Annotated in this window: 49 protein-coding genes and 1 pseudogene (2 of these 50 cut by a window edge); 17 read left to right on the forward strand and 33 right to left on the reverse strand. The window is 55.8% G+C overall.

Annotated elements, in window-relative coordinates; genetic code table 11:
* Together MOQ06_RS13960 and MOQ06_RS13965 are read left to right on the forward strand one after the other, a co-directional pair.
* A protein-coding gene (locus tag MOQ06_RS13960) for a DUF3300 domain-containing protein (protein WP_242173599.1) crosses the window boundary here: on the forward strand, positions 1-1,012 show its 3' portion. It extends 509 nt beyond the left edge of the window; 1,012 of the gene's 1,521 nt are visible here — the last part of the coding sequence; its start codon lies off the left edge, out of view; its stop codon occupies positions 1,010-1,012.
* Between the two features lie 10 nt (positions 1,013-1,022).
* A complete protein-coding gene (locus MOQ06_RS13965; protein WP_193355780.1) occupies positions 1,023-1,814 on the forward strand; it encodes a DUF2950 family protein in 792 nt (263 codons plus the stop codon).
* A 53-nt stretch (positions 1,815-1,867) separates the two neighbouring features.
* On the opposite strand, the gene lpdA is transcribed toward MOQ06_RS13965, so the two are convergent.
* From lpdA to pdhR, 4 genes are all read right to left on the reverse strand, one after another.
* Positions 1,868-3,292: a dihydrolipoyl dehydrogenase gene (gene lpdA, locus MOQ06_RS13970; RefSeq protein WP_148420169.1), complete on the reverse strand. Its 1,425-nt coding sequence runs from the start codon at positions 3,290-3,292 to the stop codon at positions 1,868-1,870.
* Between the two features lie 197 nt (positions 3,293-3,489).
* Positions 3,490-5,385, reverse strand: a complete 1,896-nt coding sequence (aceF, locus tag MOQ06_RS13975; RefSeq protein WP_242173601.1) for a pyruvate dehydrogenase complex dihydrolipoyllysine-residue acetyltransferase — start codon at positions 5,383-5,385, stop codon at positions 3,490-3,492.
* Positions 5,386-5,399: 14 nt separating this feature from the next.
* Positions 5,400-8,063 carry a pyruvate dehydrogenase (acetyl-transferring), homodimeric type gene (aceE, locus tag MOQ06_RS13980; RefSeq protein WP_148420095.1) on the reverse strand — a complete coding sequence of 888 codons (2,664 nt, stop codon included), beginning with the start codon at positions 8,061-8,063 and terminating at the stop codon, positions 5,400-5,402.
* A gap of 124 nt (positions 8,064-8,187) precedes the next feature.
* The gene (gene pdhR, locus MOQ06_RS13985; protein WP_006173806.1) at positions 8,188-8,952 is read right to left on the reverse strand and encodes a pyruvate dehydrogenase complex transcriptional repressor PdhR; all 765 of its coding nucleotides are present in this window, start codon (positions 8,950-8,952) and stop codon (positions 8,188-8,190) included.
* A 536-nt stretch (positions 8,953-9,488) separates the two neighbouring features.
* On the opposite strand from pdhR, the gene aroP reads away from it, so the two are divergent.
* The 3 genes from aroP to MOQ06_RS14000 all read left to right on the forward strand — a co-directional run bounded on the left by aroP (position 9,489) and on the right by MOQ06_RS14000 (position 13,380).
* A complete protein-coding gene (gene aroP / locus MOQ06_RS13990; protein WP_242173603.1) occupies positions 9,489-10,859 on the forward strand; it encodes an aromatic amino acid transporter AroP in 1,371 nt (456 codons plus the stop codon).
* Positions 10,860-11,021: 162 nt separating this feature from the next.
* Positions 11,022-12,419 (forward strand): MFS transporter, encoded by a 1,398-nt coding sequence (locus MOQ06_RS13995; RefSeq protein WP_148420093.1) that lies wholly within the window; start codon positions 11,022-11,024, stop codon positions 12,417-12,419.
* A gap of 10 nt (positions 12,420-12,429) precedes the next feature.
* Positions 12,430-13,380 carry a family 43 glycosylhydrolase gene (locus MOQ06_RS14000; protein ID WP_242173605.1) on the forward strand — a complete coding sequence of 317 codons (951 nt, stop codon included), beginning with the start codon at positions 12,430-12,432 and terminating at the stop codon, positions 13,378-13,380.
* Between the two features lie 18 nt (positions 13,381-13,398).
* On the opposite strand, the gene ampE is transcribed toward MOQ06_RS14000, so the two are convergent.
* Positions 13,399-14,253, reverse strand: a complete 855-nt coding sequence (gene ampE, locus MOQ06_RS14005) for a beta-lactamase regulator AmpE (RefSeq protein WP_148420091.1) — start codon at positions 14,251-14,253, stop codon at positions 13,399-13,401.
* Positions 14,250-14,813: a 1,6-anhydro-N-acetylmuramyl-L-alanine amidase AmpD gene (ampD, locus tag MOQ06_RS14010; RefSeq protein WP_242173607.1), complete on the reverse strand. Its 564-nt coding sequence runs from the start codon at positions 14,811-14,813 to the stop codon at positions 14,250-14,252. Before ampD ends, ampE begins: the two co-directional genes overlap by 4 nt.
* Positions 14,814-14,900: 87 nt before the next feature.
* Between ampD and nadC the strand changes: the two genes are divergently transcribed.
* The 4 genes from nadC (at position 14,901) to hofC (ending at position 18,972) form a co-directional block, all read left to right on the forward strand.
* The gene (gene nadC / locus MOQ06_RS14015) at positions 14,901-15,794 is read left to right on the forward strand and encodes a carboxylating nicotinate-nucleotide diphosphorylase (protein ID WP_242173609.1); all 894 of its coding nucleotides are present in this window, start codon (positions 14,901-14,903) and stop codon (positions 15,792-15,794) included.
* Between the two features lie 174 nt (positions 15,795-15,968).
* Positions 15,969-16,406 (forward strand): prepilin peptidase-dependent pilin, encoded by a 438-nt coding sequence (gene ppdD / locus MOQ06_RS14020; RefSeq protein ID WP_242173610.1) that lies wholly within the window; start codon positions 15,969-15,971, stop codon positions 16,404-16,406.
* 12 nt (positions 16,407-16,418) lie between these two features.
* Positions 16,419-17,798 carry a type II secretion system protein GspE gene (gspE, locus tag MOQ06_RS14025; RefSeq protein WP_242174433.1) on the forward strand — a complete coding sequence of 460 codons (1,380 nt, stop codon included), beginning with the start codon at positions 16,419-16,421 and terminating at the stop codon, positions 17,796-17,798.
* A complete protein-coding gene (gene hofC, locus MOQ06_RS14030; RefSeq protein WP_242173612.1) occupies positions 17,788-18,972 on the forward strand; it encodes a protein transport protein HofC in 1,185 nt (394 codons plus the stop codon). Before gspE ends, hofC begins: the two co-directional genes overlap by 11 nt.
* 33 nt (positions 18,973-19,005) lie before the next feature.
* Here hofC and MOQ06_RS14035 read toward each other — a convergent pair whose 3' ends face one another.
* Positions 19,006-20,049, reverse strand: coding sequence for a GMP reductase (locus tag MOQ06_RS14035; RefSeq protein ID WP_242173614.1), 1,044 nt, complete (start codon positions 20,047-20,049; stop codon positions 19,006-19,008).
* Positions 20,050-20,277: 228 nt separating this feature from the next.
* On the opposite strand from MOQ06_RS14035, the gene coaE reads away from it, so the two are divergent.
* The 3 genes from coaE to yacG are packed head-to-tail and all read left to right on the forward strand — an operon-like array spanning position 20,278 to position 21,845.
* On the forward strand, positions 20,278-20,898 hold the full coding sequence (gene coaE / locus MOQ06_RS14040; protein WP_148420085.1) for a dephospho-CoA kinase: 621 nt from the start codon (positions 20,278-20,280) through the stop codon (positions 20,896-20,898).
* Complete coding sequence (gene zapD / locus MOQ06_RS14045; protein WP_242173616.1) at positions 20,898-21,641, forward strand: cell division protein ZapD; 744 nt, start codon at positions 20,898-20,900, stop codon at positions 21,639-21,641. The genes coaE and zapD overlap by 1 nt, the downstream gene beginning before the upstream one ends.
* A 9-nt stretch (positions 21,642-21,650) precedes the next feature.
* Positions 21,651-21,845 carry a DNA gyrase inhibitor YacG gene (yacG, locus tag MOQ06_RS14050; RefSeq protein ID WP_003856332.1) on the forward strand — a complete coding sequence of 65 codons (195 nt, stop codon included), beginning with the start codon at positions 21,651-21,653 and terminating at the stop codon, positions 21,843-21,845.
* A gap of 34 nt (positions 21,846-21,879) precedes the next feature.
* On the opposite strand, the gene mutT is transcribed toward yacG, so the two are convergent.
* From mutT to leuO, 23 genes and pseudogenes are all read right to left on the reverse strand, one after another.
* Entirely contained in the window at positions 21,880-22,272 is a 393-nt protein-coding gene (gene mutT / locus MOQ06_RS14055) for an 8-oxo-dGTP diphosphatase MutT (protein WP_176608705.1), read from the reverse strand.
* 57 nt (positions 22,273-22,329) lie between these two features.
* The gene (gene secA / locus MOQ06_RS14060; RefSeq protein WP_148420083.1) at positions 22,330-25,035 is read right to left on the reverse strand and encodes a preprotein translocase subunit SecA; all 2,706 of its coding nucleotides are present in this window, start codon (positions 25,033-25,035) and stop codon (positions 22,330-22,332) included.
* A gap of 58 nt (positions 25,036-25,093) precedes the next feature.
* Entirely contained in the window at positions 25,094-25,597 is a 504-nt protein-coding gene (gene secM / locus MOQ06_RS14065) for a secA translation cis-regulator SecM (protein WP_148420082.1), read from the reverse strand.
* Positions 25,598-25,875: 278 nt separating this feature from the next.
* A complete protein-coding gene (lpxC, locus tag MOQ06_RS14070; protein ID WP_006810110.1) occupies positions 25,876-26,793 on the reverse strand; it encodes a UDP-3-O-acyl-N-acetylglucosamine deacetylase in 918 nt (305 codons plus the stop codon).
* 101 nt (positions 26,794-26,894) lie between these two features.
* Positions 26,895-28,046 (reverse strand): cell division protein FtsZ, encoded by a 1,152-nt coding sequence (gene ftsZ / locus MOQ06_RS14075; protein WP_003856338.1) that lies wholly within the window; start codon positions 28,044-28,046, stop codon positions 26,895-26,897.
* Positions 28,047-28,106: 60 nt separating this feature from the next.
* On the reverse strand, positions 28,107-29,363 hold the full coding sequence (gene ftsA, locus MOQ06_RS14080; protein WP_003856340.1) for a cell division protein FtsA: 1,257 nt from the start codon (positions 29,361-29,363) through the stop codon (positions 28,107-28,109).
* Complete coding sequence (ftsQ, locus tag MOQ06_RS14085) at positions 29,360-30,202, reverse strand: cell division protein FtsQ (protein WP_148420081.1); 843 nt, start codon at positions 30,200-30,202, stop codon at positions 29,360-29,362. Before ftsQ ends, ftsA begins: the two co-directional genes overlap by 4 nt.
* A gap of 1 nt (position 30,203) precedes the next feature.
* Positions 30,204-31,124, reverse strand: coding sequence for a D-alanine--D-alanine ligase (locus MOQ06_RS14090; protein ID WP_242173618.1), 921 nt, complete (start codon positions 31,122-31,124; stop codon positions 30,204-30,206).
* Positions 31,117-32,592, reverse strand: coding sequence for a UDP-N-acetylmuramate--L-alanine ligase (murC, locus tag MOQ06_RS14095; RefSeq protein WP_148420079.1), 1,476 nt, complete (start codon positions 32,590-32,592; stop codon positions 31,117-31,119). The genes MOQ06_RS14090 and murC overlap by 8 nt, the downstream gene beginning before the upstream one ends.
* A gap of 59 nt (positions 32,593-32,651) precedes the next feature.
* Entirely contained in the window at positions 32,652-33,716 is a 1,065-nt protein-coding gene (gene murG / locus MOQ06_RS14100; protein WP_242173620.1) for an undecaprenyldiphospho-muramoylpentapeptide beta-N-acetylglucosaminyltransferase, read from the reverse strand.
* On the reverse strand, positions 33,713-34,957 hold the full coding sequence (ftsW, locus tag MOQ06_RS14105; RefSeq protein ID WP_148420077.1) for a cell division protein FtsW: 1,245 nt from the start codon (positions 34,955-34,957) through the stop codon (positions 33,713-33,715). Before ftsW ends, murG begins: the two co-directional genes overlap by 4 nt.
* Complete coding sequence (murD, locus tag MOQ06_RS14110) at positions 34,957-36,273, reverse strand: UDP-N-acetylmuramoyl-L-alanine--D-glutamate ligase (protein ID WP_148420076.1); 1,317 nt, start codon at positions 36,271-36,273, stop codon at positions 34,957-34,959. Before murD ends, ftsW begins: the two co-directional genes overlap by 1 nt.
* A 2-nt stretch (positions 36,274-36,275) precedes the next feature.
* Entirely contained in the window at positions 36,276-37,358 is a 1,083-nt protein-coding gene (gene mraY / locus MOQ06_RS14115) for a phospho-N-acetylmuramoyl-pentapeptide-transferase (RefSeq protein WP_003856353.1), read from the reverse strand.
* Positions 37,352-38,710, reverse strand: a complete 1,359-nt coding sequence (murF, locus tag MOQ06_RS14120; RefSeq protein ID WP_242173622.1) for a UDP-N-acetylmuramoyl-tripeptide--D-alanyl-D-alanine ligase — start codon at positions 38,708-38,710, stop codon at positions 37,352-37,354. Before murF ends, mraY begins: the two co-directional genes overlap by 7 nt.
* Positions 38,707-40,196: pseudogene (gene murE, locus MOQ06_RS14125) on the reverse strand (UDP-N-acetylmuramoyl-L-alanyl-D-glutamate--2,6-diaminopimelate ligase). The gene murF and the pseudogene murE overlap by 4 nt, the downstream one beginning before the upstream one ends.
* A complete protein-coding gene (locus tag MOQ06_RS14130) occupies positions 40,183-41,949 on the reverse strand; it encodes a peptidoglycan glycosyltransferase FtsI (protein ID WP_176608709.1) in 1,767 nt (588 codons plus the stop codon). Before MOQ06_RS14130 ends, murE begins: the two are co-directional and overlap by 14 nt.
* Positions 41,950-41,964: 15 nt before the next feature.
* Positions 41,965-42,330, reverse strand: coding sequence for a cell division protein FtsL (gene ftsL / locus MOQ06_RS14135; protein ID WP_148385983.1), 366 nt, complete (start codon positions 42,328-42,330; stop codon positions 41,965-41,967).
* Positions 42,327-43,268 carry a 16S rRNA (cytosine(1402)-N(4))-methyltransferase RsmH gene (rsmH, locus tag MOQ06_RS14140; protein WP_013095568.1) on the reverse strand — a complete coding sequence of 314 codons (942 nt, stop codon included), beginning with the start codon at positions 43,266-43,268 and terminating at the stop codon, positions 42,327-42,329. Before rsmH ends, ftsL begins: the two co-directional genes overlap by 4 nt.
* A 2-nt stretch (positions 43,269-43,270) precedes the next feature.
* Positions 43,271-43,729, reverse strand: coding sequence for a division/cell wall cluster transcriptional repressor MraZ (gene mraZ, locus MOQ06_RS14145; protein WP_014830641.1), 459 nt, complete (start codon positions 43,727-43,729; stop codon positions 43,271-43,273).
* Between the two features lie 590 nt (positions 43,730-44,319).
* Complete coding sequence (cra, locus tag MOQ06_RS14150; protein WP_013095565.1) at positions 44,320-45,324, reverse strand: catabolite repressor/activator; 1,005 nt, start codon at positions 45,322-45,324, stop codon at positions 44,320-44,322.
* A 179-nt stretch (positions 45,325-45,503) separates the two neighbouring features.
* Positions 45,504-45,995: an acetolactate synthase small subunit gene (gene ilvN, locus MOQ06_RS14155; protein ID WP_003856371.1), complete on the reverse strand. Its 492-nt coding sequence runs from the start codon at positions 45,993-45,995 to the stop codon at positions 45,504-45,506.
* 1 nt (position 45,996) lies between these two features.
* Positions 45,997-47,721 carry an acetolactate synthase 3 large subunit gene (gene ilvI / locus MOQ06_RS14160; protein ID WP_148420071.1) on the reverse strand — a complete coding sequence of 575 codons (1,725 nt, stop codon included), beginning with the start codon at positions 47,719-47,721 and terminating at the stop codon, positions 45,997-45,999.
* Between the two features lie 377 nt (positions 47,722-48,098).
* A complete protein-coding gene (gene leuO, locus MOQ06_RS14165; protein WP_176608711.1) occupies positions 48,099-49,043 on the reverse strand; it encodes a transcriptional regulator LeuO in 945 nt (314 codons plus the stop codon).
* Positions 49,044-49,859: 816 nt separating this feature from the next.
* Between leuO and leuA the strand changes: the two genes are divergently transcribed.
* Genes leuA through leuD form a run of 4 tightly spaced genes read left to right on the forward strand, consistent with a single transcriptional unit; the run spans position 49,860 to position 54,540 of the window.
* Positions 49,860-51,431: a 2-isopropylmalate synthase gene (leuA, locus tag MOQ06_RS14170; RefSeq protein ID WP_242173624.1), complete on the forward strand. Its 1,572-nt coding sequence runs from the start codon at positions 49,860-49,862 to the stop codon at positions 51,429-51,431.
* On the forward strand, positions 51,431-52,522 hold the full coding sequence (gene leuB / locus MOQ06_RS14175; protein ID WP_242173626.1) for a 3-isopropylmalate dehydrogenase: 1,092 nt from the start codon (positions 51,431-51,433) through the stop codon (positions 52,520-52,522). Before leuA ends, leuB begins: the two co-directional genes overlap by 1 nt.
* A gap of 1 nt (position 52,523) precedes the next feature.
* The gene (gene leuC / locus MOQ06_RS14180) at positions 52,524-53,924 is read left to right on the forward strand and encodes a 3-isopropylmalate dehydratase large subunit (protein WP_148420067.1); all 1,401 of its coding nucleotides are present in this window, start codon (positions 52,524-52,526) and stop codon (positions 53,922-53,924) included.
* Between the two features lie 10 nt (positions 53,925-53,934).
* Positions 53,935-54,540: a 3-isopropylmalate dehydratase small subunit gene (gene leuD / locus MOQ06_RS14185; RefSeq protein WP_176608715.1), complete on the forward strand. Its 606-nt coding sequence runs from the start codon at positions 53,935-53,937 to the stop codon at positions 54,538-54,540.
* A 90-nt stretch (positions 54,541-54,630) separates the two neighbouring features.
* On the opposite strand, the gene MOQ06_RS14190 is transcribed toward leuD, so the two are convergent.
* The 3 genes from MOQ06_RS14190 to sgrT all read right to left on the reverse strand — a co-directional run bounded on the left by MOQ06_RS14190 (position 54,631) and on the right by sgrT (position 56,452).
* Positions 54,631-54,783 (reverse strand): Hok/Gef family protein, encoded by a 153-nt coding sequence (locus MOQ06_RS14190; RefSeq protein WP_063867447.1) that lies wholly within the window; start codon positions 54,781-54,783, stop codon positions 54,631-54,633.
* A 217-nt stretch (positions 54,784-55,000) separates the two neighbouring features.
* Positions 55,001-56,179 carry a sugar efflux transporter gene (locus tag MOQ06_RS14195; protein WP_176608716.1) on the reverse strand — a complete coding sequence of 393 codons (1,179 nt, stop codon included), beginning with the start codon at positions 56,177-56,179 and terminating at the stop codon, positions 55,001-55,003.
* A 120-nt stretch (positions 56,180-56,299) separates the two neighbouring features.
* Positions 56,300-56,452 (reverse strand): glucose uptake inhibitor SgrT, encoded by a 153-nt coding sequence (gene sgrT / locus MOQ06_RS14200; RefSeq protein ID WP_003856388.1) that lies wholly within the window; start codon positions 56,450-56,452, stop codon positions 56,300-56,302.
* Between the two features lie 88 nt (positions 56,453-56,540).
* Here sgrT and sgrR point away from each other — a divergent pair, with 88 nt between their 5' ends.
* A protein-coding gene (gene sgrR, locus MOQ06_RS14205) for an HTH-type transcriptional regulator SgrR (RefSeq protein WP_242173628.1) crosses the window boundary here: on the forward strand, positions 56,541-57,671 show its 5' portion. Its footprint extends 525 nt past the window's final position; the window shows 1,131 of its 1,656 coding nt (coding positions 1-1,131); the start codon lies at positions 56,541-56,543; the stop codon falls past the right edge of the window.

Here is a 57,671-nt window from a genome sequence, read left to right on the forward strand (position 1 = left end):
GACCGGCGCCTTACAATCAACGCCGCAGCAGACGGTCACTACCGTCACAAAACCTGCCCCGGCAAAAACAACGGCATCAACCACGACAGCGGAAACGACCACCTCTCCGACGGTGATTAAGATTGAATCCACCGATCCGCAGGTGGTTTACGTCCCGACGTATAACCCGAATACGGTTTACGGCACCTGGCCTAACGCCGCTTACCCGCCGGTATATCTCCCGCCCTCGCCCGGCGAGCAATTTACCGACAGCCTGGTTAAAGGTTTAGGCTTCAGCCTCGGGGTCACAACAACCTACGCTATTTTCAGCAATATCGACTGGGATGACGACGATGACTGGGATCACCACCATCATGATGATGACTGGGACCACCATGGCGGCTATAACCGCAACGGCGACAACAACATCAATATCAACGTGGATAATTTCAACAAGATTGGCGGACTGCGCCTGAACGGCGACAACCGTACCTGGCAGCACAACCCGGCGTATCGGGAAGGTGTGCCTTACCCGACTAACCAGCTGGCTAGCCGTTTCCATTCCACAAACGCCGCTACCGGACTAAGCGCGACGCAGCGAACGCCGGCCAGTCGCGACAGCCAGCGCCAGGCGGCGCTCAGCCAGATGGAAAAATCGACGGGTAAAACCTTTACACCGTCGGCGCATACCGGAACGCGGGATGCCCGGCGTCTCGCCTCAGCGCAACAGCTGAAGCAGATTTCGCAGCGCAATAGCTATCGTGGGTACGACACCCGGCCGCAAACCGTAAAACGGACGGCTACACCGGTGCGTGAAAATCATCAGGCTGTCGGGAAGCGAGTTGCACAGTCGGCGCAGCAGCCGGCCAGGGTGCACCGTGCCAATGCGTTGAGCGGCAATGACAGCCGCTCCGGTAGCTGGCAAGCACAGCAGCAGCGAGGCGCGCAAAGCCGTCAGCTCTCGGCGCACCAGCAGCTGCCTCGCCAGCGCTCTGTCGAACGCGCGGAACACCGCGAATTTCATCATCGTTAAGGGAGCCGACATGAAAAGTAAATTACTCAGCACCATGGTGTTGCTCATGGTGTCGGCGACGGTCATGGCGCAGCAATCCTTCAGCTCGCCGGATCGGGCCACCCGCGCGCTGGCAGACGCCATTCGCGAGCAAAACGAAACCGCAATGAACACGCTGCTCGGTGAACACTGGCGCGACGTCCTGCCGCCGGAAGGGGTCGATCCGGATGCCGTCGATCGCTTCCTGCGAGACTGGAAGATCCAACATAAAACAGTGATCGATGGCGATGTGGCGCATCTGGTGGTGGGCGATAACGACTGGCAGCTTCCGATTCCGTTGATTAAAACCGCCGCAGGCTGGCAGTTTGATATGCAGAAAGCCGGTGACGAGATCCTGACCCGCGAAATCGGGCGCAACGAACTCGCGGCCATTGGCGCATTACATGCCTACGTGGATGCCCAGCAGCGCTATTTTGCAATGAACCAGAAGTACGCGCAGAAAATTGTCAGCGCTGAAGGAAAAAAGGATGGGTTGTACTGGCCCGTGTCGCCCGGCGAAGCGCCAAGCCCGCTTGGCCCGGCGTTTAGCCCGAAGGAGCCGGGTGCTGGCTACCACGGCTATCACTTTCGCATCCTGCCGGAGAACAATGGATTTGCCATGATTGCCTGGCCCGTGAGCTATGGCCAGACGGGGGTAATGAGCTTTGTGATAAACCAGGACGATCGGGTTTATGAGGCCAACCTCGGTAATGAATCAGCGCAGCAAGCGCAGGCGCTTGCGTCATATCACCTGGATAAAACCTGGCAGCCCGTAGCTCCCTGAATCCAGCACATAAAAAAAGCGGCCCGTAGCCGCTTTTTTTTATCTGAAGAAACTTACTTCTTCTTCGCTTTCGCGTTTGGCAGGTCGGTGATGCTACCTTCAAACACTTCTGCCGCCAGGCCCACGGACTCGTGCAGAGTTGGGTGAGCGTGGATGGTCAGCGCGATGTCTTCCGCGTCACAGCCCATTTCAATCGCCAGACCGATCTCACCCAGCAGCTCACCGCCGTTGGTACCGACAATCGCACCACCGATGACGCGGTGAGTCTCTTTGTCGAAGATCAGTTTGGTCATACCGTCTGCGCAGTCGGAAGCGATAGCACGGCCAGAAGCAGCCCACGGGAAGGTGGCGGTTTCGTAGCTGATGCCTTTCTCTTTCGCTTCTTTCTCGGTCAACCCCACCCATGCCACTTCTGGCTCGGTGTAGGCGATAGATGGGATCACTTTCGGGTCGAAGTAGTGCTTCATGCCGGCGATAACTTCAGCGGCAACGTGACCTTCGTGAACACCTTTGTGCGCCAGCATTGGCTGACCGACGATATCGCCGATAGCAAAGATGTGCGGCACGTTAGTGCGCAGCTGCTTGTCAACGCGGATGAAGCCACGGTCGTCCACTTCCACGCCAGCTTTGCCCGCGTCGAGGTTTTTACCGTTCGGCACACGGCCGATAGCCACCAGCACGGCGTCGTAACGCTGTGGTTCTGCTGGCGCTTTTTTGCCTTCCATGGAAACGTAAATACCGTCTTCTTTCGCTTCAACGGCAGTCACTTTGGTTTCCAGCATCAGGTTGAATTTCTTGCTGATGCGTTTGGTGAAGACTTTAACGATGTCTTTGTCAGCAGCTGGAATAACCTGGTCGAACATTTCAACCACGTCAATGTCTGAACCCAGCGCATGGTACACGGTACCCATTTCCAGACCGATGATACCGCCGCCCATAACCAGCAGACGTTTTGGAACGGTTTTCAGCTCCAGAGCATCGGTGGAATCCCACACGCGCGGATCTTCATGTGGAATGAACGGCAGTTCGATTGGGCGAGAGCCTGCCGCGATGATCGCGTTGTCGAAGTTGATCACGGTTTTGCCGTTTTCGCCTTCCACTTCCAGGGTGTTCGCACCGGTGAATTTACCCAGACCGTTGACCACTTTCACTTTACGGCCTTTCGCCATGCCAGCCAGACCACCGGTCAGCTGAGTGATAACTTTCTCTTTCCAGGTACGGATTTTGTCGATATCGGTTTTCGGCTCGCCGAAGACGATACCGTGTTCAGCCAGCGCTTTGGCCTCTTCGATAACTTTCGCTACGTGCAGCAGCGCTTTAGAAGGGATACAACCTACGTTCAGACAAACACCACCAAGGGTGTTGTAACGTTCTACGATGACGGTTTCCAGACCTAAATCAGCGCAACGGAAGGCTGCAGAGTAACCTGCGGGACCTGCCCCAAGTACCACGACCTGAGTTTTGATTTCAGTACTCATCATGACCTCTTATTGATTTCCGGCGGTCCAGGTACTTGTCGCCCTTCATCCACCGGGACGTTCTATCCGCCCGTATTTTACAAAATTGTTAACAATTTTGAAACAACAAACGGCTCACGAATTGTCGCTTTCGCTTATAACCTCACAGACTACATGAGATTAACAGAAAAAAGCCGGCCGACTGGCCGGCTTTTCACTTACATCACCAGGCGGCGAATGTCGCTCAGGGTGTTGTTGATGATGGTGATGAAACGCGCACCATCAGCACCGTCGATCACGCGGTGGTCGAAGGACAGAGAGATTGGCATCATCAGACGCGGCACGAACTCTTTGCCATTCCACACCGGCTCCATCGCGGACTTGGACACACCGAGGATAGCCACTTCCGGCGCGTTCACGATCGGCGCGAAGTGGGTGGTACCCAGGCCGCCGATGCTGGAGATAGTGAAGCAGCCGCCCTGCATTTCGCCGGCAGTCAGCTTACCATCACGCGCTTTTTTGGAGATGGTGGTCAGTTCACGGGACAGCTCGGTAATGCTCTTCTTGTTCACGTCCTTGAAGACCGGAACAACCAGACCATTTGGCGTATCAACCGCAACACCGATGTTGATGTATTTCTTCAGCGTCAGCTTCTGGCCGTCTTCGGACAGGGAGCTGTTGAAGCGTGGCATCTGCTCAAGAGCAGCGGCAACGGCTTTCATGATGAAGACCACTGGGGTGAATTTCACGTCCAGCTTACGCTTCTCGGCTTCGGCGTTCTGCTGTTTACGGAACGCTTCCAGATCGGTGATATCGGTCTTATCGAAGTGCGTAACGTGCGGGATCATCACCCAGTTACGGCTCAGGTTTGCACCAGAGATTTTCTGGATACGGCCCAGTTCAACTTCTTCGATTTCACCGAACTTGCTGAAGTCCACTTTCGGCCATGGCAGCATGCCCGGGATACCGCCGCCAGCGGCTGCAGCTGGTGCAGCTTCAGCGCGTTTCACCGCGTCTTTCACGTAAGCCTGAACGTCTTCGCGCAGGATACGACCTTTACGGCCGGTCCCTTTCACTTTCGCCAGGTTCACGCCAAACTCGCGCGCCAGGCGACGAATCAGCGGGGTGGCGTGGACGTACGCGTCGTTTTCAGCGAACTCAGACTTGCCTTCCGCTTTCGCAGCAGGTGCCGCTGGTTTAGCAGCCTGAGCCGGTGCAGCAGCAGGTGCCGGAGCAGCCGCGGCAGCCGGAGCTGCGGCAGGCGCAGCGCCTTCCACTTCGAAGACCATAATCAGGGAGCCGGTAGACACTTTATCGCCGGTGCTGATTTTGATCTCTTTAACGGTACCGGCGAACGGCGCAGGCACTTCCATGGAAGCCTTGTCGCCTTCAACGGTGATCAGTGACTGTTCAGCGGCAACTTTATCGCCCACTTTCACCATCACTTCGGTCACTTCAACTTCGTCACCGCCGATGTCAGGAACGTTAACGTCTTTCACGCCGCCTGCTGCTGGTGCAGCCGCAGGAGCCGGAGCAGCAGCCTGAGCTGGCGCAGCGGCAGGTGCAGCACCCGCCACTTCGAAGACCATGATCAGCGAGCCGGTAGACACTTTGTCACCGGTGTTGATCTTGATCTCTTTAACGGTGCCCGCGAACGGCGCCGGCACTTCCATAGAGGCTTTATCGCCTTCTACGGTGATCAGAGACTGCTCGGCCGCAACGGTGTCGCCCACTTTCACCAGGATTTCAGTGACTTCAACTTCGTCACCGCCGATGTCAGGCACGTTAACTTCTTTCGCGCTCGCGGCAGCTGCTGGAGCAGCGGCGGCCGGAGCGGCTTCTTTCTTCTCTTCCTGCGCAGGTGCAACTGCTGCTGCACCGTCGGCGGAATCGAAAATCATGATCAGTTTGCCGGTCTCGGTTTTATCGCCAACAGAGACTTTGATCTCTTTAACGATGCCAGCCTGAGGAGACGGGACTTCCATAGAGGCTTTGTCGCCTTCTACGGTGATCAGCGACTGTTCAGCTTCAACTTTGTCGCCCACTTTGACCAGGATCTCGGTGATTTCAACTTCATCAGCCCCGATGTCCGGTACATTGATTTCGATAGCCATTATTCTTTTACCTCTTACGCCAGACGCGGGTTAACTTTATCTGCATCGATGTTGAATTTGGTAATTGCTTCCGCAACCACTTTCTTATCGATTTCGCCACGTTTAGCCAGTTCGCCCAGTGCTGCTACAACCACGTAAGAAGCATCAACTTCGAAGTGGTGACGCAGGTTTTCGCGGCTGTCAGAACGACCGAAGCCGTCAGTACCCAGTACGCGATAATCATCAGCTGGAACGTAAGTACGAACCTGCTCAGCGAACAGTTTCATATAGTCAGTAGACGCCACCGCTGGCGCGTCGTTCATCACCTGAGCGATGTACGGAACGCGTGGGGTTTCCATTGGGTGCAGCATGTTCCAGCGCTCACAGTCCTGGCCATCACGCGCCAGTTCAGTGAAGGAGGTCACGCTGTACACGTCGGAACCCACACCGTAGTCTTTCGCCAGGATCTGCGCTGCTTCACGAACGTGACGCAGGATAGAGCCTGAGCCCAGCAGCTGAACTTTACCTTTACTACCTTCGATGGTTTCGAGTTTGTAGATACCTTTACGGATACCTTCCTCGGCACCTGCTGGCATTGCCGGCATGTGGTAGTTTTCGTTCAGGGTTGTGATGTAGTAGTAAATGTTCTCTTGCGCTTCGCCGTACATGCGCTGCAGACCGTCATGCATGATGACTGCCACTTCGTACGCGTAAGACGGGTCGTAAGAGATACAGTTAGGGATAGTCAGAGACTGGATGTGGCTGTGGCCATCTTCGTGCTGCAGACCTTCACCGTTCAGGGTCGTACGACCGGAAGTACCACCAATCAGGAAGCCGCGAGCCTGCTGGTCGCCTGCCTGCCAGCACAGGTCACCGATACGCTGGAACCCGAACATGGAGTAGTAAATGTAGAACGGGATCATCGGCAGGTTGTTGGTGCTGTAAGAGGTCGCAGCAGCCAGCCAGGAAGCGCCTGCGCCCAGCTCGTTGATACCTTCCTGCAGGATCTGACCTTTCTCGTCTTCTTTGTAGTAGGCAACCTGCTCACGGTCCTGCGGGGTGTACTGCTGGCCGTTCGGGCTGTAGATACCGATCTGACGGAACAGACCTTCCATGCCGAAAGTACGCGCTTCGTCGGCGATGATTGGAACCAGACGATCTTTGATCGACTTATTCTTCAGCATCACGTTCAGGGCACGAACGAAGGCGATAGTGGTAGAGATCTCTTTGTTCTGCTCTTCCAGCAGCTGAGAGAAATCTTCCAGCGCCGGCAGTTCCAGCTTCTCGGTGAAGTTCGGCTGACGGGCTGGCAGGTAGCCTTTCAGCGCCTGACGACGTTCGTGCAGGTACTTGTGCTCTTCAGAGCCTTCCGGGAAGGTGATGTAAGAGAGGTTTTCAACCTGCTCGTCGGTCACTGGAACGTTGAAACGGTCGCGGATATAGCGCACGCCGTCCATGTTCATTTTCTTAACCTGGTGAGCGATGTTTTTACCTTCTGCGGTATCACCCATGCCGTAACCTTTGATGGTGTGGGCCAGGATTACAGTCGCTTTACCTTTGGTTTCCTGCGCTTTTTTCAGTGCAGCGTAGACTTTCTTCGGATCGTGACCGCCGCGGTTCAGGGCCCAGATCTGCTCGTCAGTCCAGTCTGCAACCAGGGCTGCGGTTTCAGGATATTTGCCGAAGAAGTGCTCACGTACGTAGGCACCGTCTTTGGATTTGAAGGTCTGGTAGTCGCCGTCAACGGTTTCGTTCATCAGCTGAATCAGCTTACCGCTGGTGTCTTTGCGCAGCAGCTCATCCCAACGACCGCCCCACATGACTTTAATCACGTTCCAGCCAGCACCTGCGAAGATGCCTTCCAGTTCGTTGATGATCTTGCCGTTGCCGGTTACCGGACCATCCAGACGCTGCAGGTTACAGTTGATGATGAAGCACAGGTTGTCCAGCTTCTCACGGGTCGCGATGGTGATCGCGCCTTTAGATTCTGGCTCATCCATTTCACCGTCGCCCAGGAAGGCGTAAACGGTCTGCTCGGAGGTATCTTTCAGACCACGGTGTTCCAGATACTTCAGGAATTTAGCCTGGTAGATCGCACCAATTGGACCCAGACCCATAGATACGGTCGGGAACTGCCAGAATTCAGGCATCAGTTTAGGGTGCGGGTAAGAAGACAGGCCTTTACCGTGAACTTCCTGACGGAAGTTATTCATCTGCTCTTCAGTCAGACGACCTTCCAGGAAGGCACGTGCATAGATGCCCGGAGAGATGTGGCCCTGGAAGTACACCAGATCGCCGCCATCTTTCTCGTTGGCTGCACGGAAGAAGTGGTTGAAGCACACTTCGTAAACGGTAGCAGAGGACTGGAAGGACGCCATGTGGCCACCCAGCTCCAGATCTTTCTTGGATGCGCGCAGAACGGTCATGATGGCGTTCCAGCGGATAGCAGAACGGATACGGCGTTCCAGATCCAGATTGCCCGGGTATTCCGGTTCGTCTTCGACGGCAATCGTGTTTACGTAGTTGCTAGCCCCTGCACCTGAAGCCACTTTCACGCCGCCTTTGCGCGCTTCTGAAAGCAGCTGATCAATCAGATACTGAGCGCGCTCAACACCTTCTTCACGGATGACCGATTCGATCGCCTGTAGCCAGTCGCGAGTTTCGATCGGATCCACGTCATTTTGGAGACGTTCTGACATGGGGGTATTCCTTATCTATCTAATACGTTGATTTGTCTGGAACCTGTCCCATTGTATTTTCGCCAGAAAACACAATAAGACAGGTTCTGCGTTTAGTTGCCGCGCTCTAAAAAATACCTGGCGCTTAATCCTTTCGTTGCTGTATGCGGCGTAATGAACGTTCGCGACGCGATTGTTCACGGCTGCGGTCCAGCAAGATTTCCTCAATGAAAGCCAGATGGCGGTGCGACGCTTCGCGCGCCTGCTCCGGTTCCCCGGCCATTATCGCCTCGAATACTCGGGTGCGATGGTTGCTTACCAGCGGGAGCATCTCCCGACGGGCATACAACAATTCAAAATTCTGACGAACGTTCTGGGCCAGCATCGGCTCCATGCAGCGTAGCAGATGGAGGAGCACCACGTTGTGTGCAGCTTCGGTGACGGCAATTTGATACTGGACGACGGCGCTGGATTCGGCGTCTAAGTCGCCGGACTGCTGTGCCCGTTCAATGGCCTGATGCAACTCGCGAATACGCACGCGATCTTCATCAGTGCTGCGAAGGGCGGCGTAATAGGCCGCGATACCTTCCAGCGCGTGACGGGTCTCAAGCAGATCAAACTGGGATTCTGGGTGGTCAGAGAGAAGTTCTACCAGCGGATCGCTGAAGCTCTGCCACAGGCTGTTTTGCACAAAGGTTCCGCCACCCTGGCGACGGAGCAACAGGCCCTTTGCTTCGAGACGTTGAATCGCCTCACGCAAAGAGGGACGTGAAACGTCGAACTGTTTTGCCAGCTCGCGTTCTGGCGGGAGCTTCTCGCCCGGGCGCAGTGTCCCTTCGAGAATTAAAAACTCCAGCTGCTGCTCAATCACATCGGAAAGTTTTGGTTGGCGAATTTTGCTGTAGGCCATATTCCCTGTCTTACGCCTTTTTGCCCGGAGTCAATTGGTCTTACCAATTTCATGTTCGTATCGCTAAAGTAACAAAGTATTCACCTTCTGTCCATATTGGTTTTGATTGAAATCAGTAAACCCGGCACATTTTAACAACCTTACAGAACTAACGTTTCAGGAATGTAACTTTGCACAAATGAGTTGGTTACTACCAAAGAGGCAGTTTTAACCATAATGAAACGAGGGTTTTTGCAATCTGAAGCGATTCAACAAGGCAAAAAATGAAAATTCGCCCACTTCTTGCGCATTTCTATTCTATAGGTTGGGTATGAGGGGTTAACGTACCGATTTACAATTGGTTTCTTTTTATTCAAGTGGTCATCATCCCTTCATAAAGCAGGTGCATTCGCTGGCGCTTACCACTATTCTTGCGCTAACGGAAGCCATCTCCGCTTTTTTCGGTATCGTTAACCGTAAAGAAATAAATACAGAATATGGACTTTCATAATTACACACGCACAGCGTGAACATAACAACCACACACGAGGTTTCAAATGGAAGCTCAACAGCACGGCGATCAGCTAAAGCGCGGCCTTAAAAACCGCCATATTCAGCTCATCGCACTGGGCGGTGCTATTGGTACTGGCCTGTTTCTGGGCAGTGCGTCCGTTATCCAGTCTGCCGGTCCGGGCATTATTCTGGGTTACGCGATTGCGGGTTTCATTGCTTTTCTGATTATGCGCCAGCTGGGCGAAATGGTTGTCGAGGAGCCGGTCGCAGGCTCTTTCAGCCACTTTGCATACAAATACTGGGGCAGCTTTGCAGGCTTCGCCTCCGGCTGGAACTACTGGGTTCTGTACGTTCTGGTTGCCATGGCCGAGCTGACCGCCGTCGGTAAATACATTCAGTTCTGGTACCCGGAGATCCCCACCTGGGCGTCTGCGGCGGTCTTCTTCGTCCTGATCAACGCCATTAACCTGACCAACGTAAAAGTGTTCGGGGAGATGGAGTTCTGGTTCGCCATTATCAAAGTTATTGCCGTTGTGGCGATGATCGTCTTTGGCGGCTGGCTGCTGTTCAGCGGCAACGGCGGCCCGCAGGCCACGGTGCGCAACCTCTGGGAACAGGGCGGCTTCCTGCCGCACGGCATGACCGGGCTGGTAATGATGATGGCAATCATTATGTTCTCCTTCGGCGGTCTGGAGCTGGTGGGCATCACCGCCGCTGAAGCCGACAACCCGGAGCACAGCATCCCGAAAGCCACCAACCAGGTTATCTACCGCATCCTTATCTTCTATGTAGGCTCGCTGGCGGTACTGCTCGCTCTGCTGCCGTGGACGCGCGTCACGGCGGATACCAGCCCGTTTGTGCTGATCTTCCACGAGCTGGGCGACACCTTCGTGGCGAACGCGCTCAACGTCGTGGTGCTGACCGCCGCGCTCTCCGTGTATAACAGCTGCGTTTACTGCAACAGCCGTATGCTGTTCGGCCTGGCGCAGCAGGGCAACGCGCCAAAAGCGCTGCTCACCGTTGATAAACGCGGCGTACCGGTTAACACCATCATCGTTTCGGCGGTAGTGACGGCGCTGTGCGTGCTGATTAACTACCTCGCGCCGGAATCGGCCTTCGGCCTGCTGATGGCGCTGGTGGTTTCTGCCCTGGTAATCAACTGGGCGATGATCAGCCTCGCGCACATTAAATTCCGCCGCGCCAAGCAGCAGCAGGGCGTGACCACTCGCTTCCCTGCCCTGCTCTATCCGCTGGGTAACTGGGTGTGCCTGCTGTTCATGGCGGCCGTGCTGGTCATCATGCTCATCACCCCCGGCATGGCGATTTCCGTCTACCTGATCCCGGTCTGGATTGCGATCCTGGGCGTGGGCTATATGGTAAGACAGAAAAATGCCAAAACGGTGAAAGCACACTAATCCCCCTCGCTGTGTCCGCGCTCGCGGGCACAGCATCCTGTTACCTTCCTCACAAATTCACGCCAACAGCAAATTTATCCATATCACCGACCTTATACTGCTACGCATATATTTGTTTGCCAGCAAATAATTCTCTCCATACCGAAACCCGGAGAGCTGTCGATGGATAACAACAAACTTTCAGTAAAAGAAAAGATCGGCTATGGCATGGGTGACGCCGGATGCAACATTATTTTTGGCGCCATCATGTTGTTTGTTAATTATTTTTATACGGATATTTTTGGTCTGGCTCCTGCGCTGGTCGGGGTTTTACTGCTGTCTGTCCGCGTCATTGATGCGGTAACAGACCCGATTATGGGTGCCATTGCCGACCGTACCCGCAGCAAATATGGCCGGTTTCGTCCATGGCTGCTGTGGATTGCCTTCCCCTACGCGCTGTTCAGCATTCTGATGTTCACCACCCCGGAGTGGAGCTATAACAGCAAAGTTATCTATGCGTTCGTCACCTATTTCCTGCTTTCGCTGACCTACACGGCAATCAACATTCCTTACTGCTCGCTCGGTGGCGTGATCACCAACGACCCGAAAGAGCGCGTCGCCTGCCAGTCCTATCGCTTTGTGATGGTGGGAATCGCCACGCTATTGCTGTCGCTGACGCTGCTGCCAATGGCGGACTGGTTCGGCGGGGATAACAAAGCCAAAGGCTACCAGATGGCGATGACCGTCCTGGCGCTGGTTGGTACCTGTATGTTCCTGTTCTGCTTCGCCACCGTGCGCGAGCGCGTACGCCCGGCGGTGCAAAGCCATGATGAGCTGAAAAACGACCTGAAGGACGTGTGGAAGAACGACCAGTGGGTGCGTATTCTGCTCCTCACGCTCTGCAACGTCTGCCCGGGCTTTATCCGCATGGCGGCAACCATGTATTACGTCACCTGGGTCATGGGGCAAAGCACCCACTTCGCCACGCTGTTTATCAGCCTGGGCGTCGTCGGCATGATGTTCGGCAGCATGCTGGCGAAAGTGCTGACCGACCGCTGGTGCAAGCTGAAGGTCTTCTTCTGGACCAACATCGCGCTGGCCATTTTCTCCTGCGCCTTTTACTTCTTCGATCCGAAAGCGACGACCACCATTGTGGTGCTCTACTTCCTGCTGAACATTCTGCACCAGATCCCATCCCCGCTGCACTGGTCCCTGATGGCCGACGTGGACGACTACGGCGAGTGGAAAACCGGGAAACGTATCACCGGGATCAGCTTCTCCGGCAACATTTTCTTCCTCAAGCTGGGGCTGGCGATAGCCGGGGCGATGGTTGGCTTCCTGCTCTCCTGGTACGGCTATGACGCAGGCGCAAAAGCGCAAAGCGCGGACGCCATTAACGGGATCGTCCTGCTCTTCACCGTTATTCCCGGCATTGGATATCTCATTACCGCAGGCGTGGTACGTCTGCTGAAGGTTGACCGGGAGACGATGAAGCGGATCCAGGAAGACCTGGAGAAACGTCGCAATAACTACCGCGAGCTGAACGAGTATCAGGAACTCAGCGCCGCTGAGACAAAATAAGGAAAGTCGAATGCAAACCTGGCCAAACCCGTTTATTGAACAACGCGCCGATCCTTACATCCTGCACCACGAAGGGCAGTACTATTTCATCGCCTCCGTGCCCCAGTACGACCGGCTGGCGCTCCGCCGCGCGGACTCGCTGGAAGGTTTACCCGGTGCCGAAGAGGTGGTGGTCTGGCGCAAGCCCGACACCGGCCCGATGAGCCAGCTGATCTGGGCGCCGGAACTGCATCATATCGACGGCAGGTGGTACATCTATTATGCCGCGACGCATACCCAGGCGCTCGACGAACTCGGGATGTTCCAGCACCGTATGTTTGCGCTCGAATGCGCAGACCCCGATCCGCTCACCGGTACCTGGGTGGAAAAAGGGCAAATTACAACGCCGTTTGACACCTTCGCGCTGGACGCCACCACCTTTGTGCATCAGGGAAAACGCTGGTACCTGTGGGCGCAAAAAGCGCCGGATATTGCCGGTAACTCCAACCTTTATCTGTGTGAAATGGAAAATCCGTGGACGCTAAAAGGCGAGCCGGTAATGCTCAGTAAGCCGGAATACGACTGGGAATGCCGCGGGTTTTGGGTCAATGAAGGACCGGCGGTGCTGTTCCATGGCGATAAGCTGTTTATTAGCTACTCCGCCAGCGCCACCGATGAGAACTACTGCATGGGGCTACTGTGGATAGACCTGCATGCCGATCCGCAAAACCCGGCGAACTGGCATAAATCCTCGCGCCCGGTATTCGTGACCAGCTACGAAAACCGTCAGTACGGGCCAGGCCATAACAGCTTTACGCAGACGCCAGAGGGCGACGATGTGCTGGTCTACCACGCGCGAAACTACACTGAAATTGAGGGCGATCCGCTTTACGATCCGAATCGCCACACGCGTCTGAAACGCGTCCGCTGGGACGAAAACGGGATGCCTGATTTCGGCATCCCGCCTGCGGATACGCTGTAACGGCTTCGGCGCGCCGGGTCAGACCAGCGTGCCGTAAATTGTCAGCAGCGCCACAATCACCACCACCGCAAACGAGGTTTTCTTTGCCATCGAGACGGCGGCTTTTGGCGTTGCTACTTTATCCGTGTGCGGCTCGCGCGCCAGCGAGAACTGCGCCAGACGGGTTAACACCTGATACTGCGCGGTGTGGCGGTCCGCAAGGGAAGCAAACCACGCGGGCAGGGCTTTTTCACCATGCCCGATGAGAGCATAGACAACCCCCACCAGACGCACCGGAAGCCAGTCAAGCACGTGCAGAATGGCGTCAATACCGGACTGTAAACGCTCATGCGGCGTAAGGTAGCGGGCAAGCCAGGTCTGCCAGGCGCGCAGGAACGCATAGCCCATCAGCAGTACCGGCCCCCACGGACCGCCCACCACAAACCAGAACAGCGGTGCCAGGTAGTAACGGAAGTTGATCCACAGCAGCGCGTTTTGCAGCTCGCGCAGAAATTCACGTTCATCGCAGTCCGGCGGTACGCCGTGGATCATCGTCAGCTCGCTCGCCATCGCACCGCGCGCGTGGGCATCATCACGGGAGGCGGCCTTCAGGTAGGCGTGATAGTGCAAACGCACCTTGCCCGCGCCAATGCACAGCACGCCCAGCAGGATCCACACCACCAGCAGCGGCACGTTGAAAAAAAGGCCGTACAGCGAGCGCAGCAGCAGGAACGTAATCACCATCACACCTGCCGTCATCAGCAGCGTGCGCAGCATGGAAAAATGTCTGATGCGGCGGAATAACACCTCCAGCCGATGATCCAGATGCCAGTGCTCGCCGAGCTTAAACAGGCGCTCAGCGATCATAACCAGCAGCATGGTAAACAACGTCATGTTATCTCCTTATCTGACGACGTGGTAAGCATGGCGCGAAACCGGGACCAGTCAAACGCCGGGCCGGGGTCGGTTTTCCTTTCGGGGGCGATGTCGCAGTGCCCCGTAATATTCTTTGCTATTGCGGGATAGAGCCCGACAAGCGTTTGCGTCACAGCAGCCAGTTTCTGATACTGCGCATCGGTGTAAGGGGTGGTGTCCGTTCCTTCCAGCTCAATCCCAATGGAGAAATCATTGCAGCGCTCGCGCCCCCGGTACATGGATACGCCGGCATGCCAGGCACGCTTGTCAAAAGGAACATACTGAACCACTTCACCATCACGACGGATCAGACAGTGTGCCGAGACGCGCAGATGCGCAATTTCAGCGAAAAAGGGATGGGCATTGGGATCTATCGTTCCAGTGAATAACGCATCGATCCACGGTCCGCCAAACTCCCCCGGCGGGAGGCTAATATTGTGAACCACCAGCAGTGTGGGCTTTTCATCCTCCGGGCGGCAATCGTGGTGCGGCGACGGTAAATGCCGCGCGTCCACCAGCCATCCGTTCTCTAACAACATGCTAGAACTCCTTATCTGTGGTGCTGTTACTCGGTTCAGAGTAGCATGTTTCAATATTATGATTCGTTACCAATTTGGAGTTTTATCATGCCGCCTCGCCGCTACAACCCCGACCACCGACGTGACGCGCTTCTGGAACGTATTAATAGTGATATTCCGGCAAGCGTTGCCCATGCCCTGAAGGAAGATCTGGGCGGCGACGTCAGCGCCGACAACGATATTACCGCACAATTATTGCCGGAAGAGACACGCTCGCACGCGGTCATTATCACCCGCGAAGCGGGGGTTTTCTGCGGCAAACGCTGGGTTGAGGAGGTCTTTACCCAGCTGGCGGGCGACGATGTGCAGGTAACGTGGCATGTTGCTGATGGCGATGCGGTAACCGCCGGTCAGCCACTATTCGAGCTGGACGGCCCATCCCGGGTCTTGCTGACCGGTGAACGCACCGCGCTCAATTTCGTGCAAACGCTCTCCGGCGTCGCCAGTGAGGTACGCCGCTACGTAGATCTGCTGGCAGGTACCCGCACCCAGCTGCTGGATACCCGTAAAACCCTGCCGGGCCTGCGTACCGCCCTGAAATACGCCGTGCTCTGCGGCGGCGGCGCAAACCATCGTCTGGGGCTGTCCGATGCTTTCCTGATTAAAGAGAACCATATTATTGCTTCCGGCTCCGTGCGTAAGGCCGTGGAGAAAGCCTTCTGGCTGCACCCGGACGTGCCGGTCGAAGTGGAAGTGGAAAATCTGGAGGAGCTGGACGAGGCCATCAAAGCCGGGGCAGACATTATCATGCTTGATAACTTCGACACGGAGCAGATGCGTGAGGCGGTTAAACGCACCAACGGCCAGGCGCAGCTTGAGGTGTCCGGCAACGTGACGTTTGACACCATCCGCGAGTTTGCTGAAACCGGCGTTGATTACATCTCCGTTGGCGCGCTGACCAAGCACGTACGCGCCCTCGACCTCTCTATGCGCTTCAAATAACGAGTCCTCCCCTCTCCGCCCGGAGAGGGGAAATACGAGACCGCTCGCATTTACGCTGCTCTTCTCTGCAACGCTCAATAAAACCCCTGAAAGCCCCTTCACGTTCACGCTTTTGCTCCTCGTTTCTGCGCGCTGGCACTGCCACAGTAGCGCCACTTAACGTAAGGAGCAGACATGAACAGACAACAAGGATTTACGCTGATTGAGCTAATGGTCGTCATTGGCATTATTGCCATCCTGAGCGCAATTGGCGTCCCGGCCTATCAGAACTACCTGCGTAAAGCGGCGCTCACCGATATGCTGCAAACGTTCATCCCCTACCGCACCGCCATTGAGCTTTGCGCTCTGGATCACGGCGGTGTGGAGCGCTGCGACGCGGGCACCAGCGGCATTCCCTCACCGACAACCACACGCTACGTTTCGGCAATGAGCGTGGCGAAGGGCGTGGTGTCGTTAACAGGACAGGAGAGCCTGAACGGGCTTGAGGTTCTGATGACGCCGATCTGGAGCGACGGCAACGGCATGACGGGCTGGACGCGTGACTGCAAAATAGTGTCCGACGCTGCGCTCAGGCAAGCCTGCGAAGACGTTTTCCGCTTCGACAATAACTGACAGGAGTGGATGATGAACACCGAACAGCTTATGACCCTCTGCCAGCGCCATCACGCCCTGCTGCTGGCAAGCGACGCGGACATGATAAGCATTGCCGTGGTGGGAAACCCGGCCTCTGAACTGATGGAGGCTTTACGCTTCGCCACTCAAAAGCGTATTGATATAGAGTGCTGGACGGCCGAGCGCATGGAAAAACGGCGCCAGTCCGTCACATCATTGCACCTGCCGGGCATAGCGCCAGGCTCGGCCGCTGACGTTCTCAATACGATCCTGCAGCAGGCGGTAAGCCAGCGGGCATCCGACATCCATATTGAACCAGCGGAAAATGGCTACCAGATCCGCCTGCGGATTGACGGCGTTCTCTACCCGCAACCGCCGATCGCGGCTGCTCTCGGGGCGACGCTGGCCGCGCGCCTGAAGGTGCTGGGCCAGCTGGATATTGCCGAGCGCCGCTTGCCGCAGGACGGCCAGTTTACGGTGGAGCTGGAAAGCAGCCCCGTCTCGTTTCGTATCGCAACGCTTCCCTGTAGCGGCGGAGAAAAAATCGTGCTGCGCCTGCTTCACCAGGTACAGCAAGCGCTGGAGCTCGATCGGCTGGGCATGAGCGCAGACCAGCAGTTGCGCTTTGCCGGAGTGCTAAACGGCCCGCAGGGACTGATTCTGGTCACCGGCCCGACCGGTAGCGGAAAAACGGTGACGCTGTACAGCGCGCTGCAGGCGCGAAATACCCCTGACGTTAATATTTGCAGCGTGGAGGATCCTGTAGAAATCCCCCTTGCAGGCCTGAACCAGACGCAGATTAACCCGCGCGCCGGGCTGACCTTTCAGAGCGTGCTGCGCGCCCTGCTTCGCCAGGATCCCGATATCATCATGGTGGGGGAAATTCGTGACGGCGAAACGGCAGAAATTGCCATTAAGGCCGCGCAAACCGGGCATCTGGTGCTCTCCACGCTTCACACTAACTCGACTACCGAAGCGCTGGTACGGCTGGAACAGATGGGCGTCGCGCGCTGGATGATCTCTTCTGCGCTCTCAATGGTGGTTGCCCAGCGGCTGGTGCGTCGGCTGTGCCCGCACTGTCGACAGGAGGCAAGCCGCCACGCCGACCTCCCTCGCAGCCTGTGGCCCCGGCCGCTTCCGCGCTGGCAACCTACCGGCTGCGATCGCTGTTATCACGGATTTTATGGCCGCGTAGCCCTCTTTGAAGTGCTCGTCATCGATGACGCGCTCCGGCAGGCTATTGCCAGTGGAGCGAGTACAGAGGTGATTGGCTCCAGCGCACGTCAGGCGGGAATGACGTCGTTGTTCGAACACGGCTGTATGGCCGTTGAACAAGGGCTAACCACGCTCGAAGAGCTGTTGCGCGTACTGGGCATGCCCGATGGCTGCTAACGCCCTCTGGCGCTGGCGCGCGCTGACCATTGAGGGTGACGTACAGACCGGCACCCTCTGGGCCATCGACCATGATGCAGCTTACGCCGCATTAGTGCGTAAACAGCTTCATCCGCTGGAGCTCAGGCGCTGCCAGCAGCGCCATCGATGGCAGGTACACCACTGCTACGATATTTTTCGCCAGCTCGCCACGCTGTTGCAGGCCGGGCTCACGCTATCCCAAAGCCTGCAGATGCTGGCGGAACAGCATCCTTTACGGCAGTGGCAGGCGCTGCTGCATAGCCTTGCTGAGGATCTGAGCGAAGGTTACGCCTTATCAGAGGCAATGAAGAAGTGGCCAGAGGTGTTTAGCCCTCTTTATATCTCCATGGTGAAAACGGGTGAACTGACGGGACAGCTCGAAGCGTGCTGTCGCCAGCTCGCGCAGCAGCAGAAATCCCAGCAGCTGCTGAGTGCAAAAGTGAAGAAAGCGCTGCGCTACCCGGCGATCGTCCTGACGCTGGCCGTTGTCGTGGTGCTGGCCATGGTTACGCTGGTTTTGCCCGAGTTTGCCGCGATATACAAAACGTTTAACACCCCGCTTCCGCTTCTCACGCAGGCGGTCATGGGGCTGGCTACCTTCATTCAGGCGCATCTCCTCGCCCTTTTCGCCCTGCTCGCGACGCTGGTTATCGTCGCCTGTAAACTGCGGCGGCATCCCCGCTGGCAGCATATGCTGTTACGCATACCGGTGATGGGCGCGCTGTCGCGCGGGCAAAAGCTGGGACAAATATTTACCGTGCTGTCTTTAACCCAGCAGGCCGGGATCGCATTTCTAGACGGGATGGAGAGCGTGCAGGAAACCGTTGAGAGTGGCTACTGGCAGGAGAAAATCCGCGCGGTGCGCAGCGATATTGAACGGGGTATGCCCGTGTGGTCATCCTTTCAGAAAGCCTCTGTTTTTACGCCCCTGTGCATTCAGCTGATACGCACCGGAGAAGTATCGGGTTCCCTGGACGTGATGCTGCTGAATCTCGCACGTCACCATACGGAACGGACATTTGAGCAGGCGGACAGTCTGGCGGCAATGCTTGAGCCTTTGCTGCTGATCGTGACGGGTGTGATTATCGGTACGCTGGTGGTGGCAATGTATCTGCCGGTTTTCCATCTGGGGGATGCGATGAGCGCGGGTTAACGCTGGCGCACGGATGCGCGCCAGCTGTAGCCGTCAGAGGCTATTGAATACGCGGTTTTCCTGCTCCTGAACGCGGATAAACGTCGTGCGTTTAGTCAGCTCTTTCAGGCGGGAAGCACCAACGTAGGTGCAGGCAGAGCGCAAACCGCCAAGGATATCGCGCGCCGTGTTCTCAACAGGGCCACGCAGCGGCAGCTTAACGGTTTTACCTTCCGCGGCACGGTATTTAGCTACACCGCCCACGTGACGGGTCATCGCAGATTCAGAGCTCATTCCGTAGAACAGCATGAATTTCTCGCCGTTCTCTTCCACCACGGTACCGCCGCTCTCTTCGTGACCAGCCAGCATGCCGCCGAGCATGACGAAGTCTGCGCCACCGCCGAAGGCTTTCGCTACATCGCCCGGCATGGTGCAGCCACCGTCGCTGATGATTTGGCCGCCCAGGCCGTGCGCCGCGTCAGCGCATTCGATTACCGCCGACAGCTGCGGATAACCCACGCCGGTTTTCACACGCGTGGTGCATACGGAACCCGGGCCAATACCCACCTTAACGATGTCAGCCCCAGAAAGGATCAGCTCTTCACACATCTCTCCGGTCACCACGTTGCCGGCGATGATGGTTTTCGTTGGCCAGGCTTCACGCGCCTTGCTGACGAACTGCACGAAATGTTCGGAATAGCCGTTCGCCACGTCAATACAGACAAAATTCAGCGCCGGATTCGCATTCAGGATCTGCCTGGTTTTCTCGAAATCTGCATCAGACGTACCGGTAGACACCATCACATGCTTCACCACGTCAGCAGAGGCGGAGGCAGCAAACGCATTCCACTCTTCAGCGCTATAGTGTTTGTGTACCGCAGTCAGGATGTCGAACTGCGCCAGTGCGGTAGCCATTTCGAAGGTTCCGACTGTATCCATGTTGGCGGCAATAATCGGCACGCCAGACCACGTCTGACCGGAATGCTTAAAGGTGAATTGACGTTCGAGTTCAACGTCTGAGCGGCTTTTCAGCGTAGAGCGTTTAGGGCGGATAAGAACGTCTTTGAAACCTAACTTGAGATCTTCTTCGATACGCATGTGCGGATTCCTGGGGTTAGAGGCAAAAATAGTGAAAGCACAACTCCAGTGACGCTATCATACGCACTAATACCTGCTCCGCAAGACTGCGAAAATCACTTTTTTTACGCTACAATCCTATAAATTTACCTGATAAAAAGCGGGTAAAGAGAGCTAAACATTCGCTGTTGAAAGTTTGAACTTTAAGCAACTGATTTTATAAATGAATAATTCCCAGGATCTTATGTAATGGGGTATATCGTCGCATTAACCGGCGGCATCGGTAGTGGTAAAAGCACCGTTGCGGACGCGTTTTCTCGTCTCGGCATTACGATTATCGACGCAGATATCATTGCCCGTCAGGTGGTAGAACCAAATACACCCGCCTTACATGCCATCGAAGCACATTTTGGCAGCAGCGTTATACAGGCTGACGGTACGCTAAACCGACGACAGCTCCGTGAATGCATATTTTCCGATCCTGCGGAAAAGGCCTGGCTTAATGCCCTGCTCCACCCCATTATCCACCAGGAAACCCAGCGTCAAATGGCCGCAGCCAGCTCGCCCTATGTGCTGTGGGTTGTTCCGTTGCTGGTTGAAAACCAGCTTCAGAAAAAAGCGGACAGAACGCTGGTGATTGACGTTTCCCGCGAAACGCAAATCCAGAGAACCATGGCCCGTGACCATGTTTCTCGTGAGCATGCTGAACAAATTCTTGCCGCTCAGGCCACGCGCGAAGCGCGCCTTGCCGTTGCGGATGATGTTATTGATAATAACGGCGCACCAGATGCCATTGCATCGGATGTTGCTCGTCTGCACGCGCAGTATCTGACCTTCGCCGCGCAGGCCGTTGCACAGGAAAAACCATAATGTCGACTCATATCCTTTTTGAGCACCCGCTTAACGAAAAAATGCGCACCTGGCTGCGCATAGAATTTCTTATCCAGCAGCTTTCACAGCACCTGCCCGTCAACGATCACGCCACCGCGCTGCATTTTTTCCGCAACGTGGGCGATCTGCTGGATGTAATTGAACGCGGCGATGTCCGCACTGAGCTGCTGAAAGAGCTGGAACGCCAGCAGCGTAAACTACAGGCCTGGGCCGAAGTGCCCGGCGTGGACCAAAGTCGAATTGACGCGTTACGCCAGCAGCTGAAAAACAGCAGCACGACGCTGATGGCCGCGCCGCGCGTCGGGCAGTTTCTGCGAGAAGATCGTTTGATCGCGCTGGTGCGCCAGCGTCTGAGCATACCGGGCGGATGCTGTAGCTTCGATCTGCCAACGCTGCATATGTGGTTACACATGCCGCAGGAGCAGCGCGATCGCCAGGTGAGCGGCTGGCTGGCGAGCCTGGAGCCGATGAATCAGGCGCTATCGCTGATCCTCGATCTTGTCCGTAATTCTGCCCCGTTCCGCAAGCAAACCAGCCTCAACGGCTTTTATCAGGACAACGGCGACGATGCGGATCTTCTGCGTCTGAACCTGTCTCTAGGCGAGCAGCTTTATCCGCAGATTTCGGGGCATAAAAGCCGTTTCGCGATCCGCTTTATGCCGCTGGACAGCGAACATGGCACCGTGCCGGAACGCCTCGATTTTGAACTGGCCTGTTGTTAAGGAGTGCCGATGTCTGACGTAACTACCGTAAACTGCCCAACCTGTGGGAAAACCGTTGTCTGGGGCGAAGTGAGCCCATTTCGCCCATTCTGCTGCAAGCGCTGTCAGCTTATTGACCTGGGCGAATGGGCAGCGGAAGAGAAACGCATTCCCAGCGAAGGCGACCTCTCGGATAGCGATGACTGGAGCGAGAACCAGCAGTAGCGTTCAAAGCCTGCTGGCGCTTCGCTTAGCAGGCCTACGGGTTGCCCGTTAGCCGGGATATGACGGGCGCATTTGCCGGAGGAAATTTTTCGGCATCACTCGCGTGAAGCGTAACCCAGCCACCCGGCTGCCCCTCTTTCCCCCAGGGTTCTCCCTCCCAGCTTTGCACAAGCCAGAACCAGAGCGTGATGTGACGATCCGGAAACTGGTATTCCAGCTTATCAAACAGCGTTGCGCCAATCGGAGTAATGCCGACCTCTTCCTGAAGCTCACGCACCAGCGCCTGCTCCGGCGTTTCGCCCGATTCGATTTTCCCGCCCGGGAACTCCCATTTGTTGGCCATGTGCGCATCGGCTGCACGTTGGGTAATGAAGATCTGATTTTGCGGGTTGCGAATAATCCCGACGGCAATTTGCAGTGTTTTCATATTGGCACTTCCATAAAAAAGGCGCAGATATCTGCGCCTTTTCAGTTTGTTATGTTCTTAGCTCAGGCGGCCGTGGCACGCCTTGTATTTTTTGCCGGAACCGCAAGGGCACGGATCGTTACGACCCACCTTACGATCGCCCGTCTGCGCTGCGATTGCCGCTGCGGCCTCGCTTTCGTCGGTCTGGTGGCTCAGCTGCTGCATCTGCGCCAGACGCTCAGCCTCTTCACGACGCTGCTGCTCCATCGCCTCCACTTCTTCCGGCATGCGCACCTGAACTTTGCTCAGGGTGCTGATGACTTCGTACTTCAGCGACTCCAGCATTGCAGCAAACATGGAGAAGGATTCACGCTTGTACTCCTGCTTCGGATCTTTCTGCGCATAACCGCGCAGGTGGATACCCTGACGCAGGTAGTCCATCGCCGCGAGGTGCTCTTTCCACAGGGAGTCCAGCGTCTGCAACATAACGCCTTTCTCGAAGTGACGCATCATCTCGGCGCCAACCACCTCTTCCTTACGCTTGTAGACTTCCAGCGCGGTTTCGTAAATACGTTCGCGCAGGGTCTCTTCATGCAGCTCTGGCTCTTTGTCCAGCCACTCTTTGATTGGCAGCTCAAGATCGAAGTCGTTTTTCAGACGTTCCTGCAGGCCTTCAATATCCCACATCTCTTCCAGAGACTGAGGCGGAATATGCGCGTCGATAGTGGCTTTGAACACGTCTTCACGAATGCTGTTGATGGTTTCGCTCACGTCGGACACGTCCAGCAGTTCGTTACGCTGGGTATAAATCGCACGACGCTGGTCGTTGGCAACGTCATCATATTCCAGCAGCTGCTTACGGATGTCGAAGTTGCGGCTTTCAACCTTACGCTGGGCGTTAGCAATCGCTTTAGTGACCCACGGGTGCTCAATCGCTTCGCCTGGCTTCATGCCCAGTTTACGCATCATGCCGGAAACGCGGTCGGAGGCGAAAATACGCATCAGCGCATCTTCCATAGACAGGTAGAAGCGGGAAGAACCGGCATCACCCTGACGACCCGCACGACCACGCAGCTGGTTATCAATACGACGAGATTCATGACGCTCGGTACCGATGATGTGCAGACCACCAGACGCCAGCACCGCGTCGTGACGTACCTGCCAGTCGGCCTTGATCTGGGCAATCTGTTCAGGCGTTGGGTTTTCCAGCTCTGCCACTTCGGCCTGCCAGCTGCCGCCCAGCATAATATCGGTACCACGACCCGCCATGTTGGTGGCGATGGTCACGGCAGCCGGATAGCCCGCCTGCGCAACGATGTCCGCTTCTTTGGCGTGGAACTTGGCGTTCAGAACGTTGTGTTTGATGCCTGCTTTGGTCAGCTCGTTGGACACCACCTCAGATTTCTCAATGGAGATGGTCCCTACCAGCACCGGCTGGCCTTTAGCGGTACGATCGCGAATATCTTCGATGATGGCCTGAATTTTTTCCGCTTCGGTCATGTACACCAGGTCCGGCATATCCTTACGGATCATCGGACGGTTGGTTGGCACAACCACGGTATCCAGCTTATAGATGGAGCTGAATTCAAACGCTTCGGTATCAGCGGTACCGGTCATCCCTGCCAGCTTCTCGTAAAGACGGAAGTAGTTCTGGAAGGTGATGGATGCCAGCGTCTGGTTTTCGTTTTGAATATCCACGCCTTCTTTCGCTTCAACGGCCTGGTGCAGGCCATCAGACCAGCGACGCCCCTGCATGGTACGGCCGGTGTGTTCATCGACGATGATGACTTCACCGTCTTTGACGATGTAGTCGACGTCGCGGGTGAACAGCGCATGCGCGCGCAGCGCGGCGGTGACGTGGTGCATCAGCATGATGTTGCTCGGGGAGTACAGGGACTCGCCCTCTTCCATGATGCCTTCTGCTACCAGCAACTCTTCAATTTTCACCAGACCGCGTTCGGTCAGGTTCACCTGACGCGCTTTTTCATCGACGGAGAAGTGACCTTCACCCTGGAAGGTATCGGAGTCTTCTTTCTCCTGACGCAGCAGGTGAGGAATGATTTTGTCGACCTTACGGTACATCTCAGAGCTGTCTTCGGCCGGGCCGGAGATAATCAGCGGGGTACGCGCTTCATCGATCAGAATGGAGTCAACCTCATCCACCAGCGCATAGTGCAGCTTGCGCTGCACGCGCTCTTCCGGGCTGAACGCCATGTTGTCGCGCAGGTAGTCAAAGCCGTATTCGTTGTTGGTACCGTAGGTGATGTCGGCGTTATAGGCTTCACGCTTGGCTGGTGCCGGCAGGCCGGACATGTTAATGCCAACGGTCATGCCGAGGAACTCGAACAGTGGACGGTTGTTTTCGGCGTCACGCTGCGCCAGATAGTCGTTGACGGTCACAACGTGAACGCCTTTACCGGTCAGGGCATTCAGGTAAGCCGGGAGCGTTGCGGTCAGGGTTTTACCTTCACCGGTACGCATTTCCGCGATGCAGCGCTCGTTAAGCACCATACCACCGAGCAACTGTACGTCGAAGTGACGCATGCCGAACACACGTTTACTCGCTTCACGCACAACGGCAAAGGCTTCAGGGATCAGGCTCTCTAAGGTTTCGCCTTTTTCCAGACGCGCGCGGAACTCCGCAGTTTTCGCCTTCAGCTCGTCATCAGAGAGCTTCTCCATCGCCGGTTCCATACCGTTGATGACGTTTACCGCTTTGCGCATGCGGCGCAGGGTACGATCGTTACGACTACCAAAAACTTTGGTTAATAATTTGATTAGCATAATAAATTCTCAAACGCCCCAGATGGGCAGATAAATTAAGGTATTGAAAAAGGTTAATTTAGCTGAGGCGTTGAGGCCCGGCACGGATGCCGTGAACCTGGCTAATCCATGTCGAAATGGAGAATGATGCGGGGGAAACAAAACAGGTTTGTGCCGTCTGACTCACGGTGACGGGCGGCTGGTTGTCCTGCGTCAGGAGCGCATTAAGCGTATCGAGCAGAGCAAGGTGCTGAGCCTGGACCGGCAGCGTTTCTTCAGCAACAGGCATCGTCTGGGGCGCCATCGCGAACGACAGATGGCGGATAACCGTGCGGATGGCGTGCTGCTGCCAGTAATCAACAGAGAAATTGGGACGGCGACTGGCTTCGAGCCACGCGAGGTTAGTAAAGTTAACCCGCGTGGTGAGATCGTGTTTGGTCGTGGTGGAACGCGCCGGCGAAGCCGCTTCTGCGCTGTTGCTGAGCACAGGCAAGCCGAGACTCGCCGCGACCATCCCTAATAAGAGATGCGGCCAGAAGTAACGTCTGCCAAATTGTCGCCAGCGCGTCAGTATTCCGCTCACTTGCTCCACCACATTCGCCCGCCAATGCAGGCTGAGTTCAGTTATTCTTTTTAGCGCCCAGATATTACCACTAAAGCCAATACACAGCAGCAGGAATGACGCCCCGCAGCAGGTAAAAACGGTCAATAATGCAGCGAACACACCGTTATTCGGCACCCGACGCAGGCCAGGCAGAGAGGGACAAATCAAAGAAGTGCAGAAATAAAAACGACTGGCTTCCCTGGTCGGAGAGAGTACCAGGTGAACCAGTCGCTTTTCTTACGAAACGGCTTGAACCGTTACGCCAGGACCATAGTCGGTGCTTTGAACGCCAGCGGCAGTTCGGCTTCGTCTTCGAAGGTCACATATTCCCAGGCTTCCTGTTTTGCCAGGACTGCCTGCAACAGTTTGTTGTTCAGCGCATGACCGGATTTAAACGCGGTAAATGCACCAATAATATTGTGACCACACATGAAGAGGTCGCCGATCGCGTCCAGCATTTTGTGACGAACAAACTCATCTTCAAAACGCAGGCCGTCTTCGTTCAGTACGCGATAATCGTCAACAACGATGGCACAATCGAAGCTGCCGCCCAGGCACAGGCCGCGGGACTGCAAATATTCGATATCGCGCATGAAGCCGAAAGTACGTGCTCGGCTAATCTGACGCATAAACGCATCCGCAGAGAAGTTCATCGCATAGCGCTGGGTGCTGGAATCAATCGCCGGATGGTTAAAGTCGATGGTAAAGTCCAACGAAAAACCATTGTACGGTTTGAATTCAGCCCACTTGTCGCCATCTTCGACGCGAACGGTCTCTTTAATGCGAACAAATTTCTTCGCGCAGTTCAGTTCTTCGATGCCGGCATCCAGCAACAAATAAACGAACGGAGCAGCACTTCCGTCCATGATCGGGATTTCTGGCGCATCGACTTCAACAATGATGTTGTCGATACCCAGACCCGCCAGGGCGGCGTTCAGGTGCTCTACGGTAGAAATCCGCACGTCATGCTCGTTCACCAGACAAGTACAGAGCATAGTATCACGCACAGATTTGGCATCGGCCGGAAAATCTACCGGTGGATTCAAGTCGGTGCGACGATAGATGACCCCGGTATTGGCCGGCGCAGGGCGTAACGTCAGTGTGACTTTCTTGCCGGTATGTAAACCGACACCAGTCGCCTGAACGATACGTTTAAGTGTCCTTTGTTTGATCATCGTATAATCTCGCCAAATTAACTATCCAACCGAGAGTGTATATCACTAACGGTGGGCCAGTTTAGCACAAAGAGCGCAAATCCCCAAATTCCAGCCAATTCTTAGTCAGCTTGCTTACGCAGGAACGCCGGGATGTCCAGATAATCTGGCTCTTTTGCCGTTTGTGGAGTCGGGTCGTTCACCACTTTCGCAGCTGGTTTTTGCTCCTGAGTCAGAGGCGCCATACCGTGCTGCTGGTAACGATCCATCACAGGCTGCTGAGTCTGTTTGTTGGTCACCAGAGTGATCTCAGGACGCTTGTCCATACCGATACCGGTCGCAACAACGGTCACACGCAGTTCGTCGTTCATTTCCGGGTCAAGGGAAGTACCGATTACCACGGTCGCATTGTCAGAGGCGAATGCACGGATGGTGTTACCTACGGTTTCGAACTCATCCAGACGCAGGTCAAAGCCAGCGGTAATGTTGACCAGCACGCCGCGCGCACCAGACAGATCGATATCTTCCAGCAGCGGAGAAGAGATCGCCATTTCAGCGGCTTCTTCCGCACGGTCTTCACCGCTCGCCACGCCAGAGCCCATCATCGCGTAGCCCATTTCGGACATCACGGTGCGAACGTCTGCAAAGTCAACGTTCATCAGGCCAGGACGGGTAATCAGTTCGGCGATACCCTGAACCGCGCCTTTCAGCACGTCGTTTGCTGCGCCAAAAGCATCCAGCAGAGAGATGCCGCGACCCAGCACTTTCAGCAGCTTGTCGTTCGGGATGGTAATCAGAGAGTCCACGTGCTTAGACAGCTCGGTGATACCCTGCTCCGCGAAAGCCATACGCTTCTTGCCTTCAAAGTTGAAAGGCTTGGTCACGACGGCAACGGTCAGAATACCTAAATCTTTAGCGACTTCCGCCACAACAGGTGCTGCACCGGTACCCGTACCGCCGCCCATACCTGCTGCGATGAAGACCATGTCTGCACCGTCCAGTGCAGCGCGCAGGGCTTCACGATCTTCTTCAGCCGCATTGCGGCCCACTTCAGGGTTAGCCCCAGCGCCCAGACCTTTGGTGATGCCACCACCAATCTGGATCGTCTGGCCAACAGCCGTTTTACGCAGTGCCTGCGCATCGGTGTTCACCGCGAAGAATTCAACACCTTCAATGCGCTCGCGCACCATATGCTCTACGGCGTTACCGCCGCCGCCACCGACGCCGATGACTTTAATCACCGCGTCGTTGGTTAATTCCATTGGTTCAAACATAGTTTCTCTCCGTTGTGCCTGTCGCCCGAGACCGCTAATTCTCTCCGGTCTCTTAAAAAATTAAAATTCTTTTCGCAACCAGGTGTTAAGTCGTTTGACCCACGACCCCACCGAGACGCGTTTTTCCACCTCTGCTTCACCACTTAAATGGGATTCTTTCCCGTAGTGCAGCAGGCCCACCGCCGTTGAATAGTACGGCTCCTGAGCATAATCCGTTAAACCGGTGATATTCAGCGGCGCACCAATACGCACCTGCGTATGGAACACGCGCTGAGCGCAGGCCGCAAGACCTTCAATTTGCGCTGCCCCGCCGGTTAATACAATCCCCGCCGCGAGATGATGTTTCACACCCTGCTGGCGAAGCTGTTCCTGTAGCTGCAAAATCTCTTCGTTGACCAGATTGAGCAGCTCGGTATAGCGCGGCTCGATCACCTCTGCCAGCGTCTGGCGTTGCAGGCTGCGCGGCGGTCGTCCACCAACGCTCGGCACTTCAACGCTCTCATCTTTACCGACGATAGAGCCCAGCGCACAACCATGGCGCACTTTGATCGCCTCTGCATCGCTCGGTGGCGTACCAAAGGCGTAAGCGATATCGCTGGTCACGACGTTCCCGGCGTACGGGATCACTTTGGTGTGGCGCAACGCACCGCCGGTATAGACAGCCATGTCCATTGTACCACCACCAATATCGACCACACAGACGCCCAGTTCACGTTCGTCTTCGGTCAGCACGGAATAGCTCGCGGCCAGACCGGCGAAAATAAGTTGGTCAACTTTCAGGCCACAACGTTCAACGGCTTTTACAATGTTCTTCGCCATATCGTTGTGACATGTGATCAGGTGCACTTTTGCCTGCATGCGTACGCCGGACAGGCCGACCGGATTCTTGATCCCTTCCTGATAGTCGATCGCATATTCCTGAGGGATCACATGCAGTACGCGGTGCTCGTCGCGCACGCGCACGGATTTCGCCGTGTGAACCACGTTCTCAACGTCTTCCTGCGTCACTTCTTCTTCAGAAATCGGCACCATACCGATCTCGTTCTGGCAGCTAATGTGCTTACCAGAGAGGGCCAGATAGACAGAGGAAATCTGGCAATCTGCCATCAATTCAGCCTGGTCGATGGCGCGCTGAACGCATTTCACCACCGACTCAAGGTCGTTTACCCCACCTTTATCCATACCACGGGACGGGCAACTGCCCACGCCAATGATATTGACCATACCGTCGGGCAGAACTTCCCCTACTAAAGCGGCAACCTTCGCGGTGCCAATCTCCAGTCCTACTACCAATTTTCTGTCCGTCGACTTGATCATTGTTGTTCTGCCTGTACCTGTGCCTGATTCTGTTGCTGATTAGGTTCCTCGACCGGAGCCGGCTCCCAACCGACTGCTGCGCCTGAGTCATAGCGCAAATCAACGTAGCTTATCCGTTTGCCATCCGTCTGCGCCTGCTGCTGTAAAACCGGGTAAAGTTCTACAAAACGCGCCAGACGTTTCATTGTGTCGCCGCGGCCAAGGTTGAGCTTAATGCCATTCGTTAAGGTCAACTGCCAGGAACGGCGCGCCGTCATCGCGGCATCTTTTAACGTAAAGCGGTCCTTAGCCAGCACCTTTCCCATCTCACGAAAACCCTGCAATACTTCGTTTTCGCTGCCTTCCGGGCCATACAGCATCGGTAAATTCTGCTTATTGACGCGATCGCTCGGGACGCTGAACGAATTTCCGTCTACGTCAACCATGTGCTGATCATTCCAACGCGCAATGGGCACATATTCAACCAGATGAATCTTCAATTCATCAGGCCATTGCTTTCTTACACTCGCCTGTTTTATCCACGGCAGACGTTCAATCTGGCTCTGGATAATATTGACGTCCTGCGTCATAAAGGTGCCGGGCGATCCCAGCGCCAGTATTGACTGGCGAATATCATCGTTACGCGTGTAATGACGCTCCCCGGTAACGACCAGCTTCGACAGCGGCAACCGCTGTGCATCTTCCATCCAGCCCAGCACCATCCAGCCGCTGATAAACACGGTGCACAGCACCCCGAGCAGGAAGATTATCCCTGCAAGACGCGTTCCATTACTCCGGCGCGAAGAAGAATATTCTTCTTCGTCATCGCGGTTGCGCGTGTTCAATGCAGCCTGAGACATATCAGCCCGCCTGGTCCAGTATACGTACGACTAATTGCGAGAAGCTCATTCCTGCCTGACGCGCCGCCATTGGCACAAGGCTATGGCTGGTCATGCCTGGAGAAGTATTTGCTTCCAGCATATAAAATTGCCCGTCGCCGTCGAGCATCACGTCGATGCGCCCCCAGCCACGACACCCAAGAACATGCCATGCTTTAAGCACCAGAGACTGTAATTCGGCTTCACGTTCATCTTCAAGACCACTTGGGCAGAAATATTGCGTCTCATCAGAGAGATACTTCGCCTCATAATCATAGAAGACTCCGGCGGGTTGGATGCGAATTGACGGTAAAATTTCTTCGCCAAGCATCGCGACGGTAAATTCCGGTCCGCTGAGCCATTTTTCAATCAGAACTTCATCATCATGTTGAAATGCCAGCGCTAAAGCGTCCGCCAAATGTGCAGCTTTATCGACTTTAGACATCCCGACGCTTGACCCTTCGCGGCTCGGCTTAACAATAACCGGCAAGCCGAGCGCGGCAATGCGGGCATTAACGCTATCCGACAGGCCTGATTCATATTCACGACGCGTCAGCGCAACCCATGGCGCAACGGGCAGGCCCGCCCCCTGCCACAGCAGTTTGCTGCGCAGTTTATCCATGGAGATAGCGGATGCCATTACGCCGCTGCCGGTGTACGGCATGCCGATCAGATCCAGCAGCCCTTGCAGGGTACCGTCTTCGCCACCGCGACCGTGCAACGCGATAAAGGCTTTATCAAAGCCCATCGCTTTAAGCTGCGTGACGTCCACCTCTTTCGGATCGACCGGATACGCGTTTACGCCACCCTCACGCAGGCCCGCCAGCACGGCAGCCCCGGAATTGAGAGAAACGTCGCGCTCGGCGGACGTGCCGCCAAACAGGACAGCAATCTTATCAGCCATGACGCTCGTCCTCCTGAGTTTGCGGCTTCAGTTTGATTTCAGCTAAGGTACGGGCGATTTTGCCGATATTTCCCGCGCCCTGAATCAGGATCAAATCGTTACCCGTCAGGACCGGTGCCAGAATTTCAGCCACCTGTGCAGGGTCGGAAACCAGAATAGGGTCCACTTTACCGCGTGCGCGAATGGTACGGCACAAAGAACGGCTGTCCGCCCCCGGAATCGGCGTTTCGCCTGCGGCGTAAACGTCCAGCATCAGCAGCGTGTCGACCTGCGAAAGTACGTTCGCAAAATCATCATACAGATCGCGGGTACGCGTAAAGCGATGTGGCTGGAAGATCATCACCAGATTCTTCTCCGGCCAGCCCGCGCGCGCCGCTTTAATGGTCGCGTCAACTTCGGTCGGATGATGACCATAATCGTCCACCAGCATCGCCGTGCCCGTTTTACCGTTCACCGGCTCCAGTGGGAATTCACCGAGGAAGTCGAAACGACGGCCGGTGCCCTGGAAGCTTTCCAGCGCGCGCAGAATAGCGTCGTCGTCAATGCCTTCTTCCGTCGCTACCGCTACCGCCGCCGCCGCGTTCAGGGCGTTGTGACGCCCCGGAGCGTTCAGGGTGACGTGCAGCAGTTCTTTATCCTGACGCGCCAGGGTGAAATGCCCCTGCGCACCAATCTGTTTGTAATCTTCTACCCGTACGTCAGCGTCTTCACTGAAACCATAGGTGGTGATTTGACGCCCGACGCGCGGCAGCAGTTCGCGGATCACCGGATCGTCTACGCACATCACCGCACGGCCGTAAAACGGCAGGTTGTGCAAGAAGTTAATAAAGGTCTGCTTTAAGTTCTCGAAGTCGCCCTGGTAGGTATCCATATGGTCAGCTTCGATATTGGTGACGATCGCCACCATCGGCTGCAGGTGCAGGAACGACGCGTCACTCTCATCCGCTTCCGCAATCAGATAACGGCTGTGGCCCAGGCGCGCATGCACGCCGGCAGCTTTCACCAGACCACCGTTGACGAACGTCGGATCGAGACCCGCTTCCGCATAAATGCTGGACACCATCGCTGTCGTGGTGGTTTTACCGTGCGTGCCGGCAACCGCAATGCCGTGACGGAAGCGCATCAGCTCCGCCAGCATTTCCGCGCGGCGGATCACCGGAATGCGCGCTTCGTGCGCGGCAACGATTTCCGGGTTATCAGCGGAGATGGCGCTCGACACCACAACCACGCTGGCATCGCGCACGTTTTCCGGGCGATGGTTGAAATAGATAGTCGCCCCAAGCGACGCCAGCTGCTGCGTAACAGGGTTTGGCGCCAGATCTGACCCGCTGATCTGATAACCTTCGTTAGCTAACACTTCGGCAATACCGCCCATGCCAGCACCACCGATGCCGACAAAGTGAATGTGCCGGACGCGACGCATCTCGGGCACGATAGAACGCAGTTTTGCCAGTTGTTGTGTATTCATTCTCTAAACGCCATCGACTACTTCAAAAAAATCGTGCAGCGCAACACGCGCTGCGAGAATTATGCCCGGGCTGCCAGGCTCACTTCTTTTGCCACCCGTTCGGTTGCATCCGGAATAGCGGTCGCGCGTGCGCGTTGCGCCATCTCCAGCAATACGTCCCGATTCCAGCCCGCCAGGGTGGTGGCGACCGCCTCGGCGGTAAATTGTGGCTGCTCAAAAATCTTCGCGGCGCCCGCTTTCTCAAGCGGCAACGCATTCCAGTACTGCTGTCTGTCTTTGTGCTGGAACGGCACGAACAGCGCAGGCAAACCGGCGGCGGCAATTTCGCTCACCGTCAGCGCGCCCGAGCGGCAGACCACGACATCAGCCCACGCATAGGCTGCGGCCATGTCGTCAATAAATTCAGTGACTTTATGCTGCGGCTGCCCTTCCTGCGCATACGCCTGCTCAACGGTCTGCTGAGCGCCCTTCCCGCTCTGGTGCCAGATGGTAACGGCCTCACCCAGCTTTGCGGCAACCTGCGGCATCGTCTGATTTAAGATACGAGCCCCCTGGGATCCGCCCACTACCAGCACGCGAACCGGACCATCACGCCCCGTGATGCGGCTCTCCGGCAGCGGCAGCGACAGCACGTCGACGCGCACCGGGTTACCCACAACGTCCGCGTTGGGGAAAGCACCCGGAAATGCCTGCATCACTTTGGTGGCAATTTTTGCCAGCCATTTGTTGGTCAAACCGGCGATGCCGTTCTGCTCATGCAGAACAACGGGAATACCCAGTGACCACGCCGCCAGCCCGCCGGGGCCGGAAACGTAACCGCCCATGCCCAGAACGACGTCTGGCCTGAAGCGTTTCATGATGGCGCGCGCCTGACGCCAGGCGTTAAAAATGCGCACCGGCGCCAACAGCAGCGCTTTGATACCTTTGCCGCGCAGGCCGGAAATGCGAATAAAGTCGATCTCGATACCGTGTTTTGGCACCAGGTCGGCTTCCATGCGGTCCGCGGTTCCCAGCCAGCGTACCAGCCAGCCCTGATCCATTAAATGGTGCGCAACCGCCAGCCCCGGGAATACATGCCCACCGGTACCGCCTGCCATCACCATTAACCGCTTCGGTTGATTCATCGTGAACCTCGTGTAAACGCCTGGGCTTTTTCCAGACGCGTCTCATAATCTATGCGTAACAAAAACATGATGGCCGTCGACATGATCAGCAGACTCGAACCACCATAACTGATCAACGGCAGCGTCAGGCCCTTGGTCGGCAGCATACCTGCTGCAGCCCCAACGTTGACCAGCGCCTGGAAGCTAAACCAGATACCAATTGAGCAGGCCAGGAAACCGGAGAAGCGGTGATCGATCTCCAGCGCTTTCCGGCCAATGGACATGGCGCGGAAAGCGACGAAGAATACCATTAATAGCGCCAATACCACACCGATATAACCCAGTTCTTCCCCAATAATGGAGAAGATGAAGTCGGTATGTGCCTCGGGTAAATACTCAAGTTTTTGCACCGAGTTGCCCAGGCCCTGTCCCCAGACTTCGCCACGGCCAAACGCCATCAGCGACTGCGTCAGCTGATAGCCGCTGCCGAACGGATCTTCCCACGGGTTCCAGAAGGAGGTCACGCGGCGGATACGGTATGGCTCGGCGAGGATCAGCAGCACAACCGCGGAAATCCCCATCCCGATAATGGCGATGAACTGCCACAGCTTCGCCCCCGCCAGGAACAGCATCGCCAGCGTAGTGACAAACAGCACCACCACCGTACCAAGGTCAGGCTGCGCCAGCAGCAAAATTGCCAGCACCAGAATCACGCCCATCGGTTTTAAGAAGCCGCGCAGGTTGTTACGGACCTCGTCAACTTTACGCACCAGGTAGTTAGCGAGGTAGCAGAACAGGGAAAGCTTGGTAAATTCCGCAGGCTGAATGCGCAGCGGACCGAAGGCGATCCAGCGCGATGCCCCGTTAACGGAACTCCCGACAACCAGAACGATCAGCAGCATGACGATCGACGCAATGAGCATCGCGGTACTGTACCGCTGCCAGAACGACATCGGCAGACGTAAGGTGATCATCGCCAGGCAGAACGCAAGAATGATGTACAGCCCGTCGCGCTTGGCAAACAGGAACGGATCGTTAGCCAGACGCTGCCCGACGGGCATTGACGCCGAGGTCACCATGACAAAACCGATGGCCGCCAGCCCCAGCGTAAGCCAGAACAGCGTGCGGTCGTACATGATCAGGCTGTCGGAATCTTTATCCCGCGAAGCCATCACCCAGCCCTTAAGCGCCGCAAACAGCCATACCAGGATACCAAATCCCGGCAGGCGCGGCATTTTCAGGCGAGGGAGAGATAAACGCATCAGCCTAACTCCTTCGCCAGGCGGGTAAAGAGATCGCCCCGCTGTTCGAAATTCTTAAACTGATCGAGGCTGGCGCAGGCAGGCGAGAGCAGCACCATATCGCCGGGCTTCACGCGCGGGGCAATGAGGCGCATCGCCTGCTCCATGGTCTCGGTTTGCTCGGCAACCTCAGGACGTAGCGCAGCAAGCTCGCCACCATCGCGGCCAAAGCAGTACAGGCGCACGTTATCGCCATTGAGATACTGCTTCAGCGAGGAAAAGTCGGCCGATTTGCCGTCACCGCCCAGCAGCAGGTGCAGCGTGCCGTCAACGTGAAGTCCGTTCAGCGCCGCTTCGGTACTGCCCACGTTGGTAGCCTTGGAATCGTTAATCCAGCGCACGCCGTTGTGCTCCAGCGCCAGCTGGAAACGGTGCGCCAGCCCGGTAAAGGTGGTCAGCGCTTTCAGGCTTGAAGAACGTGGCAGCCCAACGGCATCCGCCAGCGCCAGCGCCGCCAGAGCATTGGTGTAGTTATGCTGGCCAGAAAGCAGCATCTCTTTCACGTTCAACACCTTCTCGCCTTTAACACGCAGCCAGGTTTCACCCTGCTGGCGGTTCAGGTGGTAATCGCCCATGTTAATGCCAAAGCTGATGCAGCGATCGTCAGCGCCGCGCACCGGCATGGTGAGCGCATCATCAGCGTTCACCACGCAGACGCTGGCGTTTTCATAAACCCGCAGCTTGGCCGCGCGATACTGCTGCAAGCCAAACGGATATCGGTCCATATGATCTTCGGTAACGTTGAGGATCGTCGCCGCCGCGGCATGCAGGCTGGAGGTGGTTTCCAGCTGAAAGCTGGAAAGTTCCAGCACGTACAGCTCGCACCCTTTATCCAGCAGCATCAGGGCAGGCAGCCCGATGTTACCGCCCACGCCAACGTTTTTACCCGCCGCTTTCGCCATCTCCCCCACCAGGGTGGTGACGGTGCTTTTACCGTTCGACCCGGTAATCGCCACGATCGGCGCCTGCGCTTCCCGGCAAAACAGTTCGATATCGCCAACAATCTCGACGCCAGCCTCTGCCGCAGCGCTCAGCGAAGGATGCGCCAGCGCCATACCGGGGCTGGCAACAATCAAATCGGCGGCCAGCAGCCAGTCATCATTCAGACCACCCAGGTGGCGTTCAACCTGCTCCGGCAGCTTGTCCAGACCCGGCGGAGAGACGCGCGTATCCACCACGCGCGGCGTCACGCCGCGCGCAAGGAAAAAGTCCACGCAGGAGAGGCCGGTGAGGCCTAACCCGATGATAACGACTTTTTTGCCCTGGTAATCTGCCATGATTAACGTACCTTCAGCGTTGCCAGGCCAATCAGCACCAGCATCAGCGAAATAATCCAGAAGCGCACAATAACGCGCGGCTCCGGCCAGCCTTTCAGTTCATAGTGATGGTGAATCGGCGCCATTCGGAAGATGCGCTGTCCGCGCAGCTTGAAGGAACCGACCTGCAAAATCACTGACAGGGTCTCAACCACAAACACGCCACCCATGATCACCAGGAGGAACTCCTGACGCAGCAGCACGGCGATAATGCCCAGCGCGCCACCCAGCGCCAGCGAGCCGACATCGCCCATAAAGACCTGCGCCGGATAGGTGTTAAACCACAGGAAGCCCAGACCCGCGCCGACAATCGCCGTACAGACGATCACCAGCTCACCCGCGTGACGCAGATAAGGAATGTGCAGGTAGTTAGCAAAGTTCATGTTACCGGTCGCCCACGCCACCAGCGCGAATCCACCCGCGACAAAGACGGTTGGCATGATGGCCAGGCCGTCAAGACCATCCGTCAGGTTAACGGCGTTACCGGTGCCGACAATGACAAAATAGGCCAGCAGGATGTAGAACAGCCCCAGTTGCGGCATCACGTCCTTGAAGAACGGCACCACCAGCTCGGTTGCTGGCGTATCTTTTCCTGCCAGATACAGCGCGAAGGCCACGCCCAGCGCAATCACCGACATCCAGAAATACTTCCAGCGGGCAATCAGGCCCTTCGTATCCTTACGCACGACCTTGCGATAATCATCGACAAAACCGATGATCCCGTAGCCAACCAGAACCGTCAGTACGCACCAGACGTACGGGTTAGACGGATAAGCCCACAGGAGTACGGACACCACGATTGCCGTCAGGATCATGATCCCACCCATCGTCGGCGTTCCGCGCTTGCTGAAATGTGATTCCGGACCGTCGTTGCGTACAACCTGGCCGAAAGAGAGTTTTTGCAGACGGGCGATCATGCGCGGGCCCATCCACAGCGAGATGAACAGCGCGGTCAGCAGGCTGACGATGGCGCGAAACGTCAGGTAGGAAAAGACGTTAAAGCCTGAATAATATTTGACCAAATGTTCGGCCAGCCAAACTAACATGTCCCGTTCTCCTGTAAAGCGTGCACAACCTCTTCCATGGCGGCACTACGTGAACCTTTAACTAACACAGTCACAATCTGTTTTTCTGCAATCAATGCCTTGAGGCGTTCGATCAGTGAAGCTTTATCGGCATAATGTTCGCCAACTTCACTGGCATCAGAGATGGCCTTGCTCAGCGTGCCCGCGCTCAATACGCGGTCAAGCCCGGCAGCTTTCGCCGCTTCGCCAACCTGAATATGGCAGGCTTCGCTTTCATCACCCAGCTCGGCCATATCGCCCACAACCATCACCCGATAGCCCGGCATCTCTGAAAGCACCTGCACGGCCGCGGTCATCGAGCCGACGTTGGCGTTGTACGAGTCGTCCAGCAGCAGCTTGTTTTCCGCCAGCGGGATTGGGAACAGACGCCCCGGCACGGCCTTCAGGTTCGCAAGCCCGTTTTTAATGGCATCGTGCGGTGCACCAACCGCCATTGAGAGCGCTGCCGCAGCAAGCGCATTGGCGATGTTATGGCGACCCGGCAACGGCAGCAGCACGTCAATACCGCCCGTTGGGGTTACGAGGGTGAACTCGGTGCCACGTGACGTCACGTGAATATTGGTCGCCGTAAAATCGCTGTTTGCCGCATTCGGTGAGAAGCGCCAGGTTTTGCGTGAACCAATGATGCTCTGCCAGTTCAGCCAGTCGTTGTTATCGGCATTCATAATGGCGATGCCGTCATCAGGCAGGCCGGTATAGATCTCGCCTTTCGCTTTCGCCACGCCTTCCAGCGAGCCGAAACCTTCAAGGTGTGCAGCCGCCAGGTTATTGACCAGCGCCGCTTCCGGGCGAGTCAGGCTCACGGTCCAGGCGATTTCGCCCTGATGGTTTGCCCCTAACTCAATCACCGCATATTCATGCTCGTTGGTCAGGCGGAGTAAGGTCATCGGCACGCCGATGTCGTTATTGAGGTTGCCCGCCGTATAGAGGGTGTTACCGCACTGGCTAAGGATCGCCGCCGTCATCTCTTTAACGGAGGTTTTGCCCGATGAGCCGGTGAGCGCCACTACGCGGGTCGGCACCTGCTGGCGAACCCATGCTGCCAGTTCGCCGAACGCCAGGCGCGTATCTTTAACGACAACCTGCGGCAGATCGATATCAAGCTTGCGGCTGACCAGCAGCGCGCCCGCGCCGTTCTCTTTGGCCTGCTGCGCAAAATCGTGGGCGTCAAAACGCTCGCCCTTCAGCGCCACAAACAGGCAGCCCGCCGTCACTTTACGGGTGTCCGTGGTCACGGCGTCAACGGTCAGATCGGTACCATCCAGCGCCCCCTGCAATACCGCAGCGGCCTGGCTTAACGTAATGCTAATCATGCCACTACCCCCAGCAGACGCGCTGCCGTCACGCGGTCGGAATAATCCAGACGACGATTGCCAACTATCTGATAATCTTCATGACCTTTACCCGCCAGCAGCACCACATCGTTTTCCTGCGCCTGCATAATGGCGTTAGTCACGGCTTCCGCACGGCCTTCCACCACGCGAGCGCGGCCTGCATCCAGCATTCCCGCCAGTATGTCGTTGATAATGGCACGAGGCTCTTCGGTGCGCGGGTTGTCATCGGTCACGACCGGAATATCCGCAAACTGCTCGGCAATCGCGCCCATCAGCGGACGTTTGCCCTTATCGCGATCGCCGCCGCAGCCAAACACGCACCAGAGCTTTCCGGCGCAGTGCAGACGCGCCGCTTCCAGCGCTTTTTCCAGCGCATCCGGCGTGTGGGCATAATCCACCACCACCGTCGGCTTGCCCGGCGCGCTGAACACTTCCATACGGCCACAGACCGGCTGCAGGCGCTCAGCGGTTTTCAGCAGATCCGCCATTGGATAACCCAGCGCCAGCAGCGTCGCCAGCGCCAGCAGCAGGTTGCTGACGTTAAAGGCACCCATCAGACGGCTTTCTATTTCACCTTCGCCCCAGGTGGAAGCAAAGCGAATCGTCGCGCCGCGGTCGTGGTAGTTCACCTCGACCGCCTTCAGCCAGCGGCCATGGCAGTTCGGGTTAATACGCTCTTCCATCGACACCGCCACCGCATCCGGCAGCTTTTCCAGCCAGCGGCGACCGACTTCGTCATCGGCGTTGATGATCGCCTGTCCGTGGTGGTGTGTGGAATAAAGCAGCCATTTGGCCGCTTCGTAGTGCTCCATATCACCGTGATAATCGAGGTGATCGCGGCTCAGGTTAGTGAATACGGAGGCAGCAAACTTCAGGGCCGCCACGCGATGCTGTACCAGACCGTGGGAAGATACTTCCATCGCCGCAAAGGTCGCCCCCTGCTCTGCAAGGCCCGCCAGCACGTGCTGCACGTCAACCGCAGAGCCGGTGGTATTTTCCGTTGGGCTGACCTTACCCAGCAGACCATTACCTACGGTACCCATCACGGCTCCGGTTTCACCCAGCAGCTGCGCCCACTGCGCCATCAGCTGAGTGGTGGTGGTTTTTCCGTTGGTCCCGGTTACGCCAATCAGCCGTAGCTGGTCGGAAGGTTCGTTGTGTAAAAACGCCCTGCCAGCGCGGAGAGACGCTCGTTCAACTGGCTGAGATAGATGACCGGTACGCCGTGCATTTCACGGATCTCACCGTCTGTTGCCTCATCTTTAGCCTCAGCAATAATGGCAGCAACACCTTGCGCAATCGCCTGCGGGATATAACGACGCCCGTCCGCCTGATGACCAACCACCGCGACAAAAAGATCCCCAGCAGCCGCTACGCGGCTGTCCAGTACCATCTCTCGCAGTGCTCGCGCAGGTAGCATAGGCACCCACGGAGCAAGAAGGTCGCGCAAATTACGATCTGCCACCTGTTCCCTCGCCTTGATTAATTACAAATTCACTTTTTTCGCCCGTCGCCAGCGCATCTGGTTCAATGTTCATGGTGCGCAATACGCCGCCCATGATAGCCCCGAACACAGGCGCGGAAACGGCGCCGCCGTAGTATTTACCCGCCTGTGGATCGTTGATAACGACCACCAGCGCAAAACGCGGATTGCTTGCAGGCGCAACGCCCGCGGTATAGGCAATGTATTTGTTGATATAGCGGCCATCCGGCCCCACTTTCTTCGCTGTACCGGTTTTAATGGCGATACGATAGCCTTTAATCGCGGCCTTCACGCCGCCACCGCCCGGCAGCGCGACGCTTTCCATCATATGCACGACGGTACGAACGATAGATTCCGGGAAAATACGCTCGCCAGGAACCGGTGGATCAACTTTGGTAATCGACAGCGGGCGATAAATGCCATAGCTGCCGATCGTTGCGTAGACTCGCGCTAACTGTAACGGGGTTACCATTAGCCCGTAGCCGAAAGAGAAGGTGGCCCTCTCTATGTCAGACCACCGTTGTTTTTGAGGATATAAGCCACTGCGTTCTCCGACCAACCCCAAATTGGTCGCCTTTCCCAGCCCAAAACGTGAGTAAGTTTCTACTAACGCTGAGGACGGCATCGCTAACGCCAGCTTTGAAACACCGACGTTACTCGACTTCTGTAAGACCCCGGTCAGGGTCAGTTCGCTGTAACGGGCCACGTCTTTGATTTCATGGCCGTTAATGCGGTAAGGAATCGTATTCAGAACGGTACTTTCATTGACGATGCCGCGCTGAAGCGCAGTCATCACCACCATAGGTTTTACCGTGGAGCCGGGTTCAAACACGTCGGTGATCGCCCGGTTACGCATCGCGTCTTTTGCGGTGCCGGTAAAGTTGTTCGGGTTATAGGAAGGGCTGTTGGCCATCGCCAGCACTTCGCCGGTACTGACATCCACCAGCACGGCGCTGCCGGATTCCGCCTTGTTAAAGGCCACGGCGTTGTTCAGCTCGCGGTAAACCAGCGCCTGCAAGCGCTCGTCAATACTCAGGGCCAGGTTGTGTGCGGCCTGGCTGTCAGTAGAAGAGATATCTTCAATGACGCGACCATAGCGATCTTTACGTACAATGCGCTCGCCGGGCTGGCCTGTTAGCCACTTATCGAAGCTTTTCTCAACGCCTTCAATCCCCTGGCTATCCACGTTGGTAAAGCCGATGAGGTGAGCGGTTACTTCGCCGGAAGGATAGTAACGGCGCGATTCTTCACGAAGATGAATACCCGGCAGCTTCAGTTTTTTAATGTAGTCGGCCATGTCAGGGTTGACCTGACGCGCCAGATAGATAAAGCGCCCTTTCGGGTTGGCGTTAACGCGCGAAGCCAGCTGATCCAGCGGCATTTTCAACGCGTCTGAGAGCGCCTTCCAGCGGTTATCAAGGGTGATCCCGCCTGCATCGTGCAGCTCTTTCGGATCGGCCCAGATCGCCTTCACCGGCACGCTCACCGCCAGCGGACGGCCAGAACGATCGGTGATCATCCCGCGGGAGGTAGAAACTTCCTGTACGCGCAGTGAACGCATATCCCCCTGGCGCACCAGCATGTCAGGGGCGATAATTTGTAGCCACGCCACGCGACCCAGCAGGAAACCCAGCGCCAGTAAAATGCAGCCGCAAAGCAACGCAAAACGCCAACTGACAAAGTTGGCCTGTTCTTCCTGGCGTTTTGGTTTTAGCGTTTTTGCCGCTGCTTTCATGCGTCGCGTTTTCCCTTATTTTTGTACTACGATATTTTCCTGCGAAGGATCAACATGCTGTAACTGCAGTTTTTCCGTTGCGATCCGTTCAACCCGGCTATGATCGCCGAGCGCGTTCTCTTCAAGGATCAGGTTTCGCCATTCAATATCCAGCGCATCGCGTTCCAGTACCATCTGTTCACGCTGCGCAGTTAATAAACGGGTATGGTGAGCGGTCGTAACCACCATGACTGCCGTCACAATGATGCAAATGAACAGGCAGAGTGGCAGCTTCCCAAACCGCAAAAGATCGTCGCCGATCACGCCAGGCAAGGCATGGCGCTCGTTGCTTCCTAACGATCCCTTAACTTTGCTTAGGGTCTCTGTCACTCTGCCGATCATGCGTTCGTCCTCTCTGCAATACGCAGCACTGAACTACGGGCACGTGGATTCTCTGCCACCTCTTCTTCGCCCGGCATCAACTTGCCTAATGCTCGCAGCTGACGGCCACCCAGCTTCCTGAGCTGTTCTTCCGTCATCGGCAGCCCCGCCGGAACCTGAGGACCGCGGCTCTGTTCACGCATGAAGCGTTTCACGATGCGGTCTTCCAGCGAATGGAAGCTGATGATGGATAACCGCCCACCCGGGGCCAGCACGTCGAGCGAGCTTTTTAGCGCCAGCTCTATTTCCTCCAGTTCACTGTTTACCCAGATACGAACCGCCTGGAAGGTGCGGGTCGCGGGATGTTTGTGCTTATCCTTCACCGGCGTTGCCGCCGCGATCACTTCAGCCAGCTCTTTGGTGCGGGTCATTGGCTCAATGCGGTTGCGCTCAACGATGGCGCGGGCAATACGTTTGCCGAAGCGCTCTTCACCGAAGGTTTTGATCACCCAGGCGATATCCGCTTCGTCAGCAGTTTGTAACCACTCAGCGGCAGACTGGCCGCGTGTCGGATCCATGCGCATATCCAGCGGGCCATCGCGCATAAAGGAGAAGCCGCGTTCAGCATCATCAAGCTGTGGTGAAGAGACGCCGAGATCGAGCAGAATCCCGTCGATCTTGCCGGTCAGGCCGCGCTCAGCAACGTAATCCGCGAGCGCAGAAAAAGGTCCATGCACGATGGAAAAGCGAGGGTCATCGATGGTTTGCGCAACGGCAATTGCCTGCGGGTCGCGGTCAATTGCCAGCAGGCGTCCTTCCGCTCCAAGCTGAGAGAGGATTAAACGCGAGTGACCACCGCGACCAAAAGTGCCATCAATATAGATGCCGTCCGGACGAATATTCAGGCCGTTAACGGCCTCATCCAGCAGCACCGTTGTATGTTTATAATTTTCCATCATATTTATAGAGACAAGTCCTGCAGCCGTTCCGATAAAGTTGCGGAATCAGACTGCTCAGCGTCGATATCTTCCTTGACCTGTTGATACCAGGTCGTTTCGTCCCACAGTTCAAACTTGTTGAACTGCCCGACCAGCATCACTTCTTTGGTCAGACCGGCATGTTGCCGCAGCACGGGCGCAATCAGTAATCGCCCTGCGCTATCCATCTGACACTCACTGGCATGTCCCAATAACAGTCGCTGCACGCGACGTTCCTGCGGGTTCATGCTCGACAGTCGCGACAGCTTTTGCTCAATGATTTCCCATTCAGGCAAAGGGTAAAGCAGCAGGCAGGGGGAGTTGATGTCAATGGTGCAAACCAGTTGACCCGAAGCGTTCTCGATCAGCTGGTCGCGGTATCGGGTTGGTACCGATAAACGCCCTTTGCTGTCGAGATTGACTAACGTTGCTCCACGGAACATGCCAGCCTCACCCCTCCTCACCACTTTAACCCACAAATTCCCACCTGAAGGAGTTTACGGAGCGAGGGAAAAGCTTGTCAAGCCAGGACTCTCTCTATACGAACCCGAAAGTACCGTATTTACAGAGGCCGAGTGACCTGGTTAATAACTACACAACTGGCGAGGCAAAATTAACGTTATGAATATTTGTAAGAAAAAAACCGAATATGCACACGAGCGTTAAGACTCACTCAATATCATCGCAGGGAAATATAAAGTGTCAGTTTGCGACGCGGGCAGCATTTTAAGGCATATTGACCGGGGATAACAGCACCAGATTAACCGCAAGTCGATATGGATTCGTTCGCGAGCATTGCGGCCTGAAGGGGGGATCAAAAACGGCTGAATATTCATCGTCCGGCGCCTGTTTGTAACAAAACAATACAAAGATAAGCCGGTTAAAATTTATAAATGCTGTTTTTAAGGCCGAAATAGAGGCAAAAAAATAGCAGCCTATGAATCGTAGAGATAAATCCTAATTTTTATCCGGGAATTATTTTCGCAATAACCGCGCAGCAAAAGGGGCAGTTTTCACCGCCCCTGAGGAAATATTAATGGCGGCTTAAAATTCCGCGCCGGTAGAGATTACGTTTGATACGGGTAAGCCCTGGTTTCGGCTTACGGGGTTCATCAAGGCTTGCCAGAACGATCTCCAGCACCCGCTCGGCGACATCGCGGTGACGTTGGGCTACGGCCAGCACCGGACACTGCAGGAAATCGAGCAGTTCGTTATCGCCGAAGGTTGCAATCGCCAGGTCGGATGGCAGCTTGCCGTCACGACGTAACGTAACGTCCATCACCCCCTGCAACAGAGCAAACGAGGTGGTAAATAACGCCTGCGGCATCGGGTGCGTTTCCAGCCACTTCTCGAACAGCTGAGCTGCCGCTTCGCGCTCATAGCTGTTGGCATACAGATAATGAACCTCACGCGGATCGTCTTTCCAGGCGGTACGGAAGCCCTGCTCGCGCAGGAAGCTTACGGAAAGTTCAGGTAACGCACCGAGATAGAGCACCGTTTCCGCCGGGAAGGTACGCAACTCGGCGGCGAGCATTTCAGCATCATCCTGATCGGCACCCACTACGCTTGTGAAGTGTTCACGGTCGAGCGCCCGGTCCAGCGCCACTATCGGGAACGGATCGTTCGCCCAGCGCTGGTAGAAAGGATGCTCCGGCGGAAGGGAGGTCGAGACGATAATGGCATCAACCTGACGTTGCAGCAGATGCTCAATGCAGCGCATCTCGTTGTCGGGCTGATCCTCAGAGCAGGCGATCAGCAGCTGATAGCCGCGCTGGCGAGCCTGACGTTCCAGATAGTTGGCGATGCGGGTATAGCTGGTATTCTCCAGATCCGGGATCACCAGGCCGATAGAGCGGGTGCGCCCGGCACGTAAACCTGCGGCGACAGCATTGGGATGGTAATTATGCTCACGCACGACTGCCATCACTTTTTCAACGGTCTTATCGCTGACGCGGTACTGCTTTGCTTTACCGTTAATCACATAGCTGGCCGTGGTTCTCGACACGCCGGCGAGCCGGGCGATTTCATCCAGTTTCACAATTGCCCCTCAAAAAAAGAAAAGAGTCCATGGCCCTGTCAAGGTTATGGTTAAATCTTTTAACATCTAAACGCAGAATAGCCTTCACGGCAACCGCTTTTGTCTGCGTTGTCGGCGGATTACGCAAAAAAAAGCCCGGCGTTAACGACCGGGCTGAAAGAGGCGAACCTTTTGCGCAACTAACGCATGATTTTATCGCCGCGCGACAGGCCAACCACGCCAGAGCGCGCAACTTCAACAATTTTTGCCACATCCCGGACTGACGCCAGGAACGCGTCCAGCTTATCGCTCGTACCCGCAAGCTGAACGGTATATATAGAAGGGGTGACGTCAATAATCTGCCCGCGGAAGATATCCGTGTTGCGTTTGACCTCTTCCCGGCCGTAACCGCTGGCCTGAATTTTCACCAGCATAACTTCACGTTCAACGTAAGCACCCTGCCCCAGCTCGCTGACGCGCAACACATCCACCAGCTTGTGCAGCTGCTTTTCGATCTGCTCAAGCACTTTCGCATCGCCCACGGTCTGGATGGTCATCCGGGAGAGCGTAGGGTCATCGGTCGGAGCGACGGTCAGGCTTTCAATGTTATAGCCGCGCTGGGCAAAAAGGCCAATAACGCGCGACAGTGCGCCCGACTCATTTTCCAGTAATACAGATAATATCCGGCGCATATCAGGTTCTCTCCGTTTTGCTTAACCACATTTCATCCATGCCGCCGCCGCGAATATGCATCGGATAAACGTGTTCCGTGCCGTCAACGATAACGTCCATGAAAACGAGGCGATTATTTTTAACGTGCGCAAGCGCTTCGGCGAGCTTCGCTTCCAGCTCTGACGGTTCCGTTACCCGCATGCCAACGTGGCCGTAGGCTTCAGCCAGACGCACGAAGTCCGGAAGCGACTTCATATAAGACTGAGAGTGGCGGCCGGAATAAATCATATCCTGCCACTGCTTCACCATGCCGAGATAGCCGTTATTCAGGTTCAGCACCAGCACCGGCAGCTCATACTGCAGCGCGGTAGAAAGCTCCTGAATATTCATCTGAATACTGCCGTCCCCCGTAACGCAAATTACCGTTTCGTTCGGCAAGGCCAGCTTCACTCCCAGCGCAGCGGGCAGGCCAAAGCCCATCGTGCCCAACCCGCCTGAGTTTATCCAGCGACGCGGTTTATCAAACGGGTAATACAGCGCAGCAAACATCTGGTGCTGGCCCACGTCTGAGGTCACATAGGCATCGCCGTTGGTCAGACGCCAGATCGTTTCGATCACCGCCTGCGGCTTAATGCTCTCACTTTGGGTGTCGTAGTTCAGGCACTGACGGCTACGCCACTGCTCAATCTGCTGCCACCAGTCGCGTATCTCATCCAGCGGTTGGGTCGCGGTCTCTTGCGCCAGAAGATCAAGCATCTGATCCAGTACCTGCCGGGCATCCCCCACGATCGGCACATCCGCCGGTACCGTTTTGGAGATAGACGTAGGATCGATATCAATGTGCAGCACCGTCGCGTTCGGACAGTATTTCGCCAGGTTATTGGTGGTGCGATCGTCAAAACGCACCCCGACGGCAAAAATCACATCAGAATTGTGCATCGTCATGTTGGCTTCGTAGGTGCCGTGCATGCCCAGCATGCCCAGCGCCTGACGATGGGTAGCCGGAAATGCCCCCAGCCCCATCAGCGATGACGCTACAGGAAGATTAAGCTTCTCAATCAGGTCGCGTAGCTGCGTTTCACAGGCGGCATTAACGGCGCCGCCCCCGACGTAGACCACGGGTTTTTTCGCTGCCAACAGCGTTTGCAGCGCGCGCTTAATCTGGCCCTTGTGCCCTTGCGTCGTCGGATTGTAAGAGCGCATGCTGACCGACTCCGGCCACAGGTACGGCAGCTTATTCGCCGGGTTGAGAATGTCTTTCGGCAGATCGACCACTACCGGCCCGGGACGACCGCTGGCGGCCAGCCAGAAGGCTTTTTTCAGTACCCCCGGGATGTCTTCAGTCTGCTTCACCAGGAAGCTGTGCTTCACGACCGGGCGTGAAATCCCCACCATGTCGCACTCCTGAAATGCATCGTAGCCAATCAGCGACGTCGCAACCTGTCCGGAGAGAATGACCAGCGGAATGGAGTCCATATAGGCAGTCGCAATGCCGGTAATGGCATTCGTCGCCCCCGGGCCGGAAGTCACCAGCACTACCCCAACTTCACCCGTGGCGCGCGCCAGGCCGTCAGCCATGTGCACGGCAGCTTGTTCATGACGCACCAGAACATGATCAATCCCGCCCACCGTGTGCAGTGCGTCATAAATATCAAGAACCGCACCTCCGGGGTAGCCGAACACCTGCTTCACGCCCTGATCGATAAGCGATCGGACGACCATTTCCGCGCCAGACAACATCTCCATGCTTCGCCTCCAGGCTTTTGTTATAGACGGTTGCAGAATTCAATTTCCGCACCGTCTTCTGACAGGGTAATCCCGTCTTATAATTTGCAGAGTGATTGATACCTTAACCGCTCGTTATGAGGCAGGCAATTAGCAAGCGAGAAGCGGAAAAGAGGCTTAAAAGCAGAAAAAACAGCTGCCTGGCACAAATATGGTGAATTCAACTGAAATGAAGGAAGGCGGTGATTATTCATTTTTCAAAAAAGGGATGAATCAGGAAATCATCTATTTTTGAGCCTTTTTGAACCTCTGAAAAAAATGACATCAGAACAAAATAGCGTAAGCGTGAAAAACAACAGAATAAACCGCACATCCTCTTGCGGTTTATTCTCGCAGGGTTATCGACGACAGATATTAATCAGCAGCTCTTCCATCCACTGGTGTCCCTTATCCCGGCCCGCGGCTTCATGCCATGAAAGGTAACAGGTACGGCTATTAAGCTTAAGCGGCAAAGGGAGAATTTGCAGGCTCAGCGATTCAGAGAACTCTTCCGCAAGCCAGCGCGGGGCAATCGCGACCAGCTGCGTTTGCGAGACCACGTTTAATACGCTTACCATCGCCATTCCCTGATAGGCCACGCTCGCCTGCTTATCGGCCGTGTCATACCACGGCTGACTGAATGAGGCATATCTGTCGAGGGCAACAACGGCATGCTGTTCGCTGTAAACATCACTTTCACGCAGCGGTGAATTCATGCGTGGATGTTTTTTACTGGCAACCAGCACCATTTCATCTTTGAACAAAGGAACGCAGGAAAATTCAGGACGTCGAAACTCCTCATACCCCAGAACGAACTCCGTTTCCTGATAACGAAGCTGATGTTCGGTGTTTTGATTTAATGATGATTTAAAAACGAGATGAATATTTGGCGCAATTTCTTCAACTTTATTATATATAACAGACGTCAAATAATTGTCTAACGGGCTGCACACGCAAAGGTGGAAGACACGCTCGCTGCTCAGCGGTTCAAAGCCCGATCCCGGCAGCTCATTTTGGACCAACTGTAGCGCCTGGCGGATAGAACCGAATAGCTGGAAGGCACGCGCGGTGGGCTGAATCCCTCTTCCGTAACGCACAAATAACTCGTCGTTAAACATCACTTTAAGACGGGCTACGGCATTACTGACGGCAGGTTGAGACATCCCCAGAGATTGTGCTGCTCGCGTAATATTCTGTTCCTGCATAACTGCATCAAAAACAGTCAACAGGTTAAGATCCACCGTGCGTAACTGAGGCTTAACCCCATCATAAGACTGAGGTTGGTTAATATTATTTTCTGGCATTTCTGACTCCACTGTCACGCTAAATTCCCTTTGCCAAAGTACAGTAATAACTTCGAAAAATATGATTTACCATGCAGATACAACAAGCGAAAGAGAATTGTTTAAAATTCGGAAAATATAAAGAGTCTCCCGACAAAAGATGAGATTGTGCATCCCATTAATGAAGAGATAAAAAATGGATCAAATGATATCTAAAACTTTAGTGCAGGCATGAAAACATAAACCAGACAAATAAACAATCACCTGCCTCGTTAATAATGACTTAAGCATTATTAAACTATTAATACAAGGCGCCCTTATTTTGTTAACAAATTTCTATCATTATCGTTAACCTAAATACGCGAAACCCATTCACTAAACTTATAAATCAATGAAAGTAAACACATTTCATTTCACATCATCCCGGCATAAACAATATGTTTAATTGCTACCAATTATATTCAAATTATTCCAGCGATGAATCTCCAGTCCAATAATAGACAATTAAATCGGCCTTCCGTGTAAAAACCAGCACAATTAGCTAATGTGTTGCCGAGGCTCAGGCACGCCGTTTGGACCGATTTTACTGGCAGGGGTTGACATGGATCGCCGTATCCAGTACCACTAAAAGCATATCGCATTTACCTGGAGCACGATTCATGATTCGCACCCTTCGTTTCACCGGTCTACTACTACTAAACGCATTCACTGTGCGCGGTAGACTGGCGGGCGAAATTCAGCGTTGAATCGTCACCAGTAACACTAAAAACCCGCGCCACTGCGCGGGTTTTTTTATGCTCGTAGCAAGGCGCCCTAAGACTGACAAGGACCAAACCCATGAGCCAGCAAGTCGTTATTTTCGATACTACCTTACGTGACGGTGAACAGGCATTACAGGCGAGCCTGAGCGTTAAAGAAAAATTGCAGATTGCGCTGGCCCTCGAACGTATGGGCGTGGACGTGATGGAGGTGGGTTTTCCCGTCTCTTCGCCGGGAGATTTTGAGTCAGTACAGACCATCGCCCGCACCATCAAGAACAGCCGCGTGTGCGGCCTGGCACGCTGCGTAGAGAAAGATATCGACGTGGCAGCGGAATCGCTGAAGGTCGCTGAAGCTTTCCGTATCCATACGTTTATCGCCACCTCCCCCATGCACATTGCGACCAAGTTACGCAGTACGCTGGATGACGTGATTGAACGTGCGGTGTACATGGTCAAGCGCGCGCGCAACTACACCGATGACGTCGAATTCTCCTGTGAAGATGCAGGCCGTACGCCGATTGAAGATCTGGCGCGCGTGGTGGAAGCCGCCATTAACGCGGGTGCCAGAACCATCAACATTCCTGACACCGTCGGCTATACCATGCCGTTTGAGTTCTCCAGGATCATTACCGGCCTGTATGACCGCGTGCCGAATATCGATAAAGCCATCATCTCCGTTCATACCCATGATGATTTGGGCCTGGCGGTAGGCAATGCCATCGCCGCCGTTCACGCCGGTGCGCGCCAGGTTGAAGGTGCGATGAACGGTATCGGCGAGCGCGCGGGCAACTGCTCGCTGGAAGAAGTGATCATGGCGATTAAAGTGCGCAAGGACATCATGAACGTGCACACCCGCATTAATCACCAAGAAATCTGGCGCACCAGCCAGACCGTCAGCCAGATTTGTAATATGCCGATTCCGGCTAACAAGGCGATTGTCGGCACCGGCGCATTCGCGCACTCGTCCGGCATTCACCAGGACGGCGTGCTGAAGAACCGTGAAAACTACGAAATCATGACTCCTGAATCCATCGGCCTGAACCAGGTCCAGCTGAATCTGACCTCACGCTCCGGCCGCGCGGCGGTGAAACACCGTATGGAAGAGATGGGCTATCAGGAAAGCGACTACAACATGGATCAGCTGTACGACGCGTTCCTGAAGCTGGCCGACAAGAAAGGCCAGGTCTTCGATTACGACCTGGAGGCGCTGGCGTTCATCAACAAACAGCAGGAAGAGCCAGAGCACTTCCGCCTGGATTACTTCACCGTACAGTCAGGCTCCAGCGATATCGCAACCGCCTCAGTCAAGCTTGCCTGCGGCGATGAAGTTAAAGCGGAAGCGGCCAACGGTAACGGCCCTGTGGACGCCATCTATCAGGCGATTAACCGTGTCACCGAGTACGACGTTGAGCTGGTGAAATACGACCTGACGGCTAAAGGGCACGGTAAAGACGCCCTGGGCCAGGTTGATATCGTCGTCAACTACAGCGGCCGCCGCTTCCACGGCGTGGGTCTGGCAACGGATATCGTCGAATCCTCCGCGAAAGCGATGGTGCATGTCCTGAACAACATCTGGCGCGCCGCTGAAGTGGAAAAAGAGTTGCAACGCAAAGCTCAGAATAAAGAGAACAACAAGGAAACCGTGTGATGTCGAAGAATTACCATATTGCTGTGTTGCCGGGTGACGGTATTGGCCCGGAAGTGATGGCACAGGCGCTGAAAGTTCTGGAAGCCGTTCGTTCGCGTTTTGCGATGAAAATCACCACCAGCCACTACGACGTGGGCGGTATTGCGATTGATAACCACGGTACGCCGCTGCCAAAAGCGACCGTGGAGGGCTGCGAGAATGCCGATGCCGTGCTGTTCGGCTCCGTGGGCGGGCCAAAGTGGGAACACCTGCCGCCGGCAGAACAGCCGGAGCGCGGCGCGCTGCTGCCCCTGCGTAAACATTTTAAATTGTTCAGCAACCTGCGCCCGGCGAAGCTGTATCAGGGGCTGGAAGAGTTTTGCCCGCTGCGTGCGGACATCGCGGCCAACGGCTTCGACATTCTTTGCGTGCGTGAGCTGACGGGCGGCATCTATTTCGGCCAGCCTAAAGGTCGCGAAGGCAGCGGCCAGCATGAAAAAGCGTTTGATACCGAGGTCTATCACCGCTTCGAAATTGAACGTATCGCCCACATCGCTTTTGAGTCTGCGCGCAAGCGCCGCCGTAAAGTGTCGTCCATCGATAAAGCGAACGTGCTCCAGTCGTCTATTTTGTGGCGCGAGATCGTCAGCGAAGTCGCGAAGCAGTACCCGGACGTCGAGGTATCGCACATGTACATCGACAACGCGACGATGCAGCTGATTAAGGATCCGTCTCAGTTTGACGTGCTGCTCTGCTCCAACCTGTTCGGCGATATTTTGTCTGACGAGTGCGCGATGATCACCGGCTCTATGGGCATGCTGCCGTCGGCCAGCCTGAATGACGAAGGCTTTGGCCTGTACGAACCGGCGGGCGGCTCCGCGCCGGATATCGCAGGTAAAAACATTGCCAACCCGATTGCGCAAATTTTGTCTCTGGCCCTGCTGCTGCGCTACAGCCTGGACGCAGGCGATGCAGCAGCCGCAATAGAAAACGCCATCAACCGTGCGTTAGAAGAAGGCGTCCGTACCGGTGATTTAGCACGCGGTGCGGCGGCAGTCAGTACTGATGAAATGGGCGACATCATTGCCCGCTATGTCGCTGAAGGGGTGTAACATGGCTAAGACGTTATATGAAAAGTTGTTTGATGCGCACGTTGTCTACGAGGCGCCAAACGAAACCCCGCTGCTGTACATTGACCGTCATCTGGTACACGAAGTGACCTCACCTCAGGCCTTCGACGGGCTGCGCGCGCACAAGCGCCCGGTTCGCCAGCCGGGTAAAACCTTCGCCACGATGGACCACAACGTCTCCACTCAGACCAAAGACATCAACGCGTCCGGCGAAATGGCGCGCATCCAGATGCAGGAACTGATCAAGAACTGCAACGAGTTTGGCGTTGAGCTGTACGATTTAAACCACCCGTATCAGGGCATCGTCCACGTTATGGGCCCTGAGCAGGGCATTACCCTGCCGGGCATGACCATCGTCTGCGGCGACTCTCATACCGCGACGCACGGCGCGTTTGGTGCCCTGGCGTTCGGGATTGGTACCTCTGAAGTTGAACACGTTCTGGCGACGCAGACCCTGAAACAGGGCCGCGCCAAAACCATGAAGATTGAAGTGAAGGGCAAGGCCGCGCCGGGCATCACCGCGAAAGATATCGTGCTGGCGATTATCGGCAAAACCGGCAGCGCAGGCGGCACCGGGCACGTTGTGGAATTTTGCGGTGACGCTATCCGGGCGCTGAGCATGGAGGGTCGTATGACCCTGTGCAACATGGCCATTGAAATGGGCGCCAAAGCGGGCCTGGTTGCGCCAGATGAAACCACCTTCAGCTACGTGAAGGGTCGTTTGCATGCCCCTAAAGATCGAGATTTTGTGGATGCCGTTGAGTACTGGAAAACCCTGAAAACGGACGACGGTGCCACCTTCGATACCGTGGTGACGCTGCAGGCGGAAGACATCGCGCCGCAGGTAACCTGGGGCACTAACCCGGGACAGGTGATCTCCGTCAACGACAGCATTCCCGATCCGGCGTCCTTCGCCGATCCGGTCGAACGCGCCAGTGCGGAAAAAGCGCTGGCCTATATGGGGCTTAAGCCAGGCGTGCCGCTGACCGACGTAAACATTGATAAAGTGTTCATCGGTTCCTGCACCAACTCCCGTATCGAAGATTTACGCGCGGCGGCAGAGATTGCCAAAGGTCGCAAAGTGGCCCCGGGCGTGCAGGCGCTGGTAGTGCCGGGTTCCGGCCCGGTGAAAGCTCAGGCGGAAGCGGAAGGCCTGGATAAGATCTTTATTGAAGCGGGCTTCGAGTGGCGCTTGCCGGGCTGCTCCATGTGTCTGGCGATGAACAACGACCGACTGAATCCGGGCGAGCGCTGCGCTTCTACCAGCAACCGTAACTTTGAAGGCCGCCAGGGCCGCGGTGGGCGTACCCATCTGGTCAGCCCGGCTATGGCCGCCGCTGCGGCTGTCACCGGCCATTTCGCCGATATTCGCAGCCTGAAATAAGGAGACAATCATGGCAGAGAAATTTACCCAACATACGGGCCGGGTTGTCCCACTGGACGCCGCAAACGTCGATACTGACGCCATCATTCCTAAACAGTTTTTGCAGAAAGTGACCCGCACGGGCTTTGGTGCGCACCTGTTCAACGACTGGCGTTTTCTCGACGATAAGGGCGAAGTGCCCAACCCCGAGTTCGTCCTGAACTTCCCGGAATACGAAGGCGCATCCATTCTGCTGGCGCGGGAAAACTTTGGCTGCGGTTCATCCCGTGAGCATGCGCCATGGGCACTGACCGACTACGGCTTTAAGGTGGTAATCGCCCCGAGCTTTGCGGATATCTTCTACGGCAACAGCTTCAACAACCAGCTGCTGCCGGTGACGCTGAGCGACGAACAGGTGGATGAGCTGTTTGCGCTGGTGCAGGCGAATCCGGGCATGGCGTTTGAAGTGGATCTGGAAGCTGAAGTGGTAAAAGCAGGTGAAAAGACCTACAGCTTCAGCATCGACGCTTTCCGTCGCCACTGCATGCTGAACGGTCTGGACAGCATTGGCCTGACGCTGCAGCACGAAGACGCTATCTCCGCCTACGAGAAGCAACAGCCTGCGTTTATGGGCTAAAGGCAATGGCCCGCAGCATGCGGGCCATTGATAAGGGTGCGTTGAGGCGTAACCACGCTGGAGAGGCGAGGAAAATCCCCGCCAATACCGCTAACGTTTTGCTTCGTAAGCCAACACTGCCGCCAGCTCCGTTTTCTCCTGTCTGAAATGCAGCTCACACAGCGAGTCGCGTACCATCCAGGTGAAGATCAACAGCGTTGAACAGATCAGAAACAAACCTAACAGCAGAGTACGTTTTGGCATTCCAGCCTCCTTATTGCTTTTCGGCAATGAAGAGACTAACCTCGCAATGATGGTTGTGAAGTTGGTCTCCCCATCAGTTTTTTTGATGTGGGACTCTCCACTGTTTGCCTCTTGCGAAAGCCTGAGGCAAACAGCCTCAAGCACCCGCCACGCACTCTATGCTCCTTAGCCGCACCTGTCAGAAAGTCATTTCATTTCGTGAAGCAGCCTTCCAGAATCAGACGTCTTTAACCCTGCACGTCAGGGCCAGCGTGACGACGGATATCGCCGCAATCATCCAGTAAACCGAGGCGTGGCCATAGCTTTGCGCCAGCGCGCCCTGAATCACACCCGCAAGAATGACGCCCGTCGAGATGCTGTTGGTAAAAAGCGTGGTCGCAGAGCCCGCACGGCCGGGCATTAAATCCTGGAACCAGAGCATGCCGATCCCGGCGACAATCCCGATGAAAACGGCGTTAAACAGCTGAAGCGCCAGTAACGCCTCACGGGAATGGAAAAGGAGTAGCCCCGCGTAGAACAGCACGCCGGCCGCCACGGCGACAATCATCATCCGGCGCTTTCCGAAACGCTTAACGTAATACCCCGCCAGAATCATCGCCGGGATTTCCAGCCCGGCGGCGGTCCCCATTAAGATCCCGGCGAGCTTGTCCGGCAGGCCCAGATCGCTGCTGATCCACAGCGGCATATCGATGATATACATGGTGTTGCAGGTCCACATCAGCGTGGAAGCAATAAACAGCATGCGGACGTTTTTATCCTGCCAGCCGCTCACCTGGGTTAACGGTTTATCCGTCGTTTGCTCAACCCGGGCAACAGACGGCAGCGCAAAAGCAATCAGCGCCAGGCTAACGGCAAAAATCCCCGCCGCGATGGAAAACATGGCGGTGAAGCCATAGTTCAGGGCCAGCATGAACGCCAGCGGCGGGCCGATAACCCAGGCGAGGGAGAGCTGGGCACGCATCACCGAGCTGAACATCACCACTTCACGCGCCGAGTTATCGGCATATTCCCGGGCCAGCGCGAACAGCTGCGGCATGGCGGTGTTGGCCAGCGAGGCAAGCAGTACGCCACAGGTGATTAGCGTCAGGTAGTGGCGGTTGAAGGCAAAAAGCAGCGCGTTGCCCACGGCCATGGCGCAGCAAAAGAGGATTAATTTGCGGCGATCGCCCCGGCTGTCGGATCGTTTCGCCAGCCACAGGCTGACCAGGATCCCGGCGATAGCGTTGACGGTATAAAACAGGCCGACCCAAAACGGCTGCGCCCCCACCTCGCGGCTGAGAAACAGGCTCAGCGTCGGTGCCTGAAGCGCGCCGGCTACGCCCATCATGAAGGCCACCAGCATAAAAGCGGCATACACGCCGTTCAGGCGTCGCCCCATCGTCATCAACCAGAGCATGCGCAAATCCTTATGAAAGCGAATCGAAATTGGGTGAAATAGTAAACGAAAAAAGCCAGCAAAAACATTTTGCTGGCGGGTGATTAGCACCAATACTCAGTCACACATGATCGAGGCGAGTTAGCGAGAAGAGGTCGGTTTCGTAACGTCCCACTGCATCAGATCTTCCAGTATTCTCAGCCGCTGCTCTGCGCACTGGCGGGCCAGCCAGGACACTCCTTTTGTCGCTGAAAAATAGTGCTGATAAAACTGACGTGCGGTAGACCTCTTCATAATTTACCTCCTCGCTTCATCGGGAAGAATTATTGGCTTAATATAGGGATTAATAAATTGCTGATTTTTTGTCAGGAGTTCCTCTTTTATGCCGTCTGGTCGTCTGCAACAACAATTTATCCGCCTGTGGCAGTGCTGCGAGGGGCAATCGCAGGAGACCACGCTGAACGAGCTGGCAGAACTCCTCAACTGCTCTCGCCGCCACATGCGTACGCTGCTTAATACCATGCAGCAGCAGGGCTGGCTTAACTGGGAGGCCGAGGCCGGTCGCGGCAAGCGTTCACGCCTTACCTTCCTCTATACCGGGCTGGCGCTGCAGCAACAGCGGGCGGAGGATCTGCTGGAGCAGGACCGCATCGATCAGCTGGTACAGCTGGTGGGCGACAAGGCCGCCGTGCGCCAGATGCTGGTCTCGCATCTTGGGCGCAGCTTTCGCCAGGGGCGCCATATTCTGCGGGTGCTCTACTACCGTCCGATGAAAAATCTGCTGCCCGGCACGGCGCTGCGCCGCTCTGAAACCCACATGGCCCGGCAGATATTCAGCGGCCTGACGAAAATAAATGAGGAAAATGGGGAACTGGAAGCGGATATTGCCCACCACTGGCAACAGCTGTCCCCGCTGCACTGGCGCTTCTTTTTACGCCCCGGGATCCACTTCCACCACGGACGCGAGCTGGAGATGCGGGACGTCATCGGCTCCCTGGAGCGGGCCCGCACGCTCCCGCTCTATTCGCATATCGCGCGGATCCACTCCCCGACGGCCTGGACGCTGGACATTGAGCTGTCGCAGCCGGACAAATGGCTTCCGTGGCTGCTGGGCTATGTGCCCTCGATGATCCTGCCCGGCGAGTGGGGATCGCTCAACAATTTTGCCAGCCTGCCGATCGGTACGGGCCCCTACTCCGTTTCGCGCAATAACAATAATCAGCTCAAGATCCGCGCCTTTGATGACTATTTTGGCTATCGGGCGCTGATTGACGAAGTTAACGTCTGGGTATTACCGGATCTCAACGAGGAGCTGAGCGCAGGCCTGACGCTGGAAGGGCCAACAACAAGCGAAAAGGCTTTCGAAAGTCGCCTGGAAGAGGGGTGTTATTACCTGCTCTTTGATAGCCGCAGCCATCGCGGCGCAAACCACGACGTTCGCAAGTGGATCAGCCATATTCTCGCCCCTGCTAACCTGATTTATCACGCAGAGGAGCAATACCAGACGTGGTGG

Origin of the sequence: Enterobacter sp. I4, assembly GCF_022669095.1 — a bacterium.
Taxonomy (GTDB): Bacteria; Pseudomonadota; Gammaproteobacteria; order Enterobacterales; family Enterobacteriaceae; genus Enterobacter; species Enterobacter pasteurii.

Excerpts from the sequence above, each read along its gene's own strand:
- MOQ06_RS13965 (WP_193355780.1), top strand. The coding sequence starts at position 1,023 with ATGAAAAGTAAATTACTCAGCACCATGGTGTTGCTCATGGTGTCGGCG.
- lpdA (WP_148420169.1), bottom strand. The coding sequence starts at position 3,292 with ATGAGTACTGAAATCAAAACTCAGGTCGTGGTACTTGGGGCAGGTCCC.
- aceF (WP_242173601.1), bottom strand. The coding sequence starts at position 5,385 with ATGGCTATCGAAATCAATGTACCGGACATCGGGGCTGATGAAGTTGAA.
- aceE (WP_148420095.1), bottom strand. The coding sequence starts at position 8,063 with ATGTCAGAACGTCTCCAAAATGACGTGGATCCGATCGAAACTCGCGAC.
- pdhR (WP_006173806.1), bottom strand. The coding sequence starts at position 8,952 with ATGGCCTACAGCAAAATTCGCCAACCAAAACTTTCCGATGTGATTGAG.
- aroP (WP_242173603.1), top strand. The coding sequence starts at position 9,489 with ATGGAAGCTCAACAGCACGGCGATCAGCTAAAGCGCGGCCTTAAAAAC.
- MOQ06_RS13995 (WP_148420093.1), top strand. The coding sequence starts at position 11,022 with ATGGATAACAACAAACTTTCAGTAAAAGAAAAGATCGGCTATGGCATG.
- MOQ06_RS14000 (WP_242173605.1), top strand. The coding sequence starts at position 12,430 with ATGCAAACCTGGCCAAACCCGTTTATTGAACAACGCGCCGATCCTTAC.
- ampE (WP_148420091.1), bottom strand. The coding sequence starts at position 14,253 with ATGACGTTGTTTACCATGCTGCTGGTTATGATCGCTGAGCGCCTGTTT.
- ampD (WP_242173607.1), bottom strand. The coding sequence starts at position 14,813 with ATGTTGTTAGAGAACGGATGGCTGGTGGACGCGCGGCATTTACCGTCG.
- nadC (WP_242173609.1), top strand. The coding sequence starts at position 14,901 with ATGCCGCCTCGCCGCTACAACCCCGACCACCGACGTGACGCGCTTCTG.
- ppdD (WP_242173610.1), top strand. The coding sequence starts at position 15,969 with ATGAACAGACAACAAGGATTTACGCTGATTGAGCTAATGGTCGTCATT.
- gspE (WP_242174433.1), top strand. The coding sequence starts at position 16,419 with ATGAACACCGAACAGCTTATGACCCTCTGCCAGCGCCATCACGCCCTG.
- hofC (WP_242173612.1), top strand. The coding sequence starts at position 17,788 with ATGGCTGCTAACGCCCTCTGGCGCTGGCGCGCGCTGACCATTGAGGGT.
- MOQ06_RS14035 (WP_242173614.1), bottom strand. The coding sequence starts at position 20,049 with ATGCGTATCGAAGAAGATCTCAAGTTAGGTTTCAAAGACGTTCTTATC.
- coaE (WP_148420085.1), top strand. The coding sequence starts at position 20,278 with ATGGGGTATATCGTCGCATTAACCGGCGGCATCGGTAGTGGTAAAAGC.
- zapD (WP_242173616.1), top strand. The coding sequence starts at position 20,898 with ATGTCGACTCATATCCTTTTTGAGCACCCGCTTAACGAAAAAATGCGC.
- yacG (WP_003856332.1), top strand. The coding sequence starts at position 21,651 with ATGTCTGACGTAACTACCGTAAACTGCCCAACCTGTGGGAAAACCGTT.
- mutT (WP_176608705.1), bottom strand. The coding sequence starts at position 22,272 with ATGAAAACACTGCAAATTGCCGTCGGGATTATTCGCAACCCGCAAAAT.
- secA (WP_148420083.1), bottom strand. The coding sequence starts at position 25,035 with ATGCTAATCAAATTATTAACCAAAGTTTTTGGTAGTCGTAACGATCGT.
- lpxC (WP_006810110.1), bottom strand. The coding sequence starts at position 26,793 with ATGATCAAACAAAGGACACTTAAACGTATCGTTCAGGCGACTGGTGTC.
- ftsZ (WP_003856338.1), bottom strand. The coding sequence starts at position 28,046 with ATGTTTGAACCAATGGAATTAACCAACGACGCGGTGATTAAAGTCATC.
- ftsA (WP_003856340.1), bottom strand. The coding sequence starts at position 29,363 with ATGATCAAGTCGACGGACAGAAAATTGGTAGTAGGACTGGAGATTGGC.
- ftsQ (WP_148420081.1), bottom strand. The coding sequence starts at position 30,202 with ATGTCTCAGGCTGCATTGAACACGCGCAACCGCGATGACGAAGAAGAA.
- MOQ06_RS14090 (WP_242173618.1), bottom strand. The coding sequence starts at position 31,124 with ATGGCTGATAAGATTGCTGTCCTGTTTGGCGGCACGTCCGCCGAGCGC.
- murC (WP_148420079.1), bottom strand. The coding sequence starts at position 32,592 with ATGAATACACAACAACTGGCAAAACTGCGTTCTATCGTGCCCGAGATG.
- murG (WP_242173620.1), bottom strand. The coding sequence starts at position 33,716 with ATGAATCAACCGAAGCGGTTAATGGTGATGGCAGGCGGTACCGGTGGG.
- ftsW (WP_148420077.1), bottom strand. The coding sequence starts at position 34,957 with ATGCGTTTATCTCTCCCTCGCCTGAAAATGCCGCGCCTGCCGGGATTT.
- murD (WP_148420076.1), bottom strand. The coding sequence starts at position 36,273 with ATGGCAGATTACCAGGGCAAAAAAGTCGTTATCATCGGGTTAGGCCTC.
- mraY (WP_003856353.1), bottom strand. The coding sequence starts at position 37,358 with ATGTTAGTTTGGCTGGCCGAACATTTGGTCAAATATTATTCAGGCTTT.
- murF (WP_242173622.1), bottom strand. The coding sequence starts at position 38,710 with ATGATTAGCATTACGTTAAGCCAGGCCGCTGCGGTATTGCAGGGGGCG.
- MOQ06_RS14130 (WP_176608709.1), bottom strand. The coding sequence starts at position 41,949 with ATGAAAGCAGCGGCAAAAACGCTAAAACCAAAACGCCAGGAAGAACAG.
- ftsL (WP_148385983.1), bottom strand. The coding sequence starts at position 42,330 with ATGATCGGCAGAGTGACAGAGACCCTAAGCAAAGTTAAGGGATCGTTA.
- rsmH (WP_013095568.1), bottom strand. The coding sequence starts at position 43,268 with ATGATGGAAAATTATAAACATACAACGGTGCTGCTGGATGAGGCCGTT.
- mraZ (WP_014830641.1), bottom strand. The coding sequence starts at position 43,729 with ATGTTCCGTGGAGCAACGTTAGTCAATCTCGACAGCAAAGGGCGTTTA.
- ilvN (WP_003856371.1), bottom strand. The coding sequence starts at position 45,995 with ATGCGCCGGATATTATCTGTATTACTGGAAAATGAGTCGGGCGCACTG.
- ilvI (WP_148420071.1), bottom strand. The coding sequence starts at position 47,721 with ATGGAGATGTTGTCTGGCGCGGAAATGGTCGTCCGATCGCTTATCGAT.
- leuO (WP_176608711.1), bottom strand. The coding sequence starts at position 49,043 with ATGCCAGAAAATAATATTAACCAACCTCAGTCTTATGATGGGGTTAAG.
- leuA (WP_242173624.1), top strand. The coding sequence starts at position 49,860 with ATGAGCCAGCAAGTCGTTATTTTCGATACTACCTTACGTGACGGTGAA.
- leuB (WP_242173626.1), top strand. The coding sequence starts at position 51,431 with ATGTCGAAGAATTACCATATTGCTGTGTTGCCGGGTGACGGTATTGGC.
- leuC (WP_148420067.1), top strand. The coding sequence starts at position 52,524 with ATGGCTAAGACGTTATATGAAAAGTTGTTTGATGCGCACGTTGTCTAC.
- leuD (WP_176608715.1), top strand. The coding sequence starts at position 53,935 with ATGGCAGAGAAATTTACCCAACATACGGGCCGGGTTGTCCCACTGGAC.
- MOQ06_RS14190 (WP_063867447.1), bottom strand. The coding sequence starts at position 54,783 with ATGCCAAAACGTACTCTGCTGTTAGGTTTGTTTCTGATCTGTTCAACG.
- MOQ06_RS14195 (WP_176608716.1), bottom strand. The coding sequence starts at position 56,179 with ATGCTCTGGTTGATGACGATGGGGCGACGCCTGAACGGCGTGTATGCC.
- sgrT (WP_003856388.1), bottom strand. The coding sequence starts at position 56,452 with ATGAAGAGGTCTACCGCACGTCAGTTTTATCAGCACTATTTTTCAGCG.